Source organism: Aeromonas sp. FL131 (assembly GCF_049860615.1).
Classification (GTDB): Bacteria; Pseudomonadota; Gammaproteobacteria; order Enterobacterales; family Aeromonadaceae; genus Aeromonas; species Aeromonas hydrophila.
This window is the reverse complement of sequence record NZ_CP187595.1, coordinates 3,043,618-3,101,089: the sequence shown is the minus strand read 5'-3', so window position 1 is coordinate 3,101,089 and position 57,472 is coordinate 3,043,618. Positions and strand designations below refer to the sequence as shown.

At 58.4% G+C, this 57,472-nt stretch carries 53 protein-coding genes (2 of these 53 running past the window's edge); 31 read left to right on the top strand and 22 right to left on the bottom strand.

Annotated features, from left to right (window positions below; genetic code table 11):
* The 8 genes from mads2 to ACPW75_RS14250 all read left to right on the top strand — a co-directional run.
* Positions 1-1,442: the 3' portion of a methylation-associated defense system DNA methyltransferase MAD2 gene (gene mads2 / locus ACPW75_RS14285; protein ID WP_218668659.1), read on the top strand. The gene continues 601 nt to the left of window position 1, outside the view; 1,442 of the gene's 2,043 nt are visible here — the last part of the coding sequence; its start codon lies off the left edge, out of view; the stop codon is at positions 1,440-1,442.
* Complete coding sequence (gene mads3, locus ACPW75_RS14280; protein ID WP_077095967.1) at positions 1,439-2,776, top strand: methylation-associated defense system AAA family ATPase MAD3; 1,338 nt, start codon at positions 1,439-1,441, stop codon at positions 2,774-2,776. Before mads2 ends, mads3 begins: the two co-directional genes overlap by 4 nt.
* Entirely contained in the window at positions 2,776-3,429 is a 654-nt protein-coding gene (gene mads4 / locus ACPW75_RS14275) for a methylation-associated defense system protein MAD4 (protein WP_143238971.1), read from the top strand. The genes mads3 and mads4 overlap by 1 nt, the downstream gene beginning before the upstream one ends.
* Positions 3,426-4,829 carry a methylation-associated defense system restriction endonuclease subunit S MAD5 gene (mads5, locus tag ACPW75_RS14270; RefSeq protein WP_077095965.1) on the top strand — a complete coding sequence of 468 codons (1,404 nt, stop codon included), beginning with the start codon at positions 3,426-3,428 and terminating at the stop codon, positions 4,827-4,829. Before mads4 ends, mads5 begins: the two co-directional genes overlap by 4 nt.
* Positions 4,829-8,992, top strand: a complete 4,164-nt coding sequence (gene mads6, locus ACPW75_RS14265; protein WP_077095964.1) for a methylation-associated defense system protein kinase MAD6 — start codon at positions 4,829-4,831, stop codon at positions 8,990-8,992. The genes mads5 and mads6 overlap by 1 nt, the downstream gene beginning before the upstream one ends.
* On the top strand, positions 8,992-10,665 hold the full coding sequence (gene mads7, locus ACPW75_RS14260; RefSeq protein WP_077095963.1) for a methylation-associated defense system protein MAD7: 1,674 nt from the start codon (positions 8,992-8,994) through the stop codon (positions 10,663-10,665). Before mads6 ends, mads7 begins: the two co-directional genes overlap by 1 nt.
* The gene (mads8, locus tag ACPW75_RS14255) at positions 10,662-16,244 is read left to right on the top strand and encodes a methylation-associated defense system ATP-binding protein MAD8 (RefSeq protein WP_077095962.1); all 5,583 of its coding nucleotides are present in this window, start codon (positions 10,662-10,664) and stop codon (positions 16,242-16,244) included. The genes mads7 and mads8 overlap by 4 nt, the downstream gene beginning before the upstream one ends.
* A gap of 67 nt (positions 16,245-16,311) precedes the next feature.
* The gene (locus ACPW75_RS14250) at positions 16,312-16,485 is read left to right on the top strand and encodes a hypothetical protein (protein WP_165822980.1); all 174 of its coding nucleotides are present in this window, start codon (positions 16,312-16,314) and stop codon (positions 16,483-16,485) included.
* 309 nt (positions 16,486-16,794) lie between these two features.
* On the opposite strand, the gene ACPW75_RS14245 is transcribed toward ACPW75_RS14250, so the two are convergent.
* The 3 genes from ACPW75_RS14245 to ACPW75_RS14235 form a co-directional block, all read right to left on the bottom strand.
* Entirely contained in the window at positions 16,795-17,151 is a 357-nt protein-coding gene (locus ACPW75_RS14245; RefSeq protein ID WP_425904317.1) for a hypothetical protein, read from the bottom strand.
* A gap of 56 nt (positions 17,152-17,207) precedes the next feature.
* Positions 17,208-18,158, bottom strand: a complete 951-nt coding sequence (locus ACPW75_RS14240) for an IS1595-like element ISAeca5 family transposase (protein ID WP_279962591.1) — start codon at positions 18,156-18,158, stop codon at positions 17,208-17,210.
* A gap of 114 nt (positions 18,159-18,272) precedes the next feature.
* Positions 18,273-18,860, bottom strand: coding sequence for a tyrosine-type recombinase/integrase (locus ACPW75_RS14235; protein ID WP_256821948.1), 588 nt, complete (start codon positions 18,858-18,860; stop codon positions 18,273-18,275).
* Between the two features lie 112 nt (positions 18,861-18,972).
* Between ACPW75_RS14235 and ACPW75_RS14230 the strand changes: the two genes are divergently transcribed.
* Complete coding sequence (locus ACPW75_RS14230) at positions 18,973-20,094, top strand: replication protein RepA (RefSeq protein ID WP_256821945.1); 1,122 nt, start codon at positions 18,973-18,975, stop codon at positions 20,092-20,094.
* Positions 20,095-20,939: 845 nt separating this feature from the next.
* On the opposite strand, the gene merR is transcribed toward ACPW75_RS14230, so the two are convergent.
* Positions 20,940-21,374, bottom strand: coding sequence for an Hg(II)-responsive transcriptional regulator (gene merR / locus ACPW75_RS14225; RefSeq protein ID WP_021138749.1), 435 nt, complete (start codon positions 21,372-21,374; stop codon positions 20,940-20,942).
* A 71-nt stretch (positions 21,375-21,445) separates the two neighbouring features.
* Here merR and merT point away from each other — a divergent pair, with 71 nt between their 5' ends.
* From merT to ACPW75_RS14180, 9 genes are all read left to right on the top strand, one after another.
* Positions 21,446-21,796, top strand: coding sequence for a mercuric ion transporter MerT (merT, locus tag ACPW75_RS14220; protein ID WP_021138750.1), 351 nt, complete (start codon positions 21,446-21,448; stop codon positions 21,794-21,796).
* 12 nt (positions 21,797-21,808) lie between these two features.
* Positions 21,809-22,084 (top strand): mercury resistance system periplasmic binding protein MerP, encoded by a 276-nt coding sequence (gene merP, locus ACPW75_RS14215; RefSeq protein ID WP_021138751.1) that lies wholly within the window; start codon positions 21,809-21,811, stop codon positions 22,082-22,084.
* Positions 22,085-22,111: 27 nt separating this feature from the next.
* Positions 22,112-22,534, top strand: coding sequence for an organomercurial transporter MerC (gene merC, locus ACPW75_RS14210; protein ID WP_004636756.1), 423 nt, complete (start codon positions 22,112-22,114; stop codon positions 22,532-22,534).
* A 39-nt stretch (positions 22,535-22,573) separates the two neighbouring features.
* Positions 22,574-24,259, top strand: a complete 1,686-nt coding sequence (merA, locus tag ACPW75_RS14205; RefSeq protein ID WP_021138752.1) for a mercury(II) reductase — start codon at positions 22,574-22,576, stop codon at positions 24,257-24,259.
* Positions 24,260-24,276: 17 nt separating this feature from the next.
* Positions 24,277-24,642 (top strand): mercury resistance co-regulator MerD, encoded by a 366-nt coding sequence (gene merD / locus ACPW75_RS14200; protein ID WP_021138753.1) that lies wholly within the window; start codon positions 24,277-24,279, stop codon positions 24,640-24,642.
* Entirely contained in the window at positions 24,639-24,875 is a 237-nt protein-coding gene (gene merE / locus ACPW75_RS14195) for a broad-spectrum mercury transporter MerE (protein WP_021138754.1), read from the top strand. The genes merD and merE overlap by 4 nt, the downstream gene beginning before the upstream one ends.
* Positions 24,872-25,861: a DUF3330 domain-containing protein gene (locus ACPW75_RS14190; protein ID WP_024552207.1), complete on the top strand. Its 990-nt coding sequence runs from the start codon at positions 24,872-24,874 to the stop codon at positions 25,859-25,861. The genes merE and ACPW75_RS14190 overlap by 4 nt, the downstream gene beginning before the upstream one ends.
* Positions 25,862-26,036: 175 nt before the next feature.
* A complete protein-coding gene (locus ACPW75_RS14185; protein WP_001161490.1) occupies positions 26,037-26,597 on the top strand; it encodes a recombinase family protein in 561 nt (186 codons plus the stop codon).
* A 3-nt stretch (positions 26,598-26,600) separates the two neighbouring features.
* Complete coding sequence (locus ACPW75_RS14180) at positions 26,601-29,528, top strand: Tn3-like element TnAs1 family transposase (protein ID WP_060415506.1); 2,928 nt, start codon at positions 26,601-26,603, stop codon at positions 29,526-29,528.
* Here ACPW75_RS14180 and ACPW75_RS14175 read toward each other — a convergent pair.
* Positions 29,509-30,783, bottom strand: a complete 1,275-nt coding sequence (locus ACPW75_RS14175; RefSeq protein WP_323061033.1) for an IS4-like element ISApu2 family transposase — start codon at positions 30,781-30,783, stop codon at positions 29,509-29,511. The genes ACPW75_RS14180 and ACPW75_RS14175 overlap by 20 nt on opposite strands.
* A gap of 156 nt (positions 30,784-30,939) precedes the next feature.
* Between ACPW75_RS14175 and ACPW75_RS14170 the strand changes: the two genes are divergently transcribed.
* The 8 genes from ACPW75_RS14170 to ACPW75_RS14135 all read left to right on the top strand — a co-directional run bounded on the left by ACPW75_RS14170 (position 30,940) and on the right by ACPW75_RS14135 (position 37,776).
* Positions 30,940-31,311: a hypothetical protein gene (locus ACPW75_RS14170; RefSeq protein ID WP_004099020.1), complete on the top strand. Its 372-nt coding sequence runs from the start codon at positions 30,940-30,942 to the stop codon at positions 31,309-31,311.
* Between the two features lie 317 nt (positions 31,312-31,628).
* On the top strand, positions 31,629-32,897 hold the full coding sequence (locus ACPW75_RS14165) for an IS4-like element ISApu1 family transposase (RefSeq protein WP_011191342.1): 1,269 nt from the start codon (positions 31,629-31,631) through the stop codon (positions 32,895-32,897).
* 609 nt (positions 32,898-33,506) lie between these two features.
* A complete protein-coding gene (locus tag ACPW75_RS14160; protein WP_011191343.1) occupies positions 33,507-34,517 on the top strand; it encodes a zinc-binding alcohol dehydrogenase family protein in 1,011 nt (336 codons plus the stop codon).
* Between the two features lie 73 nt (positions 34,518-34,590).
* Positions 34,591-35,022 (top strand): GlcG/HbpS family heme-binding protein, encoded by a 432-nt coding sequence (locus tag ACPW75_RS14155; RefSeq protein ID WP_004357630.1) that lies wholly within the window; start codon positions 34,591-34,593, stop codon positions 35,020-35,022.
* Between the two features lie 62 nt (positions 35,023-35,084).
* Positions 35,085-35,375, top strand: a complete 291-nt coding sequence (locus ACPW75_RS14150; protein ID WP_011191344.1) for a DUF1330 domain-containing protein — start codon at positions 35,085-35,087, stop codon at positions 35,373-35,375.
* A 151-nt stretch (positions 35,376-35,526) separates the two neighbouring features.
* Positions 35,527-35,997, top strand: coding sequence for a TlpA family protein disulfide reductase (locus ACPW75_RS14145; RefSeq protein ID WP_011191345.1), 471 nt, complete (start codon positions 35,527-35,529; stop codon positions 35,995-35,997).
* A gap of 3 nt (positions 35,998-36,000) precedes the next feature.
* Positions 36,001-36,513: a DM13 domain-containing protein gene (locus ACPW75_RS14140; RefSeq protein WP_004357637.1), complete on the top strand. Its 513-nt coding sequence runs from the start codon at positions 36,001-36,003 to the stop codon at positions 36,511-36,513.
* 435 nt (positions 36,514-36,948) lie between these two features.
* Positions 36,949-37,776 (top strand): MFS transporter, encoded by an 828-nt coding sequence (locus ACPW75_RS14135; protein ID WP_004099046.1) that lies wholly within the window; start codon positions 36,949-36,951, stop codon positions 37,774-37,776.
* 30 nt (positions 37,777-37,806) lie between these two features.
* Here the strand turns inward: ACPW75_RS14135 and ACPW75_RS14130 are convergent, their stop codons facing one another.
* The 8 genes from ACPW75_RS14130 to ACPW75_RS14095 form a co-directional block, all read right to left on the bottom strand.
* Entirely contained in the window at positions 37,807-38,235 is a 429-nt protein-coding gene (locus ACPW75_RS14130; RefSeq protein ID WP_018429625.1) for a RidA family protein, read from the bottom strand.
* A 79-nt stretch (positions 38,236-38,314) separates the two neighbouring features.
* Positions 38,315-38,764, bottom strand: a complete 450-nt coding sequence (locus ACPW75_RS14125) for a hypothetical protein (RefSeq protein WP_425904315.1) — start codon at positions 38,762-38,764, stop codon at positions 38,315-38,317.
* Positions 38,765-38,851: 87 nt separating this feature from the next.
* A complete protein-coding gene (locus ACPW75_RS14120; RefSeq protein WP_004099040.1) occupies positions 38,852-39,424 on the bottom strand; it encodes a hypothetical protein in 573 nt (190 codons plus the stop codon).
* A 91-nt stretch (positions 39,425-39,515) separates the two neighbouring features.
* Positions 39,516-40,484 carry a magnesium and cobalt transport protein CorA gene (locus ACPW75_RS14115; RefSeq protein ID WP_011191347.1) on the bottom strand — a complete coding sequence of 323 codons (969 nt, stop codon included), beginning with the start codon at positions 40,482-40,484 and terminating at the stop codon, positions 39,516-39,518.
* A complete protein-coding gene (locus ACPW75_RS14110; RefSeq protein WP_004099038.1) occupies positions 40,481-41,185 on the bottom strand; it encodes a glutathione S-transferase N-terminal domain-containing protein in 705 nt (234 codons plus the stop codon). The genes ACPW75_RS14115 and ACPW75_RS14110 overlap by 4 nt, the downstream gene beginning before the upstream one ends.
* A gap of 132 nt (positions 41,186-41,317) precedes the next feature.
* On the bottom strand, positions 41,318-41,857 hold the full coding sequence (gene msrA / locus ACPW75_RS14105; RefSeq protein ID WP_004099036.1) for a peptide-methionine (S)-S-oxide reductase MsrA: 540 nt from the start codon (positions 41,855-41,857) through the stop codon (positions 41,318-41,320).
* A gap of 1 nt (position 41,858) precedes the next feature.
* A complete protein-coding gene (gene msrB, locus ACPW75_RS14100) occupies positions 41,859-42,302 on the bottom strand; it encodes a peptide-methionine (R)-S-oxide reductase MsrB (RefSeq protein WP_004099035.1) in 444 nt (147 codons plus the stop codon).
* A 146-nt stretch (positions 42,303-42,448) separates the two neighbouring features.
* Positions 42,449-43,324, bottom strand: coding sequence for a LysR family transcriptional regulator (locus tag ACPW75_RS14095; RefSeq protein ID WP_011191349.1), 876 nt, complete (start codon positions 43,322-43,324; stop codon positions 42,449-42,451).
* Positions 43,325-43,552: 228 nt separating this feature from the next.
* On the opposite strand from ACPW75_RS14095, the gene ACPW75_RS14090 reads away from it, so the two are divergent.
* Genes ACPW75_RS14090 through ACPW75_RS14080 form a run of 3 tightly spaced genes read left to right on the top strand, consistent with a single transcriptional unit; the run spans position 43,553 to position 46,406 of the window.
* Entirely contained in the window at positions 43,553-44,785 is a 1,233-nt protein-coding gene (locus ACPW75_RS14090; RefSeq protein WP_004357650.1) for a bifunctional alpha/beta hydrolase/OsmC family protein, read from the top strand.
* On the top strand, positions 44,692-45,381 hold the full coding sequence (msrA, locus tag ACPW75_RS14085) for a peptide-methionine (S)-S-oxide reductase MsrA (RefSeq protein ID WP_425267728.1): 690 nt from the start codon (positions 44,692-44,694) through the stop codon (positions 45,379-45,381). The genes ACPW75_RS14090 and msrA (ACPW75_RS14085) overlap by 94 nt, the downstream gene beginning before the upstream one ends.
* Entirely contained in the window at positions 45,381-46,406 is a 1,026-nt protein-coding gene (locus ACPW75_RS14080) for a zinc-binding alcohol dehydrogenase family protein (protein ID WP_004357654.1), read from the top strand. The genes msrA (ACPW75_RS14085) and ACPW75_RS14080 overlap by 1 nt, the downstream gene beginning before the upstream one ends.
* 396 nt (positions 46,407-46,802) lie before the next feature.
* Here ACPW75_RS14080 and ACPW75_RS14075 read toward each other — a convergent pair whose 3' ends face one another.
* Together ACPW75_RS14075 and ACPW75_RS14070 are read right to left on the bottom strand one after the other, a co-directional pair.
* Complete coding sequence (locus ACPW75_RS14075) at positions 46,803-47,297, bottom strand: MarR family winged helix-turn-helix transcriptional regulator (protein ID WP_004099028.1); 495 nt, start codon at positions 47,295-47,297, stop codon at positions 46,803-46,805.
* Positions 47,298-47,854: 557 nt separating this feature from the next.
* On the bottom strand, positions 47,855-48,343 hold the full coding sequence (locus ACPW75_RS14070) for a YkgB family protein (RefSeq protein WP_004099027.1): 489 nt from the start codon (positions 48,341-48,343) through the stop codon (positions 47,855-47,857).
* Between the two features lie 290 nt (positions 48,344-48,633).
* On the opposite strand from ACPW75_RS14070, the gene ACPW75_RS14065 reads away from it, so the two are divergent.
* Positions 48,634-48,993 (top strand): DUF6314 family protein, encoded by a 360-nt coding sequence (locus ACPW75_RS14065; RefSeq protein WP_166479491.1) that lies wholly within the window; start codon positions 48,634-48,636, stop codon positions 48,991-48,993.
* Positions 48,994-49,031: 38 nt separating this feature from the next.
* On the opposite strand, the gene ACPW75_RS14060 is transcribed toward ACPW75_RS14065, so the two are convergent.
* Entirely contained in the window at positions 49,032-49,991 is a 960-nt protein-coding gene (locus ACPW75_RS14060) for a YeeE/YedE thiosulfate transporter family protein (RefSeq protein WP_004099025.1), read from the bottom strand.
* 26 nt (positions 49,992-50,017) lie between these two features.
* Entirely contained in the window at positions 50,018-50,440 is a 423-nt protein-coding gene (locus ACPW75_RS14055) for a MarR family winged helix-turn-helix transcriptional regulator (protein ID WP_223296479.1), read from the bottom strand.
* 367 nt (positions 50,441-50,807) lie between these two features.
* On the opposite strand from ACPW75_RS14055, the gene ACPW75_RS14050 reads away from it, so the two are divergent.
* Entirely contained in the window at positions 50,808-51,704 is an 897-nt protein-coding gene (locus tag ACPW75_RS14050; protein ID WP_011191354.1) for a LysR family transcriptional regulator, read from the top strand.
* Here the strand turns inward: ACPW75_RS14050 and ACPW75_RS14045 are convergent.
* The 5 genes in view from ACPW75_RS14045 to ACPW75_RS14025 are tightly spaced (at most 36 nt apart) and all read right to left on the bottom strand, a layout consistent with a single transcriptional unit that may run on beyond the window.
* Positions 51,701-51,937 (bottom strand): DUF2274 domain-containing protein, encoded by a 237-nt coding sequence (locus ACPW75_RS14045; RefSeq protein ID WP_026227538.1) that lies wholly within the window; start codon positions 51,935-51,937, stop codon positions 51,701-51,703. The genes ACPW75_RS14050 and ACPW75_RS14045 overlap by 4 nt on opposite strands.
* Before the next feature lie 2 nt (positions 51,938-51,939).
* Positions 51,940-53,160, bottom strand: coding sequence for a TrbI/VirB10 family protein (locus tag ACPW75_RS14040; protein WP_011191355.1), 1,221 nt, complete (start codon positions 53,158-53,160; stop codon positions 51,940-51,942).
* Positions 53,157-54,206 (bottom strand): P-type conjugative transfer protein TrbG, encoded by a 1,050-nt coding sequence (trbG, locus tag ACPW75_RS14035; RefSeq protein WP_011191356.1) that lies wholly within the window; start codon positions 54,204-54,206, stop codon positions 53,157-53,159. The genes ACPW75_RS14040 and trbG overlap by 4 nt, the downstream gene beginning before the upstream one ends.
* Entirely contained in the window at positions 54,203-54,520 is a 318-nt protein-coding gene (trbF, locus tag ACPW75_RS14030) for a conjugal transfer protein TrbF (RefSeq protein ID WP_223177685.1), read from the bottom strand. The genes trbG and trbF overlap by 4 nt, the downstream gene beginning before the upstream one ends.
* A 36-nt stretch (positions 54,521-54,556) precedes the next feature.
* Positions 54,557-57,472, bottom strand: partial view of a Tn3-like element ISPa38 family transposase gene (locus ACPW75_RS14025; RefSeq protein WP_003100881.1) — the 3' portion only. 51 nt of this gene lie beyond the right edge of the window; the window shows 2,916 of its 2,967 coding nt (coding positions 52-2,967); its start codon lies off the right edge, out of view; the stop codon is at positions 54,557-54,559.

The following is a 57,472-nucleotide window of genomic DNA, read 5'->3' as shown; positions in this document are numbered from 1 at the left end:
CTTTTCGTCGTTGCCACAACTATATCCACGGTAATGAAGGGATGCCAAAAGACGCCGCGTTCTGGCAATTTTTGTATCTAATATTCTGTAAAATGTTCGATGAGCAGCAGCCCAACGAAGCTCGCGTATTTTACGTTGGCCCTTTCGAACCATTTGAACCCTATGGCCAAAAGGCGATCCGAGCCAGGATCAGACCTCTCTTTGAACGAGTCAAAAAGAAATATGATGGCTTATTCAAAGGTAACGAAGAGATAACGCTGTCTGATCGCGCGTTAGCTTTTATCGTTTCTGAGCTTGCCCGTTATGACTTTGGTCGTACTGATGTTGATGCCAAGGGAACGGCTTACCAAGAGATTGTTGGTACCAATTTGCGTGGTGATCGCGGTCAGTACTTCACGCCACGCGGTGCCATCAGTCTGGTGGTAAAAATGCTTGCTCCCAAAGAACACGAGCGTGTACTGGACTCATCCTGTGGTACGGGGGGCTTCTTGGTTGAGACCTTGAACTATCTGAACAAGGTCTTCCACGAAGAAAAACGCATCAGCGCAGGTAGCGAAAATACCGAAGAGTTTATCTCTATTCGTGATCGGCTTGCTAACTACGCCGCCAAGAACCTGTTTGGTGCTGACTTTGATCCATTCTTAGTTCGTGCTGCACAAATGAACGTGATGATGGCAGGTAACTCCTTGGGTCACTTGTACCATATGAACTCTCTTGAGTTTCCGATGGGGCATCTGCCTGGTGTTCAACCGGCAAAAGAGAATATTCCTCTTGGCACGATCGATGTGCTGATGACCAACCCACCGTTCGGCTCAGATATTCCGGTCACTGAGAAGACCATCTTGGAGCAATATGAACTGGCTCGCCGCTGGGATCGACAGGGTGATGGTTTTGTGATGAGCAACACTATCAAACCGGCCGTATCTCCTGAAGTGTTGTTCATTGAGCGTTGCGTCAAATGGCTCAAACCTGGTGGGCGAATGGGGATAGTCCTACCCGATGGTATCTTGGGTAATCCTGGAGACGAATATATCCGCTATTGGATACTTCGGCATTGCTGGGTATTGGCGAGTATTGATTTACCGGTCGAGTCTTTCATCGTCGAAGCCAACGTTAATATTCTCACTAGTCTGCTTTTCCTCAAGCGTAAGCCTGCGGAAGTGATCCAAGCAGAAGACCTGGGCCAGAAGAAAGACTACCCGGTGTTTATGGCTGTTGCTGAGAAAGTCGGGTTTGATCGACGAGGAAACACCTTATATAAGCGCCACCCAAATGGTGAAGAGATACTGGTGGATGTGACTTACGAAGAGAAAGTCCGTATCGGTGGTGGATTGCAGGTGCGTACTCTGCATCGCAAAGAGCGCATTCTTGATGATGACCTGCCGGAGATCGCCAAAGCTTATGCCGAGTTCCGAGCCAAGCATCCGGAGCCATGCAAATGATCACTCGTTTGGAAGCTACTCGCTATCGCTGCTTTGAACGTTTAGGTGTTGATGTCGGCGAGTTTCGTGTTCTTGTCGGCGCCAATGGCTCAGGCAAAACGACCCTGCTTGATCTCCCTGTGCTGCTAGGGGAGTTACTGCGCGCCAATAACGTGTCCGCTCCCTTCATGGAGCGGCGGCCTGAACATCCGGCGCGCGCCAGCAGTCTGAATGAACTGGTGTTCGCTGGTCGTGGTGACGATTTTTCACTGGCCGTTGAAGCGCGCTTACCAGACATGGTGCAATCCAAAGTGCTGGAAGGCATGTTTGCAAAAAAACGTAGCGAACGTACCCGTCAAGCTCTACAAGAAGACCGCAGCCAGTGGCCGACGCACATTCGTTACGAGATTGGTTTACGGATTGGTGTTGATAAATCCCTGCAGGTTGCTTACGAATATTTGTTTATGTTTCCTGAATCCAATGGGCCAGACCGCCGTCAGGCTGGGTTTCATGGTATCTATGCGGGAGCGAATAAGCACTGGCACCTCACGCTAAAACGCGAAATTGGCTATGAATCTGAATTTACGCCAGAAACGCCCCAGGCAAACTCAGCCAAAGTGGGATTGCCTGACACCCTGTTAGCCATGCCTCGAGTACTCTTCGAATCTGAGGCAGGCTACCCTGCCGCCCGGTGGTTACATGGTTTATTGACCACGGAGGCTGTTTTTTTGGATCCTGATTGGTCGGCGCTCCGTCAAGCCTGTCCACCTGGTCAACCCAAAGTGATTACCGCGAATGGCCGAAACATCCCGTGGCTGGCACTCGAGCTAAAGCGAGAAGGTGCGCTAGACGAAGCGCTTACCAACTATCGTAGTGAACGCTATGCCGATTGGATTGCTCACGTTCAAACGGCGTTACCCCAGGTGACCGATATCGACGTTCGCGAGCGAGAAGACGATCACCATGCGTACTTTGTTGTCAGCTATAAAGGTGACTACAAGGTGCCATCACCGGGCTTGTCAGACGGCACGTTGCGCATCCTTACCTTGACGCTGTTGCCATACCTTCGTAAGCAACCGGCCATCCTGGTAACCGAGGAGCCTGAAAACGGTATTCATCCCCGTGCCATCGAAGCCGTATTGCAATCGCTCTCATCCATGTATGACAGTCAGGTTTGGGTCTCATCGCATTCGCCCGTGGTGCTGGCTCGCGCCAAGCTCGATCAGCTAGTGTGCTCCAGACTTGCCAATGATTCGGGCGTTGAGATGGTTGCCGGTACCGATCACCCGCGTCTGCAGGAGTGGCGAGGGGGTATCGATCTGGGCAGCCTGTTTGCGGCGGGGGTATTGGGATAATGAACAAACGCCCCTGTGTCATCTTGGTGGCCGACAGTAATATGGCCGCCACTTTCCGTGGTTATTTCAAACGTGACCGCTGGCACCTTAGCCTCGGCTGTTCCCCTTTCGAAATCAATACGGATGTAGGTGCTGACCTCCTTGTTGATGAAGGTGGTAACGATCCCGGTGTTTACACCAAAGGCCATGAACTGCTGCGCCCCTACCAGAACAGTCATCATCGGGCTCTGGTGGTACTGGATTGCGAATGGGAGGGCTCACCTGGCAAGCAAGTCATAGTGAACCACATCACGGGCAACTTGATTGCCAGCGGCTGGTTGGCGGATGCGATCAAAGTGATTGCCATAGATCCGGAGCTGGAAAATTGGCTGTGGCAGGACAAACCGCATGTGGCAACGGTTCTGGGTTATCGAGGTGAAAGAAACCTTCGTCAACACCTGGCTGATACCGGGTGGTGGCCGCTTGATGCGGTGAAACCGCCACGGCCCAAGGAGGCGGCAGAGTGGATACTAAGGCAGACCAGACAGCCGCGCTCATCGGCAATTTACGAGAAGCTTGCTGAACGTATCTCGATCGCAGGCTGTACTGATGCTGCGTTTGCGGAGATGCATGCAACATTTCAGGCATGGTTTCCGATAGGAGGGGAAGTATGACCTTCGCGAGTTTTAAAAACGCCCGTATCGTTAAGTCTGGTTGGCTGAACGAAGGTGGCCGACGCTTGGATTGCAACCCATATATGTCGGGCGCGCTTGAGTCGCGCGACCTATTGCGAACACTTAATGCCGTGAAACAGCCTCTTTCAGAGGTGACCGAGAGAATTTTTCATGCAGGCCGCGAAGGCCGTTTATGGGTTGACGCCCCCGATTTTGGCGTGCCGTTTCTCGGTAGTTCAGATATTCAAAACGTCGACTTGTCATACTTGCCGCTGCTATCTAAAAAGCAAATAGACAGAAACCCACTATTCATTATTGGCGAGAAGTGGGTCCTAGTAACTAGGTCGGGGACAATCGGTCGCATGGCGTATTCCCGTCGAGACATGCAGGGTTTGGCTTGCTCAGAGCACGTGCTAAGAGTTGTTCCGGATGCCGAAAAAATTGAACCTGGTTACTTGTTTGCATTCCTTTCCAGCAGCTTCGGCGTTCCGCTTGTCGTTTCTGGAACATATGGCGCAATCATTCAGCATATCGAACCCGAGCATATTGCGTCTGTTCCAATTCCCAGATTTTCCGGTGATCAAGAGCGCTATATCGCCTCTTTGGTTGATCAAGCGTCGGACGACCGAGCAAGCGCATCAGCAGAAATCGAGGACGTAAAAGCGGAACTCTCGGAAAGATTGAATCTGCGCGAGCAAGACCTCCAATCGTATAAAGCCAAGAAGTTGGGATTCTCCGTGTCGGTCAACGAAGTGTTGTCGACAGGCCGACTCGAAGCCACCTATCACGATGCGCAAGTGCAAGAGATCGAAAAGAGAGTCACGTCTTTAGATCATAGGAAGATTGCAGACGTCGCGAAGGTTGTTAAACCTGGAATGTTCAGGCGCATCAAGGTCGATGGACCCGAATGGGGTTATGGATTTATTACAGGATCGGAGCTTTTTTCAATAGCGCCGAAGCCTATATATTTTGTTTCCCCGAAGACTCCAAATATATCTGAATGTGTCCTAGAGCCCAACTGGGTGCTTATTCAGGGGTTTGGGCAAATCGGCGGTCTGATTGGTCGATGCATCATGACGTCCGGCTCAATGGACAATTGTGCCGCGACCGATCTTCAAATTCAGGTTCGCCTAGACCATCCGTCTGATGCGGCATATTTGTTTGCATTTCTCTCGACTTTTGCTGGTTATAGGTTGTTGGTGCGAACCCCCATAGGCGGATCTATTCCGCATATACATCCACACGACGTTGAGAACTTGCTAATACCATGGCTTGAAGAGTCGGAGCGGCGTGAATTCGGGGATCGTATTCTAGAAGCTTGGTCTAAGCGTGAGCGCGCAATTCACTTGGAAGACAAAGCGAGAGAAGAAGTTGAGAAGTTGATTAGAGGGGATGCTTGATGGCCAAAGTGATTCCTGTAGGCCACCCGGTCAATGATGCAGAACGCGCAGCAATCGCCCACCTGCGGGATCGCTTGCCAGAAAACTATATTCTGTTGCATAACTTTGAAATCGAGCGCCATGGCGAGCGTTTTGAAATCGATATTGCACTACTGACACCACATGCCCTGTTCCTTATTGACGTGAAGGGTACACGCGGTTCCATCGATGTATATGGCAACAAGTGGTACCCGGAAGGGCGAGCTCCATTCCCTTCACCATTAAGCAAACTGCGTGGCCATGCCCGAACGGTCAAGGGATTGATCACTCAGTCTCATCCTGGTCGAAACGAGTTAGATGATATCTATGTCGATGCTGCCATCTTGCTCACCGCGCCAGATGCGCACTTGATCGATCGCCAACAGATCGATGTGGGTCGGGTGGTGAAATTGAAGGATGCCGAGCGCTACTTCAAGGATGCCACACGCATTCCGGCTCGCTTTTCTAAAAACATCCTGCAGCAACAAAGCTTGATCCTGCATGCACTGAAGGTGGTAAAGCCTGCCTCGGCCGTGCCGCAGTTTGGACATTGGCAAGTTAAAGAAAAGCTAGGTGCTGCAGAGGTCTATACCGAATTCCGAGCCGAAAATGCTTTCGCCGGAGGAACAGCTCGCTTGCGTGTTTACCAAGCGGATCCCTATCTGCCTGAAGACGAGCGCAAGGCTCAGACTAACCGCATTGCTAATGCTTACCGGGCACTGTCCAAGTTGCCTCTGCATCCCAACATCGTGGCGGCGCGAGATTTCTTCCCGACCGATGACGACAAGTCTTTCATCCTGATCCTTGAGGATGCCCCTGGCCAAGCCCTCACAATTCATCTGGCACGCCCACAGTTGGCACTAACATCAGATCAAAAATGGCGTGTCGCCAAAGATCTGCTGGCTGCACTGGCTCATGCTCACCGACATGGCGTTTTACACCGCAACCTTACGCCGGGCGCAATATTGATCGGCCAGGATGGTACAACCCGTATTACGGACTTTGATTTTGCCAAACCCGAAGTTGACCGTAGCCTGACAATTGCGACGGATATCGTCGATCTGGTGGAGAAAGCCTACGTAGCACCAGAGGCGTACCAGGAACCAGGTGCGGCATCTGCCGCATCCGATATCTTTTCAGCAGGCGTTATTTTGTATGAGTTGTTCACCGGGGAACGACCGTTTGCAGGTGAACCGAGTACGGTATGGGATCGCTCAGCTGAGTTCCTGAATAAGCCCTCTGATCTCCGACCAGAATTGAACGATACGTTCGACTCCTGGTTACAGAGCCTGTGTGCATTCGAGGCACACGATAGACCTTCAGCCTCGGCCGCATTAGTTGCACTGGATACCTTGTTGCAGCCCGCAACACAACCTGTGGTCAACGCAGTCGAAATGCCTAGGTCTGAACCGACGGCAACCAGCGATGATCAACCTGACTACTTAAACTTGGCTGCAGGCTACCGGTTGACTCATAAGTTCATCATCGAAAAGAAGCTGGGACGCGGTAGTTTTGGTGTGGTTTACAAAGTGATTGATACCTTGGGAGATGTGGCACGTACGGTGAAACTGATTATCAGTGATCGGTACTCGACCCTGGATCGATTGAAAAAGGAATACCGCAACCTTGTTCTCATTCCCGAGCACCCTCATGTCGTTCGAGTACTGGATGCGGATGTCATCCCTGGTAGTGATATTCCCTTCCTTGTGTTCGAGTATGTAGAGGGATCTGATGTTGGCGATATGATCCACGATCGTTTGTTGTCACCCGAGGACGCACTAGAGCTAGGTAAGCAGGTGATCGAGGGTCTTGTTCACTTGCATGCTCAAGGATTCCATCACTGTGACATCAAGCCTCGCAACCTCTTGTGGACTCAAAAAGGCGCCAAGATCATCGATTTTAATGTCTCGGTCCGAGCCGATGACAAAGAGTCACGAGGTGGGGGCTCCAGGCGCTATCTGCCGCCTGACTTTGACCCTGAGGTCATTCCGCACAATGGTGAGCGCGCTGACCGTGACTTGTATGCCTTAGGCTTGACCTTGTACGAGGCGCTGACCTCCCGCTATCCATGGGATACCACAGAACCTCCTATCAATAAACCAGCCCCCGATCCGCGTGAGCAATCTGGTTTTGCCGATTTGGCACCGGAGTTGGTGAATGTGGTATTAAAAGCCATTGCCCCTCGCCGGACTGAGCGTTATCACACTGCGCTTGATTTTCGGGATGCACTGACAGAAGTGCGTCATGCTCGACGCATTCAACCTATCAACTTGAACGTTATGCCAACATCGGTACGAACGGGCCATGCTGTTCTGTCGAGCTCTGACCCAAACAGTAATAATTTTGTCTCATACCTTCGGACTCTTTATAGCCAAAGCCGTCGAAGCAATGCCGGAACTCGGGGCATGGATGCCATGGGGGTATCGACTTATGTTGATACCGAGTTAGATCGCGCCTTGCTACCTGCTGTCTTGCAGGGTGAATTCCGACTCGTGCTGATCTCGGGTAACGCTGGCGATGGCAAGACGGCATTTTTACAACGTCTGGAGAAGGAAGTTGAAGCCAGAGGTGGCTCAGCTAATCGTGACTTTGCCAATGGTAGTGAACTGGCGTTGGCTGATAAGCGCTACTTGATCAACTATGACGGCAGTCAGGATGAAGGTAACAAGGACAACAACCAGGTTTTATTGGACTTCTTGGCCCCATTTAAAGGCAGCAATGCCGAGGCATGGAAGCCACAAGAGATTCGGTTGATTGCGATTAATGAAGGTCGGTTGGTCGATTTTTTGGCAACCAATGAGCAAGACTTTCCGGCACTTACAGCGCTCGTTCGTCGTGCTTTCTCAACCGGTGAAGCTGAGTCTGGTGTAGCCGTGGTGAACCTCAACCTGCGAAGTGTTGTGGCTGATGTTGATGGTGGGTCCATTTTGGAACGCACGTTGCGAAGCATAGTGCAGCCCAGTAACTGGTCAGCTTGTGAACAATGCGACTTGAAGAACAGTTGCTACGCATTACACAACGCACGGAGTTTTCAAGATGAGATCGCAGGCCCGCGTCTTCTGGAACGCTTAAAAACTCTGTACACGATGGCACACCTCCGTGGACGCTTGCATATCACGATGCGAGATCTGCGTTCAGCTCTCTCTTTCATGTTGATTGGCAACCGCGACTGTAGCGAGATTCATGCCCTCTACAGTGCTGGTAAGCATGATGATGTAGCCGGCAGCTTTTACTTCAATAGTTGGATGGGGGGGGGCGACATCACCTCGGATCGTCTGCTTACACTTTTGCGTGAGCTTGATGTTGGCAAGCAGGAGGATCCTTGTTTCGACCGCGGGTTGGACTTTGTTCAGCCTGATGATCGTGCTTTGTTCCGTTTTGAGCGTCGAGGTCAATTTGATTTCGAGGTATTGAAACGCTTGTTCGGTGACCTGCCCAGAGGTCTATCTGACTCAACAGTTCGACAGCGGGCTCGTAAGCATCGCGAGTATGTGGCCATGGCTCGCCGCAAGCATTTCTTCGAGCGACGCGATGCCAGTTGGGAAAAGATGCTGCCGTATCGATCAGCTAAACGCATGGTGGAGATAGTGCGAGGTGATACATCCATTGAGGACGTCACCCGCGAAATCCTCCATGCGATTAACCGAGGTGAAGGGCTACAACGTCCAGAGCGGTTGGGTAGCAGCTTGGCGTTGCAATTACGCCAGGTTGAACATGGAACTGTGCGTAGTTACCGCCTCTTCCCTGTCGGGGGTTTCGGACTTCAAGTCCTGGATTTTGCAGCCAAGGCTCGTTTCGTTGAGCACCTACCGACAGGTCTACTCCTGAAGTTTCAGGGGCAAGGTGTTGGTGCTATTACCAGTGAGTTAATCATCAACCTTGATGTGTTTGAGATGCTGATGCGCCTAAATGAAGGCTATCGGCCTAGCGTTGAAGAAATGCAGGGCTTCTATCTTTGCCTTGGGGTGTTCAAGAACAGCCTGAATGCACAGCCTTATCGGGAAATATTACTGACTACTACTGGCCACGATTTTTATCGTTTAGCACGCCATGACGATGGTCGCGTTGAGATGCGTTTACTGCAAGGGGTGGTATCAGGCTTGTATCAAGAAGAAGTCGCAGAAAGCGGCGTCAGGGGGAACTGATGGCATTACAGAAGAAGGATAGGGAGTTTCGTCTTCCTAAGATCAGTTATCTCGATTTCAAGACCATCGAAATGGACCGTGTACTGACAGGACTATTTGAGCGCTTGGAGCATGGTGGTTACCCCAGCGTCTTTCGCGATAAGCGAGAACTGACGGTGGAGAAATTTGTAGATGACATTCTCGATGCCAGCGATAAGTTCTTGGGCTTCACTCAGCACCGAGACATAGTGGAACGCTGGGTGGAGACGCACCTGATGGACATAGTCAACAGGGGGAAAAAGAATGCTGCGGTGGCAGGCCCTCGCCCCTTGCATGGATATACCTACCGTTTCCGTAATCCTAAACATTCGCGAGATTATGGTGCGGCTCAGCATCTGTATCAAATGCTATATCATGCTCGCCATCTTGCTGGTCACAAGGCTATCGAACATTTAAAAAGCTTTTTTTTTGACGGCTTTGACAAGCTGACTCGCGAGCTTAACGATAAAACTAATACGGATATCGAGACCGCAACCCTTCTGCACTTTTTGTCTCAACGAAAGGATACTGCGGACACGCGCTCAGGCGGTGACCGTTTTGCACCCGTGTGTATCGGTTCAGCCGACCTGATGGCAGAGGATATCCAGAGACTGTTGTTCTACAAGCCCTTCATGCCGCGCTCGGTGATGGTGGAGTACCTGAAGGTGCTGCTGTCATTCCATTTGGCTCTGTATCATCTTCGCTTGCTCAAGCTACTGCCTGCCTGGCAGAAGCTTGAGGGCGCAAACTCGCTGTGCGCCGAATCGGTATGCCCTATGAAGCCCCGCGAGCAACGCGAGCCTCAGAGTGATTGCCCTTATAAGCTCGGTCTGTTTGTTGACCTGTCAGGCGGTGCGGAATCGCCAACAGCTGTTTTGGCTGAGCGCAGCACTGACGGCTACTATCGGCGCATTCCCGGCTTTGTTCGTGCGTACTTCGTAGCCAAGAAGCTGGACGAATTCTCGGAGCATCTCGTTCGACGAGGCAAGTTGATCCGCCCTTTGAATTCGGTGTTCTCGGTGGGTGAGCTGTATGGTCTGCAAGGTGAGCCATTCGCTGAAGAACGTGACAAATTCTTCGGTGAACGTTTGGCCGGGCTTTTGGAGTCCTTGTCCGAAGGTGATGCGGGGCTGGAAACCGAGATCGAGGCTATTACAAAAATGGGGCTCTCGGACTTCGAGACCTACATCGAAATTCTTGTCGCTCTGCGTGGATCCTTTCACCGGAAGTACATTATCGAGTCGCTGGACGCGACTATGTTGAAAAACAAGTCGGGAGCACTTCTGGCTCAGACCCGCGCGAGAAATGCTCCTCGGAGATTTGTGCTTGAGAGCCGCCTGTTAGAGGTGCTGCTACAGATTGCCGTACTACGACCTGGTGGTGAGCAGGGATACTTCACCGGGGAGATGCGGATTGATGATCTATTAGCATTCCTCCGTGGACGTTACGGTCTCTACATCGATCAATTACCTCCTGGTGAGGGGTTTACTACGCCAACCATCGAAGAACGGAAAGCCTTGCGAAGTAATGTTCAAGCTTTCACAGGGCGCCTTCGCGAAATTGGTTTCTATCGAGACCTTTCTGATGCCTATGTGACTCAGACCGTCGTACCTCGTTACACAATCGCAGAAAGAACGGAAGGATCAGGTGTATGAGCCAGGGACTGCGTGAACTCACTAATCAAGAACTAAATGCGGCTCTTGAATCGGTATTACTCCCCAAGTTGTCTCAACTGCTTGCCACCCGTGACCTTGGACACTGCATGCGGGTCACCGACTTGGAGCGAGACCTAATGATCCGCCTAGCTGGTGGCTTACGGGCTGCCGTGCCGTCAGCAAATATTGTTGTTCTAGCTGACGACAGTTTGCGAGAGAGGGCGCCGGACCTCGCTGTCAGCAGCACCAAGCTGGTAGAACTACGAAACCCGCTTCCTAATGAAGAACTTCGCCCCCCGTTGTTGGTATTCGTGCCGAACGATCTGCGTGCTTCGGCCGAAGACTCTTTTGGCGTTGCAACGTTTGAAGACGTTGCGGTTGATGGTGTCTATGCGGAACTGAATGTACAACTGATTGCTCAGATCCCCGCTAATTTGCGATTAGCCGTAGAAGCATGCTTGAGTGAGTTGCGACGACGTGATTCCCGTTGGTGGTATGCAGACGATGCTGCTGTGGCGCGCTACCTGCTTACCTGTCAAGTTAATCAATTTGATCCTGATGCTATGGGGGCTGCACTGTTTGAGTTGGCCTTGGTGCCAGATTTTGAGCTGTTCCAGCAAGCAGAGCGTGCACCGATTAGGGTGGCTCGCAACCGTGAGTGTGTCGAGCATATCACCTGGTCAACCAAGACTGAGCGTGTGCGAGCCCTTGAGTTGGAGTTGCGAGACCCCTTGTTCTGCAAGCAATTGGGCGAGTTCCTCTCACGTGTAGGCGTCTCCAACCCCAGAGATTGGACTCAAGCTATTGTTCGCGATCGTGTGAATTGGCCCCTAGCGTTTAACAAATGGCTGTTCGAGGATGGTGGCGTCAATCCGGACTCTATTTATATCAGTGACGTTGTGCTGCCGGATCTGCCGGTGGTGAAAGATGACAACGATGACCCTCGATTAGCCGAGCTGATTGGACACAAGGTATTACCAATTTCTAAAACTGGGCTTAAGAAGTTCAGTGTCTCCTTCCGGGTTGATCCCGTGCCTTCCAAAGTGGAGGGGCTGTCCCGGTTTGTGGCAGAGGTCGTGTCGCGTGACAACGGGCCGACTGGTTTGCGGCGACGTAAGGCGGCGTGGGCTAAGGGCAAGGACTCAGGCTCGATTGCCTTCTCTTCGATTGGCAAACTCGATTGGGAGGAAGGTTGGCACTACGTACGTGTGTATGCAGAAACTGAAGATGGTGATCGCATTCCGCTCGCAGATGGTGAAGGTAATCCTGTTCGGTTTAATAGTGATGCATCGGAGACATATGCCAGTCCTAACGAGAGTGATCTCTTTTACGTTGTTACCGATGACGAGGTCGAAGTAGAGCCTCCACAACGTGCTGTCCCGCGCGAGGCAAGCTTGATGCATGCGTTGCTGCGTGCGCGTTTTGCGGCTGTCGCCCAAGATCGCGATCCAGGTTCTGTTACTGTGATCGACTGCGAATGGGTGACTCGCAGTAGCAAGGCTTTGGCTAGCGGTGAGACCTTGGAAATTCGTTTGGGTAAAGAGGGGAAAGCGAATGTTCTCGTGTCTAGCCAATTGGCCAGTCTGGAGCGATCCTTTCTTGATGAGCCTGATAGCCTAAACCGTCTGAGGCTTTCCATAAATGCTACTGGGGTTGCCACACGATCTACGACATCGTTCAAATGGCCAGAATCCGACGAGGTGACGAGGTTCCGAGAGGCTCGAACGGAGTTTTTCTCCTCCGTTTTGAATGGTGAAAAGCGGTTCATCATGCAAGCCTGCAATTTTCTAGATCTTCAGGTATCGGCCCAAAACTATGCAGATGCCTACCTGGCTTGGATTAATGCGGTGCTCACTCGCTCTAACTCTACTGATGCTGCCATTGCGCGGCAGGCAATGGATGAGCTTCGATGTTTACTCACTCTCGATTCAGTAGCTTTGGTGTTAGAAGACTACCAAGGCAGGCGTCGCGATGCCGTCCTGTTAGGGCCAACGCATCCGTTGCGTGCTAATTGGCATGCCACCTGGAGTCATCTCGGGCAGACATGGATGGAGCAAAGCCGGTTGAGCGGTAAGGAGTTCGTTGTTCCCACCCGCGATGCGGTGCTCAAACAGCTTGCTCCTGCGGCTTTCCCTCCAGTCGTTCCATTTGGCGAGGAGCTGGGACGGACGGCGCTGGCGGTGGACAATATCAATCCATTCTGGTCATTGTACGCAGCAACTGATGAGAAAGATCCTCGCGGGCTGATTGGTGAGGTATGCGCCGCACTCGGTTTACCTGAACCTGCTATCGGAGGCGCCGCCATTGATAGTGCGTATCTGGCTGCTCGCGTGCAGCGTTATCTTGTGCAGCATCCATATGTCGAGACCTTGACGATCAATGCGTTCAATGCCGGGCGAGCAGGGGCATTAGCCGAGGTGCTATTGGCACTCCAGCGGCATCCTGAGTTTGCCGACCTGCGTTACGATATCCGCCTCTTTGTCCTTGATCCAGCAAGCCCATCAACAGGAGAAGCATTGCTGGATCTTTTGTCTCCAGACTCAGGAACCAACGCCAAAGAGGCAGACGCGTTTTCGACACCGACCGACAGTCATTTGCACCCCAAGTTGCGGTTGGCTATACGGGCGATCAAGGAGTTTCGCGATGCCCCGGATCTGCACGCAGCACATCTATCATTCTTGTTTGACCTATTCCCGGCGGAGGAAATTCGCGCTGTTGATGTTCAGGACAGCGATGACTCATCTTTTGTCCACGGTCTTGTTCAACCGTTTGCGGTGGACTATCTGGAAGATGAACAGTCTATCACTTGGCTCCGTCGTCCACTGCATGGTGTCGCACAGCCTTTGAGTGGGGCTGAGGCGCTATCCGATCTTATGGGGAGCATTTCTCGAGCAGTATCTATCGCTGTGGCGACGGTAGCTCGTAGCCAATACCTACCACACGCACGTCCTGTGGTCGCATTGAGTTTGTCCGCCAACGAGCGAGCCATACTGCATCAGGTCCACGAGGTCAGTGACTGGGTAATAACGATCGATCGGAACTTGGGGATTGAGTTCTTTGACCATCGACGGCACGCCACGCGGCCTGACTATCTGATTGATCATTCTCCCGATATGGCGAACGCGATGAGCCACCGTTTGGCAATTACGTCACGATCTGTTGCCGAGCTTGAGTCCTTGTTAGTACCTATATTGGGTGAGTATGGTTTACCCAACACAGGCCGACATGCCTTGGTGATGCTAGATCAGCTGCGCTCGCTGTCCGGACGGTTGGCCTTGAAGCTGTTGTCCTCTTCGTCTCAGCGTGCCGAAGCGATGGGGCTTGCGTTGTCACGATTGTTCCTGGAACACCAAGGTGTTTTCCAGAACCAAGTCGTGGTGCCATTGGATGCGCATCTGGAGCTTTATAAGGCTTTGAAGTTGAGCGCAGAGGAGATGGGAGATGAAGTCTGCTTCCGTCGGACCGACCTTGCCCTGTTCGATCTTGATCCTGCCAGCCGAGAGGTGACTTGCAGACTGGTCGAAGTTAAGTGTTACAGTCAGGTGGGGGATGTGGCGGCCTACATACAGTTGAAGGCTTCGATCGCGGATCAGATTGCTCAGTCGGAGCGAGTGTTAGCCTACCACTTTGATCCCAAGATGGCCGAGGTGGACCGTCCTGATCGGCCAATCAAAAATCGAGATCTTGTGGCATTGCTGGGTTTCTATCTGGATCGATCAAAACGCTATGGTGTTGTTTTACCTGAGGTGGCCAAAGAAGCTCATTACTTCTTGCGACACCTAGATGAAAGCCCCTACACGCTGAAGTTTACGCGAAGCGCCGTAGTGTTTGACTTCAGTAAACCAGGTACTGAGCCAGCAGAGCATGAGAATGGCATCGAGTTCTATCGTATAGGTAGTGATCTAATTCGGCAGTTGGTGGAGTCGGCTGTGACGGACACCGATACTCTGGCCAGCCTCGAGTCTATGAGCTCTGGCGACATGGCTCGAGAGGTGACGCTCGATCTGCTTCGCCGTAGGGAGTTGGCTCCGGCCGTTCCCACGCTTGAGACGGCTGCTTTTCTTAGTCCTCAGCGAGATAGAACTCTTGCTTGGGATGACAGCCCTCGGGTTATCTACAAACAGCCCGAAGTGGTTTCCCGTGTGCAAGTACATGAGTCAGAACCAGAACTTGTCTCTGTAGTGCAGGATGCCAGCCAGTCGATTACAGCCGCTCAGTCTCCAAGTGTTGAGTCCACATCTTCGTCTGTGGAAGACGAGGAACCGGATTCACAGTCGGCACAATCGCTTGTGTCCGTTTCGGCCTCAGATGTGGTTACCCCCGAAAGTGAGTTTATTGCGAGAGTTCTGCCACAGGAATGCGATCCCCCCAATTACAAGGTTACCTATGACATCATGCTTGGAGCGACAGGCGCGACGCCACAATACGGCCTGCTGGGTGAGGTAACAGGACGAAAAGTTGCATTGGATCTTAATCAGACTCACACCATCAGCTTGTTTGGTGTTCAAGGCGGCGGCAAGAGCTATACATTGGGAAGTGTTGCGGAGATGGCCTCGTTGGCGATCCCTGGTATTAACTGTTTGCCCGAACCGCTCTCTACAGTGATTTTTCACTACAGCCCAACCATGGACTACAAGCCCGAGTTCACATCGATGGTAGGTGCCAATAATGTGGAAGATCAGGTTCGTGCGCTAAAAGATGTTTATGGTGCAGAGCCGAAGGCGCTTGCGGATGTCTTGCTCCTTGTACCTGCGGACAAGATTGAAGAGCGGCAAGCAGAATACCCGGATATTGAGGTGCGACCTTTGCAGTTCTCTGCATCAGAACTGAAAGCTTCGCACTGGAAGTTCTTGATGGGTGCTGTGGGTAATCAGGCCACCTACATCCGTCAGATCATGCGCATCATGAAAGCGATGCGCGATGACATCACCCTTGAGGGCTTGCGTGCAGGGATCGATGCGTCGTCGGTACCCGACCACCTCAAGGAACTGGCTCGGATGCGTCTCGACTTGGCCGCCGAGTACATTAATGACGGCACCTCGCTCACTGAAGTGGTGAGACCAGGCCGACTGATCATCGTAGACCTGCGAGACGAATTCATCGAGAAGGACGAGGCTCTCGGCCTATTTGTCGTGCTTCTGCAATTGTTTGCAGATGCTCGGATCGATGGGCGAAGCTTCAACAAATTGGTGGTGTTTGATGAGGCTCACAAGTACATCGAAAGCCCTGACCTAGTGGCCGGGCTCATCGAAGTGGTGCGAGAAATGCGGCATAAGGGCGTCAGCATCATGGTGGCGAGCCAAGACCCGCCCTCTGTGCCGGTAAGCCTGATCGAGCTATCTAGTCAGATCATCATGCACAAGTTTAACTCTCCTGCTTGGCTGAAGCACATCCAGAAAGCGAACGCTGCGCTTGGCAACCTGACCCCTGAACGAATGGCACAGTTGAAAGCTGGAGAGGCTTACGTGTGGTCAAGCAAAGCAACCGACGAGTCATTTTCCAAAGGGGCAGTAAAGCTTCGGTGCCGACCCAGAGTCACGCAGCACGGTGGGGCAACACGCGTGGCGGTAAAAGATTGAGCCATTTGTTTGGGTGTTGTTCGTGGTACTAGCAGGTAACTAACGAAATTATAAATCGGGAATTATCTTGAAAATCGAAATTTGGGATGGCGGCCTTCAAGAACAAGAGCTTGAGGCAATCAAAAAGATCCGGGCGGCGTTCTCTGATGATGAGCCTGATAACAAGCCCCAGGTAATGGGTGGTTTAGAGCACTCGCAGCATGGTGGTAAATCTAATGAGCACAGCGTCTTTTGCGAATAGTACAAGCAAAGATCCAGTGGCTTGATACTCAGACCATCGTGGCTGTTACATTCGGGCTATTGTGCAAATCAGCCCCCTATCTCAGGGGGTTAGAATTTTTCTTCCCTCCTGAAGCAGTCTGCGGCAGTAGCTCCATTCAACGACCTGGCCATTGTTGAAGAGAACCAGCATGGCGCAGAGCATGGCAAGTGTCATGCTCTGCGCCAAATCCGGCAGAAAGGGCTGTGTGCTCTCGCCATCCTCGTGGTGCGCCACATCATCTTGGATGGTTTTGTGAAAGTCATTATTGATCTTGCAGGCAACTCCCAGCTAGTCTAATTGCCTCAACAAGCTCGCTCCCTGCAGTCTTAGCAAAAAACGCTCAGACGTGCCGGAGGGCGTCTGGCGCATAGCGCCTATCAGGCCATCAACCTGAGCAGCCAATTGTCGCATCAGGTTCTTTTGCTGTTGCAAAGGCATGCTGTGTTGGAACGCATCATCGATGACCAGTTCATCTATTTCCGACAGCAGGGCAATGCTGTTGGCGACCCTGCGATAACTGTCGGCCAGTTTTTCGAGTCCGCGTATCCTTGGGTTATATGTCTCCACTGAACAGTTGTTGGTGCCGAAGAGGGGGAGTGCAGCTAACTCATCAAAGAAGCTCGACTGAATTTTGCCTGGCAGCACCTTGAAATCATGATGTTGCTGAATTTTGTCAATCAGGCGCTCTTTGAATAACCTGATTACCCATGACCCTCAGCCAGCTTCAAGAGCCGATATGGCATCGGAGGGCTTGCCACGACTGCATGCCCCAATTCAACCAACATGCTCTTGAGGTCAAAACGATGATTAAACCGGAAGCAGTATTCCGCAAGATGCCTTGGTAAATGCTTCGCTCCGAGCGTATGGCAACTGCCCCGCAGCGAGTTCTTCACATTCCCTATCATCGTGTTTACCCAGTTGAATGCCGGATGATCCAGCAAATCAAGGTTGCCCCCGGTGACAACACCCAGGTGCTCACAATTGGCCTCCTTGACCGCTTTGAAACAGGCCAATCCATCGGATATCACCGCGCTACCACTAGCAAGATGCCGTTTTGCCCAATCAGCAATGACGTTGGTTTTGAAACCATCGACCACCGTCATCCGCATCTTGATTGGATGCCCTTCCTTGTTCAGGGCTACTGCTGCCACAAACGGCGTCTTGCCTGCCGCGCCGCGACCTCGTTTGCCACCACGGCGCTCTCCACCCCAGTAGACATCATCGAGCTGAATGATGCCGCTGATGGGCTGCTTGTCATCGGACTCTTTCATGGCTTGCAGCAGCTTGTGCTTGAGCATCCAGGCGGTGTCATATTTGACGTCCAACTGGCGCTTTAGCTCCATCGCTGACAAGCCAGTTTTGGTCTGTGACAGCAGCTGCATCGCCAGAAACCACTTGGTCAGTGGGAGTTTGGTGTTTGCAAAAATCGTGTTTCCAGTCAATGACATCTGGTGACGGCAGTTATTGCATTGCAGCACGCGTGGCCGACTTTTCAGGCGACAGCAGGTCTTGTTGGCGCACTCAGGACAGATGAAACCGTTCGGAAAACGCCAAGCAAGCAGCGCGTTTTCGCACTGCGCTTCAGTGCCATAGTCCTTGAAAAAATCAAACAGGCTGTAGCCTTTCTGGAATTGGACTTTGCTTTTGGCCATGATCTCGCACCTCGATAACTGTACGTAAGATCAGTATAGTTCGTGGTAACTGACTGCTAATCATGGGTAATCAGGTTGAATAATGAGCGCCCTGCCTCTGTGTCGGGCAGGTACTCACTGTGCTCGACTGACTTCACCTGCGCTCTCCCGCTTCCAGAGTTCGAGTTTGTCCGCCCACGCTTGCATCATATCTCGCCGCTCTTCTAGGTAGGTGGCATGGTTGTACGTGCGGCGTACCGAGTTGGGTTCTGCATGGGCAAGTTGCGCCTCTATGGCATCGGGGCGATAGCCCATTTCATTTAAGCGAGTGCTGCCCGTGGTTCTGGTGCCATGCGGGCTGTAGGTGCCGCTCCAGCCCAGCACTTTGAGCGCCTGTCGGATCGAGTGTACCGACATTGGCTTGTTTCGGTCATCCCTGCCGGGAAACAGGTGGATTCTGTCGCCGCTGATAGCATGTAGGCGGTGCAGCATTTGCACAGCCTGGGCCGGTAGTGGAACCACATGCTCGCGGCGGGCTTTCATACGCCGGGCTGGGATCGTCCAAAGCGCTGCGTCGAGATCGAATTCGGTCCATTCCGCCTCTGCCGCCTCGCTCGGTCGTGCCAGTGTCCACCACATCAACTGTATGCAGAAATTGACCTGATAGCCGCAGCGGTGGTTGTCGAAGTCATTGAGCAGCTTGCCGATCTGCGTAGTAGTCAGTGCGGTTTTATGCTGCGTCTTGTTGGCAGGTAGTGCCTTCCGGACAGGCCATACCGGATCGGTATCAGATCAACAAGCGTGTCGTCGGCTGGCTTGAGCACGAGATTGACGCGTGGCTCGAACAAAAGGCCGCTGCCGCCCGCGCCGCCAGCAACAACGCTGTCTATCCCTGATCGCCGCGATCCCGCAGGCCAAGGGTCAGGATTCGACGATGCGCAGCTTGGGCAGCTTGCTGGACGCTGGCGTGGCAGAAGCCACGCCCAAGCGCGATCCGCTGGAGCGGATCAGGCAGAAAGCCGCCGAGGTGATAAAGCAGGCGGAGCAGCACGACGCCGCCCATGCATTGACTCCACGGGTGCGCCACCTGATCGACGAAGCCGTGGAGATGGAGATCGAGCAGGCCCGCAGCGCAGGTGCGACAGGCTACATCGCGCACTTTCTGGCGCAGGCCACGCTCCCCCACACAGACCCCAAGAGCAACTATTTTGAGCGAGGCACTGGCAAGCTGACCCTTTCCATCACAGCCAACCCCAAGTATGGCGTGCCCTATGGCGGGCTGCCGCGCCTGCTGCTGGCGTGGATGTGTACAGAAGCCGTCCGCACTGGCAGTCCAGAGCTATCGCTGGGGCGCTCACAGGCGGAATTCCTGCAAAAACTCGATCTGCACAACGATGGCCGGTACATCGCCCGAGTGCGTGACCAGAGCTTGCGGCTAGTCCGCTCGCTGATCTCCGTCAGCGGCGCGGACGGAGATGCGCTGGGCATCGAAAACATCCTGATCGCCAAGCGGGCGTTCCTCTTCTGGAACACCCGCGATACTGAGCAGCCCGGACTATGGGACAGCTCAATCACCTTGAGCACCGATTTCTTCGAGAGCCAGACCCATGCTCCGGTGCCGATCAGGATGGAGGCACTGCAAGCACTCAAGAAGTCGCCTCTGGCGATGGATATCTACACATGGCTGGTCTACCGCATGTTCAGTCTGAACGTGGCGACAATCAAGGGCGGCAAGCGGCTTGCTCAGGTGCCGTGGGCTGGATTGATGATGCAGTTCGGCTCTGGCTATGCGAATACTCCCAAGGGGCTGGCCAACTTCAAGACGAATTTCCGGCTCCGGTTAAATGAAGCCCTGCTGTTCTATCCCGATGCTCGGAACCACATCGAGGAAACGAAAGAGCACCTGATCCTCACCCCTGCTCGTCTGCACATCACGGCGACCAAGAAGAAGGTATAAGCCTGTGAGTTCTCCAGGTTGTCCACGTGACATCACTAGCAAGGCTGAAAACCCTTGCCAGAACTGGCTTTGGCGGCTTTCCTGCAAGTTGTCCACGTGACATCGCTAGTCATTGGCACGTGACATCACTAGCCGTTTTACGTGACATCGCTAGTCAAGACCGACGTGCGAAATCGCCTGTAAACCCCACTGGGACGGGGATTCAGCAAAATGGAGAGACCGCCCCTAGTAGTTCTGCTTTTAGGCTTTTCTAGTATTTATAAAACCTAGTAGCCGCCGCTCTTCGGCTGTGGGCAATCCTTCGCTCCCTCCGGTCGCTGCGCGTCCGCCCGTGGATAACGGCAAGCCGTTACCCACCGGCCTCCTTACGGCTACTCGTCATTCAAAGAATGACAGGGGCTACTTGGCGTCGGCTGTTTTCAATGTGCCTCCGGCGGCCCTGCCGGGGGCCACTCGCCGCCGTGAGGCTCGGGGAGCAGGGGTGGCGGGCTGCGCCCTTAGTCCCTGCCCCCACTCACACAGGCTGTCCGCTGCGGTTCAGCGTCAAGGGGCCGTGTCCTCGCCCTTCGGGCTGCGGGCCGCACCAACCCCTTGACCCTGCCCCTCCGCTGGAATCTCACCAGAAGCGCCCCGAGTCGCCCGATATGGCGTTTTCTCAGCGGGAGCCGTGCTGACCTACTGCCTGCAACAAAAACGCGCCGTGAGCCGCTCCGGCTGTTTTCTAGCAGAGCCGGTCGTCAAGGTGGGGGTGGCGCAGCCTTCCCAGCCTTGTCGGCTGGCCGACAACGAGCGCAGCGAGGCGTCAGCAAGTAGGGGTCGTCTCAGAAAACGGAAAATAAAGCACGCTAAGGCATAGCCGACCCTGCCAGGCTTGTTCCGCCCTGTAGCGACGCGATCAGCGGGCAGGAAACATTCCCCTTCCGCGCATGGCAGGCGCACACCAGTTCAGACAGCACGGTTTCCATGCGCGCCAGGTCGGCCATCTTTTCGCGCACGTTCTGAAGCTTGTGCTCGGCCAGGCTGCTGGCTTCCTCGCAGTGGGTGCCGTCGTCGAGCCGCAGCAGATCGGCTATTTCATCCAGGCTGAAGCCCAGCCGCTGGGCCGATTTCACGAATCGCACTCGCGTCACATCCGCCGCGCCATAGCGGCGAATGCTGCCGTAAGGCTTATCCGGTTCCGGCAGCAAGCCCTTACGCTGATAGAAGCGGATCGTTTCCACATTGACGCCGGCCGCCTTGGCAAAAACGCCAATGGTCAGGTTCTCTAAATTGTTTTCCATATCGCTTGACTCCGTACATGAGTACGGAAGTAAGGTTACGCTATCCAATTTAAATCCAAAAGGACAAGCGCATGTCTGAACCACAAACTGGGCGCGGCGCGCTCTTCGCCGGCGGGCTGGCCGCCATCCTCGCCTCCGCTTGCTGCCTCGGGCCGCTGGTTCTGATCGCCTTGGGCTTCAGCGGGGCTTGGATCGGCAACCTGACCGTGCTGGAGCCGTATCGCCCGATTTTCATCGGCGCAGCGCTGGTGGCGTTGTTCTTCGCCTGGCGGCGCATCTACCGCCCTGCGCAAGCCTGTAGGCCGGGTGAGGTCTGCGCGATTCCCCAAGTGCGAGCGACCTACAAGCTCATTTTCTGGGTCGTGGCCGTACTGGTTCTGGTCGCGCTCGGATTTCCCTATGTCATGCCATTTTTCTACTGATCGGAGTTCACCATGAAGAAACTGTTTGCCTCCCTCGCCCTCGCCGCCGTTGTTGCCCCCGTGTGGGCCGCTACCCAGACCGTCACGCTGTCCGTACCGGGCATGACGTGCTCGGCCTGTCCGATCACCGTCAAGAAGGCGATTTCCAAGGTCGATGGCGTCAGTAAAGTTGCCGTGACCTTCGAGACCCGCGAAGCGGTGGTCACCTTCGATGATGCCAAGACCAGTGTGCAGAAGCTGACCAAGGCAACCGGGGACGCGGGCTATCCCTCCAGCGTCAAGCAGTGAGCCACTGAACCCGACCCTGGGGCGATCATGGGACTGATCACACGCATTGCCGACAAGGCCGGCGCGCTTGGCAGTGTGGTTTCCGCGATGGGCTGCGCCGCCTGTTTTCCGGCCATCGCCAGCTTGGGCGCGGCCATCGGGCTGGGCTTTCTACAGGAATACGAAGGCTTGTTCATTTTCACGCTGCTGCCGCTGTTCGCCGTCGTCGCTTTGCTGGCGAATGCACTGGGCTGGCTCAGTCATCGGCAATGGCACCGCAGCCTGCTCGGCATGATCGGGCCAGCCATCGTGTTCGCCGGAACCGTCTGGTTGCTTGGCAACTGGTGGACAGCGCGCCTCGTATACACCGGCCTGGCCCTGATGATCGGCGTGTCGATCTGGGACTTGGTTTCACCGGCAAATCGCCGCTGCGGGCCGGATGGCTGCGAACTCCCAGCAAAACACGGCTGACGGCGTGAGCCAGCGGCCAACACAGAAAAGGAACGATGAATGACCACCCTCAAAATCACCGGCATGACTTGCGACTCGTGCGCAGTGCATGTCAAGGAAGCCCTGGAGAAAGTGCCAGGCGTGCAGTCGGCGAATGTCTCATATACCAAGGGCAGCGCCAAGCTCGCCGTCGAGACCGGCACATCGCCGGACGCGTTGACTGCCGCCGTGGCCGGACTCGGTTATCGGGCCACGCTCGCCGACGCGCTCGTGCCTCCGGTGGGCGGCGGCTTGCTCGTCAAGATGCGCGAATGGCTAGGTAGCGGCGACAAGGCTGGTGATGATGGTGGCGGATTGCATATTGCCGTTATCGGCAGCGGCGGCGCGGCGATGGCGGCGGCGCTGAAGGCCGTCGAGCAAGGCGCGCACGTCACCCTGATCGAGCGCGGCACTATTGGCGGCACCTGCGTCAATATCGGCTGCGTGCCGTCCAAGATCATGATCCGCGCTGCTCACATCGCCCACTTGCGTCGAGAAAGCCCGTTCGATGGCGGCATGCCGCCCACACCGCCGACGATCTTGCGCGAGCGGCTGCTGGCCCAGCAGCAGGCGCGCGTCGATGAACTGCGCCACGCCAAATACGAAGGCATCCTGGATGACAATCCCGCCATCTCCGTGCTGCACGGCGAAGCCCGTTTCAAGGACGGCCACAGCCTGACCGTGCAGCTCAATGGCGGCGGCGAGCGTGTGGTGACTTTCGACCGTTGCCTGATCGCCACCGGCGCGAGTCCGGCCGTGCCGCCGATCCCCGGCCTGAAAGACACACCCTACTGGACTTCCACCGAAGCGCTGGTCAGCGACACCATTCCCGAGCGGTTGGCGGTGATCGGCTCATCGGTGGTGGCGCTGGAACTGGCGCAAGCTTTTGCCCGGCTGGGCAGCCAGGTCACGATCCTGGCGCGCAGCACCTTGTTCTTCCGAGAAGACCCGGCCATCGGCGAGGCAATCACGGCGGCGTTCCGCGCCGAAGGGATCGAGGTGCTGGAGCACACCCAGGCCAGCCAGGTCGCGCACGAGGGCGGCGAATTCGTGCTCACCACGGCGCACGGCGAGCTGCGTGCCGACAAACTGCTGGTCGCCACCGGTCGCTCGCCCAACACGCGCAGCCTGGCGCTGGACGCGGCAGGCGTCGCGCTCAACCTGCAAGGCGCTATCGTCATCGACGTCGGCATGCGGACCAGCACGCCGGACATCTACGCGGCCGGCGACTGCACCGACCAGCCTCAGTTCGTCTATGTGGCGGCAGCGGCCGGCACCCGTGCGGCGATCAACATGACGGGCGGTGACGCGGCGCTTAACCTTGCCGCCATGCCTGCCGTGGTGTTCACCGATCCGCAAGTCGCCACCGTGGGCTACAGCGAGGCAGAGGCCCAGCACGACGGGATCGAGACCGACAGTCGCACCTTGACCTTGGACAACGTGCCGCGTGCGCTCGCCAACTTCGACACACGCGGCTTCATCAAGCTGGTCATCGAGGAAGGTAGTGGACGGCTCATCGGCGTACAGGCGGTCGCGCCGGAAGCCGGCGAACTGATCCAGACGGCGGTACTCGCCATCCGTAACCGGATGACCGTGCAGGAACTGGCCGACCAGTTGTTCCCCTATCTGACGATGGTCGAGGGACTGAAGCTCGCGGCGCAGACCTTTAACAAGGATGTGAAGCAGCTTTCCTGCTGCGCCGGGTGAGAAAAAGGAGGTGTTCGATGAACGCCTACACGGTGTCCCGGCTGGCCCTTAATGCCGGGGTGAGCGTGCACATCGTGCGCGACTACCTGCTGCGCGGACTGCTGCGGCCGGTGGCGTGCACCCCTGGCGGCTACGGCCTGTTCGACGATGCGGCCTTGCAACGGCTGTGCTTCGTGCGGGCTGCTTTCGAAGCGGGTATCGGTCTCGACGCGCTGGCGCGGCTGTGCCGGGCGTTGGATACCGCGGACGGCGACGAAGCGGCCGCGCAGCTTGCCGTGCTGCGCCAGTTCGTCGAACGTCGGCGCGAAGCATTGGCCGATCTGGAGGTGCAGTTGGCCACCATGCCGACCGAGCTGGTACAGCATGCGGAGAGTCTGCCATGAACAGCCCCGAGCGCTTGCCGACCGAGACACACAAGCCGTTCACCGGCTACCTGTGGGGCGCGTTGGCCGTGCTCACCTGTCCCTGCCATTTGCCGATTCTCGCTGTGGTGCTCGCGGGGACGACGGCCGGCGCGTTCATCGGGGAGCATTGGGGTATTGCAGCCATCACGCTGACCGGCTTGTTTGTCCTGTCCGTGACGCGGCTGTTGCGGGTCTTCAAGGAAAGATCGTGAGCACATCACTGCCCGCCAGATGGACGGCGACCGAATTGGCGCAGGCGGTTGTGCGCGGGCAGTTTGAGCTGCACTACCAGCCGATTGTCGATTTGCGCAGTGACCAGATTGTCGGTGCGGAAGCCCTGTTGCGCTGGCGTCATCCGCAGCTCGGACTTTTGCCGCCGGGCCAGTTCCTGCCCGTGGTCGAATCGTCCGGCTTGATGCCTGAAATCGGCGCTTGGGTGCTGGGCACCGCCTGCCGCCAGATGCGCGAATGGCGGATGCTGGCATGGCAACCGTTCCGGCTCGCCGTCAATGTTTCGGCGAGCCAGGTAGGACCGGATTTCGACGGGTGGGTAAAGGGCGTGCTGGCTGACGCCGAGTTGCCTGCCGAGTATCTGGAAATTGAGCTGACCGAATCGGTCGCGTTCGGCAATCCGGCGATCTTCCCAGCCCTGGAAGCCTTGCGACAGATCGGTGTGCGCTTCGCTGCCGATGACTTCGGGACGGGGTATTCCTGTCTGCAACACCTGAAGTGCTGCCCGATTACTAAGCTCAAGATCGACCAGTCCTTCGTCGCCGGACTCGCCGACGACCACCGCGACCGGACCATCGTGCACACCGTGATTCAGCTTGCGCACGGGCTGGGAATGGACGTGGTGGCCGAGGGCGTGGAAACGCCGACCAGTCTCGCGCTGTTGCGGCAAGCGGAGTGCGATACGGGGCAAGGCTTCCTGTTCGCCAAGCCAGTGCCGGCGGCGGCATTCGCCGCCTTTGTCAGTCAATGGAGGGGTGCCACCATGAATGCAAATGATCCGACTGCCACCAGTTGCTGCGTGTGCTGCAAGGAAATCCCGCTCGACGCCGCCTTCACACCGGAAGGTGCGGAGTACGTCGAGCGCTTCTGCGGGCTGGAGTGTTATCAACGCTTCCAGGCGCGGGCAAGCAACGCGACCGAAACGAGCGCCGAACTGAACGCTTGCGGTTCGCCGCCGTCAGATTGAGGCATACCCTAACTTGATGTCAGGCAGGGCCGCGCCGCTTCGTCAGAATAGAGTCTGCTTTCCCATTTTTTGACACATGCCCGCGAAGGTTATAGATTTCAGCCTGACAGAAATGGGCTTTGAGGCACAACGGAACAGAAAGTGCACTTAAGCCGCCTTCAACCAAGGAGACATCGTGCAGGGGCACCGCATCGGCTACGTCCGGGTCAGCAGCTTTGACCAGAACCCGGAACGCCAGCTGGAACAAACCCAGGTGAGCAAGGTGTTCACCGACAAGGCATCGGGCAAGGACACCCAGCGCCCCCAGCTCGAAGCGCTGCTGAGCTTCGTCCGCGAAGGCGATACAGTGGTGGTGCACAGCATGGATCGGCTGGCCCGCAACCTCGATGACCTGCGTCGCTTGGTACAGAAGCTGACTCAGCGCGGCGTGCGCATCGAGTTCCTGAAGGAGGGCCTGGTGTTCACTGGCGAGGACTCGCCGATGGCCAACCTGATGCTGTCGGTGATGGGGGCCTTCGCTGAGTTCGAGCGCGCCCTGATCCGCGAGCGGCAGCGTGAGGGCATCGCCTTGGCCAAGCAGCGTGGCGCGTACCGGGGCCGCAAGAAAGCCCTGTCCGATGAGCAGGCTGCTACCCTGCGGCAGCGAGCGACGGCCGGCGAGCCCAAGGCGCAGCTTGCCCGCGAGTTCAACATCAGCCGGGAAACCCTCTACCAGTACCTCCGCACGGACGACTGACACATGCCGCGTCGCTTGATCCTCTCGGCCACGGAGCGGGACACCCTGCTTGCGCTGCCGGAAAGCCAGGATGACCTGATCCGCTACTACACCTTCAACGACTCCGACCTGTCGCTGATCCGCCAGCGACGCGGCGACGCCAACCGCCTCGGCTTCGCCGTGCAGCTCTGCCTGCTGCGCTACCCCGGTTACGCGCTGGGAACCGACAGCGAGCTGCCCGAGCCGGTCATCCTGTGGGTGGCGAAGCAAGTCCAGGCCGAGCCGGCGAGCTGGGCAAAGTACGGCGAGCGCGACGTGACCCGTCGCGAGCATGCCCAGGAACTGCGCACCTACCTGCAACTGGCCCCGTTCGGCCTGTCCGACTTCCGCGCCCTGGTGCGCGAGCTAACCGAGCTGGCCCAGCAGACCGACAAAGGCTTGCTGCTGGCCGGTCAGGCCCTGGAGAGCCTACGGCAGAAACGACGCATCCTGCCGGCGCTGAGCGTGATTGACCGGGCCTGCTCGGAAGCCATTGCGCGAGCCAATCGGCGGGTCTACCGCGCCCTGGTCGAACCACTCACGGACTCGCATCGGGCCAAGCTGGACGAGCTGTTGAAGCTCAAGGCCGGCAGCAGCATCACCTGGTTGACCTGGCTGCGCCAGGCACCGCTGAAACCCAACTCTCGGCACATGCTGGAACACATCGAGCGGCTGAAGACATTTCAGTTGGTGGACTTGCCCGAAGGCCTGGGCCGGCACATCCACCAGAACCGCCTGCTCAAGCTGGCCCGCGAGGGTGGGCAGATGACGCCCAAAGACCTCGGTAAGTTCGAGCCGCAGCGCCGCTACGCGACCCTGGCCGCCGTGGTGCTGGAGAGCACCGCGACCGTGATCGATGAGCTGGTCGATCTGCATGACCGCATCCTGGTCAAGCTGTTCAGCGGCGCGAAGCACAAGCATCAGCAGCAGTTCCAGAAGCAGGGCAAGGCGATCAACGACAAGGTGCGCCTGTACTCCAGGATCGGCCAGGCGCTGCTGGAAGCGAAGGAAAGCGGCAGCGACCCCTATGCCGCCATCGAGGCGGTGATTCCCTGGGACGAGTTCACCGAGAGCGTCAGCGAGGCCGAGCTGCTGGCCCGGCCGGAAGGCTTCGACCACCTGCACCTGGTCGGCGAGAACTTCGCCACCCTGCGCCGTTACACGCCGGCCTTGCTGGAGGTGCTGGAACTGCGCGCCGCGCCGGCCGCGCAAGGCGTGCTGGCAGCCGTGCAGACCCTGCGTGAGATGAACGCCGACAACCTGCGCAAGGTGCCGGCCGATGCACCCACGGCCTTCATCAAGCCGCGCTGGAAGCCGCTGGTGATCACCCCGGAAGGCCTCGACCGGAAATTCTACGAAATCTGCGCCCTGTCCGAGCTGAAGAACGCCCTGCGCTCCGGCGACATCTGGGTCAAGGGCTCGCGGCAGTTCCGCGACTTCGACGACTACCTGCTGCCGGCCGAGAAGTTCGCCGCACTCAAGCGCGAGCAGGCCCTGCCCCTGGCGATCAACCCGAACAGCGACCAGTACCTGGAAGAGCGTTTGCAGCTGCTGGACGAGCAGTTGGCCACCGTCACCCGCCTGGCCAAGGACAACGAGCTGCCCGATGCCATCCTCACCGAGTCAGGGCTGAAAATCACCCCGCTGGATGCGGCGGTGCCGGATCGGGCGCAGGCGCTGATCGACCAAACCAGCCAGTTACTGCCGCGCATCAAGATCACCGAACTGCTGATGGACGTGGACGACTGGACGGGCTTCAGCCGCCACTTCACCCACTTGAAGGACGGGGCCGAGGCCAAAGACAGGACGTTGCTGCTGTCCGCAATCCTCGGTGATGCGATCAACCTCGGGCTGACCAAGATGGCCGAGTCGAGCCCCGGCCTGACCTACGCCAAGCTGTCCTGGCTGCAAGCCTGGCACATCCGCGACGAAACCTATTCGGCGGCCTTGGCCGAGCTGGTCAACCACCAGTATCGCCACGCCTTTGCCGCCCACTGGGGCGACGGCACGACCTCATCCTCCGATGGCCAGCGCTTCCGCGCGGGTGGCCGGGGCGAGAGCACCGGGCACGTCAACCCGAAGTACGGTAGCGAGCCGGGACGGCTGTTCTATACCCATATCTCCGACCAGTACGCGCCGTTCAGCACCCGCGTGGTGAATGTCGGCGTCCGCGATTCCACCTATGTGCTCGACGGCCTGCTGTACCACGAGTCCGACCTGCGGATCGAGGAGCACTACACCGACACGGCCGGCTTCACCGATCACGTCTTTGCCCTGATGCACCTGCTAGGCTTCCGCTTCGCGCCGCGCATCCGCGACCTCGGCGAAACCAAGCTGTACGTGCCGCAGGGCGTGCAAGCCTACCCGACGTTGCGCCCGCTGATCGGCGGCACCCTGAACATCAAGCACGTGCGTGCCCACTGGGACGACATCCTGCGCCTGGCCAGCTCGATCAAGCAGGGCACCGTCACCGCCTCGCTGATGCTGCGCAAGCTCGGCAGCTACCCGCGCCAGAACGGACTGGCCGTGGCCCTGCGCGAGCTGGGCCGGATCGAGCGCACGCTGTTCATCCTGGACTGGCTGCAAAGTGTTGAACTGCGCCGCCGCGTGCATGCCGGCCTGAACAAAGGTGAGGCGCGCAACTCGCTGGCCAGGGCGGTGTTCTTCAACCGCCTTGGGGAAATCAGGGATCGGAGCTTCGAGCAGCAGCGCTACCGGGCCAGCGGCCTCAACCTGGTGACGGCGGCTATCGTGCTGTGGAACACGGTGTACCTGGAACGCGCCACCCAGGGGTTGGTCGAGGCCGGCAAGCCGGTGGACGGCGAGCTGCTGCAATTCCTGTCGCCGCTGGGCTGGGAGCACATCAACCTAACCGGCGATCATGTACAGAACCTTAAGCGGCAAGCGAATTAATAATACCGTCTAACGTGTTGTTTTGCTTGGATTTTCTCTGCCTACTCTTTTTGCCGTTTTTGGATAAATACACCATTGCCCACTCCAACTTCTCTGTTATTTCCTGCCACGCACCATGGATGATGCTCGCCAATATCGGCATTAACCAAAGCGCGCTGTTTTTGGCAATCTTCAGCATCGATAACTCCGCGCTGCCAATCAGCGTCAGCGCCAGCCGACGTTTGACCAGCAAGGCCAGCAAACTAGCCCAGATCAAGCCTTCCGCTATCGCTTTTTGTCGTGTCGCGAACGCCTTCAACCGGTTATGTGATTTCAGCTCTTTGAACAACAGTTCGATCTGCCAACAGCAACGATACAATGCCATCACCTTCTCGGCTGGCCATCGCTCACGCGGAAGATTGGTCATCCATATACAGAACCGTTTTTCCTCTGCAAACCAACGTCTTATGAGTCGATATTTATACTTTCCCGAACTCACATCCAGATCCAGAACCTCGGCTCTGCAGCTTCTCCGATCGATATCCTTGAGCTTTTTTCCGAGTAACTTGGGCATTTCCCTGCCGTCCTGTCGGTAAGCTGCCTGTACTTTGGGATTGAGATTTTGACTCCCTCTGACCAGATAGCTTCCTTTGGCTTTGGTCACATCAGCAAAGTACTCGCGGCTGATGTAACCGGCATCCGCCAATAACAGTTTGTTATTTAACGAATTTGCGGCCGGAAGATGCTTGCGCTCCGATTCGGTATCCGCCGTGATACTCATCGATATCGGCGACTGGTCCAGCAAGGACATGGTCATATGACACTCTACCGCAGCGGGGCTGTGCTTATTGAATCGGCCCGGGAAATGTTCTGCCAATTGCGGATGTAACGCGAATGACGACCCGTCCTGCAGCAGTACCTGCTCAAAGCCTGCCAGTCCGTGGGCGTCCGGTAGACACTCCTTGAGGCGTAAGGCGATGGCTCGTTCAACCAGTGCGCGCATGAACAAGGGAAAACCCTGCTTGCGTAACTGGTTGTGAAAGGGTTTATACGCTATTTGGTCAGTATCATGGAGCTGCAACGCATTGAAATGGCGATGCAAACCAGCAATACCATCCACCTTGTCGCAACCAAGCCCTGAGAGCAGAGCCGGGAGTAGTCTCGCAGGCTGGATATCCCGGAGTCGCTGACAAAAACCGGTAAATTTACCGATCCGGTTGAGTTCAGAAGAGCTAAGAAGTTGCTTGAGGTACTGGGTTGCATTGATAATAGTCATGGCTTCGGGCGTGTCGGTTTTTTTTTGCGATTAAATCAGATCACAAACGAAGCCTTTTTTCTATCTATTTCAATTGGTTGTAGCTAAAGATCCTGTACATGACAGGTCACTGCAGCGGCCAAACTGTTGCCACATCTCAGTTCAGGAGGAAACGCAATGACTCAGGAAAGGATCCAGACCCGCTACCCACTCGGCGGCCCCTTCGCCACCCAGGCTGAGCTGGAGCAGGCCATCACCCAGGCCATAACGACCCACAGACAAGATTTCTTCCCTCTGCTGGAACGGCTGGTGGACGTGGGGGACACCCGGGTCAACCTCAGTCAGGAGAACCCGCTGCGGGTGCTCAGCATCGAACTCGCTGACGGCCGTGAAGGAGTGGCCCATATCAACTACGAGTCCAACTTCGCCGAGAGCTGCCTGATTATCAACGAATACGACCAGCACCAGACCAGCCTGGCCTTTCGCCTCGACGGGGATGCACTTATCTTCGACGTCGAACTGCCGATCGCGTGGAATTTCAATAACTGAAGATTCAGCGGTGTAATGCCGCCTGGTTGCTACACCCGGTCAGCCAGCTCCCCTCACCCTAACCCTCTCCCAAAGGGAGAGGGGATCAGCCCGTGCCAACCTCCAGCCGTGGTAGTCACTCCATACTCTGCTGTTATTTCAGGCGCCTGTAATCTTCCCCATATGGCTGTCATCTGAATAGCAATATCCAGCATATAGCCACCATAACCCTCACTCATGTACAGGATCTTTAGCGGCAACCAATTGAAATAGATATAAAAAAGGCTTCGTTTGTGATCTGATTTTATCGCCAAACAAAATCAACACGCGCGAAGCCTATGACTATTATCAACGCTAATTACTATCTGGAGCAACTCTTGGCTCCCGCCGCACTCGAGCGCATTGCTCGGCTCTGCAAGTTTTGTCTGCGTCAGCGTGCCATTACCCCAGCCATGCTCGTACCTGCACTGCTGCGGGCCATGGGAGGCGACCAGGTCAATGACATTGCCGGTTTACACCGCCATTTCAATGCCTTGCAACTGGTAAACACCCATCAGGTTTCTTACAAACCGTTTCACAATCAGCTGCGCAAAGAGAGCTTTGCCCTGTTTATGAAAGCCCTGGTCGAGCGGGCCATCGCCTTGCGTATCGACCATCAACTCAAAGCAGCCTCCCTCGGCGCGTTCAAGCAGGTGTTACTGCACGATGGCACCTCCTTTGCGGTGCATCGGCGCCTTGCTGCTGATTTTCCCGGCCGGTTCAAGACCATCAGTCCGGCAGCTATCGAGTGCCATATGACCATGTCACTGTCGGAGCAGAGCCCGTTGTGCATGAGTGTGTCTGCCGATACCGCAGGGGAACGGCAATTTCTGCCTGAAGCCCACACGCTGACCAACTGCCTGCTGCTGGCTGACGCAGGTTACATTGACAGGGCTTGGTTTGAGCAGGTGAACGACGCTGGCGGATTTTATCTGGTGCGCGGCACGAAAAGCCTGAACCCCAAGATAATCCAAGCCTGGCGCGGTGATGGACGGGAAGTACCCAAGCTGGCGGGACTATCTCTGAGAGAGGCCGGACGGCGACGCTGTCGGGCCGAGGTACTGGATATGGTGGTGAAGTCCGGCCAGGTCGAGTACCGGTTGATCCGGCGCTGGTTTGCTGAGGAAAAGCGGTTCTGTCTGTGGATGACGAACCTACCGCGAGCAGCATGGTCAGCAGAGCAGGTGATGAGCCTGTATCGCTGCCGTTGGCAGGTGGAGTTGTTATTTAAAGAGTGGAAATCGCACAACCGGCTCAAGGGGTTTGTGACGGGCGAGAAAGCGATTGCCGAGGGGTTGGTGTGGACGAGCCTGCTGTCGCTGGTGATGAAGAGACGGGTCGCGCAGAGTGTGATGAGTGGGGCGCTATCGATGCTGAAAGCGTCGAAGAACAGTGCGACGTGGTGGCTACCGCTATTGGAAGCAGTGGCCCATAGGGCGCTGACAGAAATAAGGGAAAGATTGGAATGGGCTGCCGATTATTTGGCCAAGAACGCCTGCCGAACCAAGCAGAGAAAGTCGATACAGAACAGGACCTTGGAAGGCGTTTTAAATGGACTCGCCGCTTAAGGTCCTGTACATGAACCGGCGATTACGTCTGGCGGCAGAGCCGCAGACTGGAAGACGGGAAGTTTCGGCCCTTACGGATGCCCGGAAAACCTTAGCGTACGATTTTTTCCGAATTCTGCGGGCTCCCCTATTAGCGTAGAGAAAAGTGTTGGACCATTTTGAGTCGTGGTTATGCGTGAAGACTATAGCGTCAGTCCAGTATGATTTCCCAATACCCTGTAGCTATAGTTTCGATAGCTTCGAATCGGCATTGCAGGCGTATCCCCGTCAGCGGATTTCGAGCGGACGCCGTCGCTTGCCAACGTTGGTGTGAGACCGGCGGGCGAGATCGCCCCTGCCAACGCGACCGCTGAGAGGTCGACTCCTCAACCGCTTGGGCGCTTATCGCCTCCATCCGGATGCTCACCCGCCGAACAGCAATAAACCGCTATTTTCGATAAACTTCTGAATCCGGCTCCGAGGTATGGAAACTATGTCGTACCGCTATTGGATATGTTGCGCGCATACCTTCATAGTCTGACACGCGAAATCTTTAAATCCTGAGTATATTTCGGAAGAAATTTCGATCTGATCGATAAGACTTCAGGATACAGCAAGCTGGAGACACCGATGAAAGCCGTTGGTTACAAGGTTCCGGGACCCATCGCCGAGGACGCCTCTCTGGTCGACATTGATCTGCCTCGGCCTGTCGCTGAAGGAGGCGATATCCTGGTTGAGGTGAAGGCTGTCTCGGTCAACCCGGTCGACTACAAAATCCGCAGCAGCACGCCGCCCGCTGATGGCGATTGGAAAGTGCTGGGATGGGATGCGGCCGGGATCGTGCAAGAGGTCGGCCCCGACGTGACGCAGTTCGCGGTAGGCGACGAGGTCTATTATGCCGGATCGCTCATAAGGCCTGGCACCAATGCGGAGTTCCATCTCGTCGACGCCCGGATCGTCGGTCGTAAACCCGCGTCGCTCGACTGGGCGGAAGCGGCGGCGCTGCCACTCACGACGTTGACGGCCTGGGAAGCCATGTTCGATCGCCTGGACGTGACGAAGCCCGTTCCCGGGGCGGCGGCGATCCTCATCATCGGTGGTGCGGGTGGGGTCGGGTCGATCGCCATCCAGATCGCTCGACAGCGCACGGATCTCATCGTCATCTCCACCGCCTCTCGGCCGGAAACCCAGGAGTGGGTTAAAGGGCTTGGGGCTCATCATGTCATCGACCACTCTCGGCCGCTCGCGCCACAGATTGCCGAGCTCAACATCGGCGCTCCCGCTTTCGTGTTCTCGACCACGCATACCGAGCAGCATGCATCCGACATCGCCGAACTGATCGCCCCGCAAGGACGGTTCGGATTCATCGACGATCCCAAGGCGCTCGACGTCATGCTGTTCAAGCGCAAGGCAGTGTCGATCCACCACGAGCTGATGTTCACACGGTCGCTCTACGGCACGCCCGACATGGATGAGCAGGGCAAGATCCTCAATTCGCTGGCGGTGCTGGTGGACGACGGCAAAATTCGCACGACGCTAACCGAAAAATTGTCGCCAATTAATGCCGCCAATCTGAAGACGGTGCACGCACTGATCGAAAGTGGCGCGGCAAGAGGCAAGATTGTCCTCGAAGGCTTCTGATGACTGCCACCGCCGAACGTCTTTTCTAACCTCAAGAACGCCGGACGGATTACGCCACGGCGAAGGAAATTTCATGACGAAATCCATTGCCACCGCCTCGATCAACCGCGAAACCGCCGTCGCCCTCATCGACGCGGCGATCGCCGCGGCACGTACAATCGGCATCCCGGCTGCGGTCGCCGTCGTCGACGCCACCGGTAACCTGCGCGCGTTCGAGCGCACTGATGACGCGCCGTTTCTCACCGTCGATGTTGCCATCGACAAGGCTTGGAGTTCCGCCTCGTTTGGGTACCCCACCCATGTCTGGAACGACTATGTTTCGAACGATCCAAAAGTGGCGCCGCTGGCCTATCGCCCCCGGATGGTCGCTGTCGGCGGAGGCTATCCGATCCTGGAAGACGGGAAGTTGATCGGCGGGATCGGCATCTCCGGAGGCAACTATCAGCAGGATCAGGATGCGTGCGTCGAGGCACTCACGAAAATCGGGTTCGAGCTGCCAGCCTGACGACTTTAAGGCCATCGCCAGCGGCGGTGGCCTGCAGATGCGACCTTATGAAAGACTTTAAGATGGAAGCGTTCGTCGTCTTCACCCGCGAAGAAACCACCGATCCGGAAGAACTCGCAACCTATTCTGCAGGCGTCGGCCCATCGTTCGATGGCCACGACGTAACCTTTCTCGCCGCTTATGGCGCGATGGAGCATTTGGAGGGGCCGCCCGTCGAAGGGGCCGTAATTTTGCGGTTCCCGACGATGCAGGCCGCCCGTGATTGGTATCATAGCCCCGCCTACCAAACCATCGCTGCGCACCGTTTTGCCGGTTCCCGCTATCGCGCCTTTGTCATTGAGGGGCGGCGGTGACACACCGACGGAAGAACGGCGGGGCTGGCCACGAGGTATCGGTCGGCGAACTCGCATCCTACAACCTGTAGGGGATCAAGGCGGTGAGGTTCGCGTGCCATCGCCACACGCGACCACTCATCGGACTTCTGCATCGGAATTGGAGGATCAGATGAGCGTCGACGAACGACAAGCCCCCGAGCTGCGGGTGCAGAGATGGATTGGCGCGGATGGAGAAAGCATCGCGCCGCTCAAGCTGTCGGATCTCGGCACCGGCCCGAAAGTCCTCTTCGCCTTCCAGCACTGGTGCCGTGGCTGCCATTTGCATGGATTTCCGACGCTACAAAGGTTGCATGGTGCATTGAGCGCCAAGGGCGTGGGCTTCGCGGTGATCCAGACCGTCTTCGAAGGAGCGGATGAGAACACCTTCGAGAAGCTGCGCGTGAACCAGCTCAAGTATGCGCTTCCTGTCGCGTTCGGTCAGGACGAGCCACCTGCCGGCGCGACGCTTCCCACCTTCATGGAGGACTACCGCACGCGGGGAACGCCCTGGTTCTCCGTGATGGACGCTGGCGGCCGCATCGTATTCTCGGACTTCCATCTCGACGCCGATCAGCTCGTGAAGGGACTGGAGCTGGTGTAACCGATGCGGCGCTGGGTCATCCTGATTGCCACCCATCTCGCGATGCTCGCCATGGGCTTCGCGGGCGGTGTCTACACGCTGCCGATCCTGACCGCCCCCCAGGCCCCGGACGCGGCGGCCTTGCGGACCATCTCAGCCGAGACGCTCTACGCAGGGCGTCTGGCCCGCGATCTCAAAGGCAGCGACCTGCTTCACTGGGGGGAAGGCGAGATCCGGGTCTCGCGCGACCGTATCGCCCATATCGGGCGCCTCGCCCCTGGTCCCGACTACAAGCTCTACCTCGCACCACGTTTCGTCGACACGAAGGAGGCCTTTCTCCTAATCAAGGACAGATCAGTCCGCGTGGGCGATGTGAAGACGTTCAACGGCTTCATCGTCGAGGTGCCTGCCGGCATCGATGTCCGTGACTACAACACGGTCGTCATCTGGTGCGAAGCATTCGACCAGTTCATCAGTGCGGCAGAGTATCAACCCTCAAGTCAGGCCCGAGAACGAGCCCGGCGATGGATACCATGAGGTCGGCGGGCAAGCGCGGCCTCGTTCTCGCGCCGGTGGCGGCGCTGCTGCTGAGCGTCGCCGCTCTGCTGCTGGGCAATGGCCTGCTGAGCACGCTCCTGATCGTGAGAGCCGGCCATAAGGGGTTCTCGACCGGCGCGATCAGCGCGATGATGTCCTTCTATTTCGCGGGTTTCACGATCGGCGCGCTCGTGTTGCCACCGATCATCGTCTCCGTGGGACATGTCAGAACCTTCGCCGGCTTCGCGGCCATTGCCTCGATGACCGCCCTTCTCCATGTGGCGTTCGTGGAGCCGATCGCCTGGATGCCGCTTCGCCTGATTACCGGCTTCGCCTACGCGGGCATGATCCTCGCAACGGAGAGTTGGCTCAACCAACGCCCACGCATTGCCATCCACACGCGGGCAGCTCCTGTCGATATTCGGAGTTGTCTCTATGGGCTCATGGGCAATCGGGCAGGCGTTACTCAACATCGCACCGCCCGCCGACGTGACATTGTTCCTCATCGTGTCGCTGCTGATATCAGCGGCGGTGGTTCCGATCACCTTGCTGCCCAGTCATCCGCCGGCCCAGGTGGAACAGGAATGGGTCGCGTTCAGGGACCTCGTCCTCGTATCACCTCTCGCTGCGGCTGGCGCTTTCCTGGCCGGCCTGGCTATCGGTGGTTTCTGGGGCATGGGCGCGAACTTCGCCCAGAGCATCGGCCTCGATGTGGGCGGTATCTCCGCCTTCATGGCTGCGGTTCTTGGTGGAACGCTCGCCTTCCATTGGCCACTCGGTTGGCTTTCGGATCGAGTGCCCCGGAATCTTGTCATCGCCGGTGCGGCGCTGGCGTCCGCAGCGTCTGCCATCGGCGTAGCGTTGGCGGTGGAAGCGCCTCTGCCGCTGCTCCTTGCGGCAGGTGCGCTGTTCGGCGGCTTTGGCATCCCGATTTATTCGTTGTGTCTCGCCGTCGCAAACGACGATCTTCCGGCCGGTCGGCTACTCGGCACCGCGCGCGGGCTTCTGTTGCTCAACGGGATCGGGACAGCCGCTGGCCCCCTAATAGGAGCAGCTGCAATGAATATCGTCGGCCCTGGCGGCCTGTTCCTTTATGCGGCGGCGTTGCTCACGCTCCTGGCAGTGCTGGCCATCGCCCGCAGGCAGCCGAGGCGCGCCAACCAGGCCAAGGCGGCCCCCCGTTCTCCGAGCACGCCGATGATAACCGGATCTCTCGATACGATGATATGCATGGAGAAGCGGGCGCAGGGCGTGCGGGATTAGCGCGGCACGGCGCCTGCACGAACCGCGGGGTCAGGCGATGATAGCTGTTACGCGAATTTCGATACGCATGGTTGGAAGCCCCAGCGCTTCGATTCCCAACTGCGTCCAGATTGGAGCGCGGTCGGGCATGTAGTGGCGATACAGCTTGGCCATTGTTTCGTTGATCACGGGAGGGAATCCACCGACGTGATAGGAATTGACGTGGACCACATGCGGCCAGCGTGCTCCGGCGGTCGCGAGCGTCCGTTCCACGTTCTTGAACGCCTGCTCGATCTCTTCCTCAATCGACTCCGGAATGACGAGATCGTCGTTCCATCCGCCCTGTCCGGAGATCTCCACGCGGTCACCAATGCGCATTGCCTGAGAATAATGAAGCGCGTCATGCAGGCGCGTCCCGTATCCGGGGGTGATGAAGAATGAAGGTGTTGTCATGAGTTTGCCTTTGATGAGCCAGGTCAACGCGGCTGCAAGTGACCGTATGCATGCAGAAAGAGATGCAGGGCGTTCGGCACTAGCGCGCCGGCTGCGGTGGAGGGCTTTATTCCACGTCTTCTACGGTGAGGTCCCGGCCGTTGAACTGCACGGTCTCCCCGGCTCGGGCACCCTCGATCGCTTCGAAGATCGGCGCCATCGTGGAAATGCCCATGAGCTCACGCCCCTGACAGGTAAACTTGCTCGTTGACACCGCGATCACAAAGTGGCGGCCGGACAGCTTGACGACAGCGCCTTCGTTGACGGCCAACTTGGGGCCGAAATCGATCGTCCTGAGCTTTTCGAGTTTATTGGCGTAGTCATGGAGCGTGTCATCGAGCGCTTCAGCGAAGTCGCTCGCGACCTCGGCCTGAGCTAGTTCGTCGTTTTCGAGCGGTTCGCTCCGATCGAGCCGAGCGGTAGAGACATAGTCCAGGTAGTTTTCGCGAGCGCTGTGCAACGCTGCTGTCTCCAGCAAGAGCATAGTTTCTCGTATGTGGTCCTTGTTCCAGTCCATAATCACCTCCTAATTTTCGATGTTCTTAAAGTTCAGCCTGCAGATGTGTGGGCCAGGAAGGCCAGCCTTTCCGGCTAAGCGACACCGCTATTCGTCGCTGATGACGTCTTCGCCCTGGTATGGAACCCTGATCAGCCGAGGATCTCGAATGATGCTCGTGACGAGCCAGACATATTCCTGCTCGGCGGTATCGAAGCCGAGGATGCTGAAGGATTGGCCGAAAGGGCATGGCGGGAAGTCTGGAAAGCCCTCGCGCAGAACGTAACGCTCGGGATCGCTGTGAAACTCGCTCTTGTAGACTTTCCGTAGTCCGTGCTTGCTCGGCGCGTCCTGGTCACCTGCCGGTGCTGTTTCCCGATGCGCCACAAGGCGCTCGGACAAGTCGCGGGGGCAGATTTCGTGGAACACGTCGAAGGCGTCGATCAACAGGCCTTTATGCTCTGTCGCCGGATCGGTGATCGCGTAGATGTTGGAGGCATCTTCGCCGTCGTCCCCGCTCTCGAGGCGCAACGCCGCATCGACGCGAATGCTGCATGCATCGAGGGTTGACCCTAGTTCGAGATCGACGAGATTGCCGTCCTTGACGCGGTATTCGCGGTCATAGCCTTTGGCGATGAATGACTGGACTGCTTCTAGAACGTCGGTCACCTGGGAGGTCATGGAAGCACCTTCATCTTGAACTGGATTGGACACGCTCGCGCACAAAGCGCGCTGTGACTCGGCGGACGGAGAAGCTCGCGAAGTGCGTTACTCATAGCCACTTGGCCTTCTTGAAGCGCATGAATAGGAGAAGGCAGAACACCGCTATCACTCCGAGCACGACGAAGTAGCCATATGGCGTGTCCAGTTCCGGCATGTGCTTGAAGTTCATGCCATATATTCCGGCGATCGCCGTCGGGACCGCCAAGATCGCCGCCCAGGCCGCGAGCTGGCGAGTGACCACACCGATCCTTTGCGCTTCCAGAAGGCTGCTGGCCTCGAAGACCGTGGACAGGATAAGCAGGAGGCCGTCGACCATGGACTGCACGCGGTGGACATGGTCCGCGACGTCGTGGAAATATGGTGTCATTTCGGCGCTGATGCAGGGAAAGTGGCCGCGAACGAGCTTTCGCACCAGCTCGGCCATAGCCCCGAGCGTGCGCTGGAACCGCGTGAGTTCGGACCTTAGTTCGAAGATTCGCGCCACCTCTTCTGGCCCGAGGAAATCGTGCAGCGACCGTCGCTCCATCGCCAGGACGTCGTCCTCGATCATTTCGAAGATGGGCAGATACTGGTCGACCACTCGGTGCAAGATCGCGTGCAGCACATAGTCGACACCCTTGCCGAACTGCGTCGGCGATGCCTCGAGTTGCTCCCGAAGTTTGCCCAGCGCTCCGGCATTGCCGTGCCGCACGGTGATAAGGTGATTGTGACCGGTGAAGATCGCCATCTTGCCGTAGCTGATCCGGTCGCCGACCAGCTCGGCGGTCTGGGCGACGACGTACAACTCATCGTTGTAGACCTCGAGCTTGGGCGGGCACAGCGGGTGCATGGCGTTGTCGATCGCCAAAGGATGGAGGTTATACGTCGTCTGGATCGCGCTGAGTTCGTCTGCGGTGGGCTCGCTAAGCGCGATCCAGCAGAAGCCCGAGCGATTCTCGTTTAGTTCGACGTGCTCATCGAGCCTGATTTCACGGACTCGCTTACCTTCGTTGTAATAATATGCGGCGATAATGGTCATGCAGGCCTCGCAGGAATTCGCAGGCCACGCTGTACAGCCGGTCGCGCCAGCCCGCGTTCGAGCCATGCCTGCACGTTCGAATAGCTGCTTAGGCCGAGGATGTCGCCCGCTGCGTAGAATTCGACCAGCGCATTCACCCAGCCAAACGTCGCAATGTCCGCGATCGAGTAATCATCGACAATCCATTCGCGGCCCTCCAGCCGGTGATCCAGGACCCCGAGAAGACGCCTGGATTCATCAACAAAGCGCTGCCGAGGTCGCTTGTCCTCATAGTCCTTGCCGGCAAATCGCAGGAAAAAGCCTAGCTGTCCGAAGGTCGGCCCAACGCCCGACACCTGAAAGAACACCCAGGCCAGAGTCTCGTACCGCTGGGCGGGTGTTGTTGAGATGAGCTGCCCCGTCTTGTCGGCCAGATAGATGAGGATCGCACCGGTTTCCCATATGCCAATGGGCTGGCCGTCAGGGCCAGCCGGATCGATGATCGCGGGTATGCGGCCGTTGGGATTCAACGACACGAACGCTGGATCCTTCGACTCGTTGTTCGAGATGTCGACGAAGTGGGGCTCATACGGCAGGCCAGTCTCCTCCAGCATCATCGAGACCTTGACGCCGTTGGGCGTGGGGGCCGCGTATAGTTGCAAGCGATCCGGATAAGATGCTGGCCAGCGCTGCGTGATGGGAAAGGAGGAGAGGTCTGTCATATCTGGATCCTGGCACTGCGACGGCGGCTGAATGGAATGATCTGCTTCAAGGCCGGGTTCGACGACCGCGTCGATTGACGCGGTCGTCGGAGGTTGCGAACCGGATCGGCGCGGCACTAACGGCAGCGAAGCCTATTCCGCTGCAGCCCCGGCCGCAGGGCTCACATCGCCGGCCTCATGCCGCTTTGGAAGAACCCAGTCGGGACGGACGAAGTGGCAGGTGTAGCCGCCCGGCCGCTTCTCCAGATAATCCTGGTGATCGGGCTCGGCCTCCCAGAACTCGCCGACCGGCTGGACCTCGGTCACCACTTTGCCATCCCACAGCCCCGAGGCATCCACATCGGCGATCGTATCCTCGGCGACGCGCTTCTGCTCCTCGTCGACATAATAGATGCCCGACCGGTAGGAGAGCCCACGATCATTGCCCTGGCGGTTCAGCGTCGTCGGATCGTGGATCTGGAAGAAGAATTCCAGGATGTGCCGGTAGCTCGTCACTGTCGGGTCGAAGACAATCTCGATCCCCTCGGCATGCGTGCCGTGATTACGATACGTGGCGTTCGGAATATCGCCGCCCGTGTAACCCACACGGGTCGAGATGATGCCGGGCCGCTTGCGGATCAGATCCTGCATGCCCCAGAAACATCCTCCTGCGAGAACAGCGCGCTGATGCATGTTAAGCCTCCTCTACTTGATCGAGATATTCACCGTATCCCTCGGACTCCATCTCGTCGCGCGGGATGAAGCGAAGGGACGCAGAGTTGATGCAGTAGCGCAGACCGCCGCGGTCGGAAGGACCGTCCGGGAAAACGTGGCCCAGATGGCTGTCGGCGTGTACCGACCTGACCTCCGTCCGGACCATGCCGTGTGCACTGTCCCGCACCTCGTTCACGTTTGCCGGAACGATCGGCTTGGTGAAGCTGGGCCAGCCAGTACCCGAATCGAACTTGTCCGTTGAAGCGAACAGCGGCTCTCCCGACACTATGTCGACGTAGATGCCAGGCTCCTTGTTGTCGTTGTGCTCACCCGTGAAGGGCCTTTCGGTCCCCGAATCCTGGGTAATCCGGCGTTGCTCGGGGGTCAGGCGGTCAACTGCTGCCTGTGACTTCTCAAACTTCATGATAGTCTCCAATAATTAATCTAGAGAGCTCGACACACTGTCATTTATCTTTGCAGTCATTGCGCCGACTATAGCAGTGCGCCCCAGATTTATCCAATACGCTGCGCGTATAGTTTCCATAGCGCCGAAGCTCTTCACGTCGTGATTCAGTTCCACTCATACCGGGCTGCCAGCTGCGCGATGTTCCGTATCTCGACCGTTGCCGTGGAGCCGGATACTGTCGCGATCACGACTTCGCGCTCCAAGACAAATCCGTCGATCGGCCGAGTGACGAGGCCTTGCACGGTCGGCGATCGTTCCGGAAGAATGCATATGGCGTGGCCGTCAGCGACGACCCGTTGCACCCAGTCCTCGCGATCTGATCGAAAGCGAGGTCGCATGAGCAAGTCCCGTCGCGCGAAGTGATCGAGGATCCGATCGCGAAACTCGCATTTCAGGCGATCGACGAAAGGAAACTCGAGCAGGTCTTCGCCGCGCACGATCTCGTTGGCAGCCAAGGGATGGTTTGCAGAACAGCCGAGCACGAAGCGCTCCCGAAATAGAGGATGCACATCCAGCTTGCGTTCCGGTCTTGTTTCACGCGGCATGATGCACGCGTGGTATTTTCCTGAAAGCACCTCCGATGTGTCCTCGTTCGACTGGAGCGAGTGCAGCTTGATTTCGATGGATGGCATCTCCGCCAATGCGCTCTCGAAGAATGCCGTAAATTCCTTTGGTCCGACGGTGGGCGCGACGGCGACATCCAGCACGCGGTGCCCCCCCATCGCCCAGTGCTCCGAGTGATTGCGAACGCTCTTCATCGCGACCACCATGCGCCGGAATTCTGCCTCGACGTCATGGCCAAGGCCAGTCAGGCGGCTGTTCTTCCCGTCGCGATAGATCAGCGGCCCGCCAAGCTCATCTTCCAAGCGGCGGATCGCGCGGGTCAGACTTGGCTGTGACACACCGCTCAAGCGAGCGGCCGCTGTGAAATTCAGCGTCTCGGCCAAGTTGATGAAATAGCTGACTTGATTGAGTTCCATAGTCCTTTGGCCCACGCGCCTGACTGATACCTCTTCCGTGAGACCGCCTTTGGAAAGCAGGTCGCAGAAGTATGCTTGGCGCATATAATCATGGTATAGGGGCTTGTCTATATGCGCCAGACATATAAATGATAGCCTGAGATGACGATTACCGGTTGGCGGTGCGCTCCGCTCAGCTCCGTCGAAGGTTCTGAGAGCGCAACCGCCAAGCCGCGTGCTGGAGGTTTGATGGACATGGCAGGAAGATCATTTACGTTTGTCAGTGGGGCTGGCTCTCCGCTGTCCGGGCACCTCGAACCGCCGGAAGGGACGCCGCGGGGCTGGGCGATCTTCGCCCACTGCTTCACGTGCGGGAAAGACAGTCGCGCCGCTGTTCACATCTCGCGCGCGCTGTCGCGTGCGGGCATCGGGGTCTTGAGGTTCGATTTCGCCGGGACCGGGATCGGCGGTGGGACGGGAGAACCTGTGAACTTCGCGTCGGACGTCGAGGACCTTCGGGCCGCCGCAAATGCGATGGCGGCGGCGGGCATGTCACCGTCCCTCCTCGTCGGGCACAGCCTGGGTGGCACCGCTGCGATCGTAGCCGCCGCCGACATGCCTGATATTGCGGCGGTAGCGACGATTGGTGCGCCGGCCGACCTTCAGCATATCTTGCGCCTCTTCGGACCGAATGATCTGGACACCATCGCGAGCGAGGGCGAGGCCTCGGTGGAGATTGCCGGTAGGCCCTTCCTCATTCGCCGAGGGTTCCTTGAGGCGGTTGAGGGGATCGACGTCGAGAAGGCCATTGCCTCCCTGCGACGGCCGGTGCTGGTCATGCACTCTCCGCTGGATCAGGTGGTCGGCATCGACCACGCGTCGCGCATCTTCGTCGCGTCCAGGCACCCTAAAAGCTTCATCTCGCTCGACAACGCGGATCACCTTCTCACCGACGTCGCGGACGCGAACTACGCCGCGGCCATGGTGGCGGTTTGGGCGAGCCGCTTTCTCCCACCACTCAGCGCGGATCTTCCGCAGGTCGAGGTTGCGGAGGGCGTCGTCTCCACCGAAACTCTTGCAGGGACGTTCCAGCTCAAGGTCCGCAGCGGCGAGCACACTCTGTTCGCCGACGAGCCAGCATCGGTCGGTGGCCTCGGGACCGGACTATCTCCCTACGAACTCGTATCTGCCGGCCTCGCAGCCTGCACGGTGATGACGATGCGTCTCTATGCGAACCGCAAGGGCTTTCCGCTCGAACGGGCGAGCACGACCGTGCAGCACGAGAAGGTGCCGGACATGATGCCACCCGACCGGTTCACCCGCACCATTGTCCTCGATGGGCCGCTGAGTGATGATCAGCGCGCTCGGATCCTCGCGATCGCTGATCGGTGTCCCGTCGATCTGAGTCTCATCCGGGGTTCGGACGTGCAGACCGAGCTCTTGAGCGCCAGTCAGGCTGCGGATCCCGCGAGGCTGGCTTGACCGTGGCGCACACGGAGGAGGGCGAACGGACTGTGAGCCAATCGCCTACCGGCAATAGGGCGGCCGCGACAGAGCGAGCAATTCTCGCAGGCGGCTGCTTCTGGGGCATGGAGGATTTGCTGCGCCGAGCCAGGGGAGTCATTTCGACGCGTGTCGGTTACACAGGCGGAGAAATGCCTGATCCGACCTACGCGAGACATTACGGCCATGCGGAAGCAGTGGAAGTGACCTTCGACCCTTCCGTTCTCGCCTATCGCTCGCTCTTGGAACTCTTCTTCCAGATACATGACCCCACGACCTACGAGCAACAAGGCAGCGATGTCGGTCCGAGCTATCGATCGGCGATTTTCTACACCACCGAAGTGCAGAAGGAAGTCGCCCTCACAACCATCGCGGAAATCGAGGCATCAGGAAGCTGGCCAGGCCCGGTCGTGTCGGAGATCAACCCAGAAGAACCCTTTTGGGAGGCGGAGCCAGAGCACCAAGAATACCTGGTGCGCTATCCTGGGGGCTATAGCTGCCACTTCGTGCGCCCGACCTGGCGGTTGGACCGCTCAGACGAACGCCCAGCTGTAATACTTGACAGAAAGAGTTGATGATGACCGAAACCGTGACTAATCAGGCCGCCTGGCAGAAAGCGCCGGGGCAGCCACTGAGGATCGGTGTCACCGCTCTGCCGCATCTGGCGGCGAACGAGATATTGATCCGCAACGCGGCCATCGCGATCAACCCACTCGACTGGATTCTGCAGGACGTCGCGCTTTTGCCATGGCTCGACTATCCCGCGATTCTCGGCAGCGACGTCTCCGGTGAGGTCGCGGCGGTCGGTGGCGCGGTCGAGCGGTTCAAGGTCGGCGATCGAGTCATCGGACAGGCGGTCGGGACAACCGTAAATCAACCTGCGCAGGGTGCGTTCCAGCACCACACGATCGTGCTGGACCACATGGCGGCGCCGATCCCCAACAACATTGCCTTCGCTGATGCGGCAGTCCTCCCGCTTGGCCTTGGCACCGCCGCAAGCGGGCTCTACGGACGGACACAGTTGGCTCTCGCGCCACCGTTACACTCGCCGACCGCGCGTCCAGAGGTCGTTCTGGTCTGGGGTGGATCGTCGAGCGTTGGCTGCAACGCCATCCAGCTCGCGGTGGCGTCGGGCTACAGGTGCGTCGCCACCGCTTCGGCGCGCAACGTCGGCCTGTTGAAGGAGCTGGGTGCAAGCGAGGTTCTTGACCACTCGAGTCCAGCCATCGTGGAAGACGTGATTGAGGCAATGCGCGGGCGCAGTCTCGCTGGAACGCTTCACGCGACCGGTCACATGAAAGACTGTTTTGCCGTAGTTGCGAGATGCGAGGGCTCGCGCCGGGTGGCAGCGACGCTGGCCCCGCCCGACGAGCGTTCATTTGGAGTCGAGGCGACGCACATCTCCGGGACGAGCCTCAAGGATGACGAGGTTGGTCCAATGATCTACCGCGAATTCCTGCCGCAGGCTCTCGCGGCGCGCACGTTCGTCCCCGCCCCTCCGGCGAAGATCGTGGGCCAGGGCCTTGAAATGCTCCAGGCTGCCTTGGAAGCCCTGAAGGCGGGTGTATCCGCAGCGAAAATCGTCGTTACCCTGCCTTGAGTGACCAGCCAGGCGGTTTTTCGCGTTCGCAGTCTGAGGTGGCCCGCACTTTGCCGATTGGGAAGCTCTACCGGGAAAACGCGTTTGGGACGCGCGCTGCGCTCCTGCCGGAGCATGCGTTCCCGAAACCTGTTCCCGACTGCTTTTCCCCGAAACTACCTATCGGACATAGAGAAATGGGAATGCAGCGAGTGGTTTGAACGGCCGCTTCCGAAACCGCGTTCCGATCAATTGAGCGGCTAAAAGTGGGGCGATCACCGACATATTAGAATGAGACCGCCATGCCCGATCGGCCGGCTTGACGCGTAGCCAAAAGAATGCGGCTGATGGTAGGCTCGCTGACATTATGAAGCCCCGCCATCTGAGCAGCGTTGAGCTGCCGCAATTGCGAGTCTCCTACGCGTCGTCGTTCTTCTCGCGGTCCACACCTCGCTCATGCAATTCGGCATCGACGGGGCAGTTCGTGCAGCCCTCGTAGCAGCACAAGCGGCAGATGCGGTATGACTGCTCGAGGTTTTCCAAGCGATTTCGGAGAACGCGTTCAGCGATGTCCGATAAGGTTTTCAGTTCGTCTGGATTAAGGATCGATAGCCCTTCGGCAATCACTTGATCGCGCGAGGCCAGGACCTCGTCGCTCGCGACCTTGCCAGTTGGAGTAAGATAGAGGGATCGCGCGCGCCCGTCTGTCGAATGCTCCCTACGCTCGATCAATCCCTCGCTTACCAATCTATCCACCAGGCGAACAGTTCCAGCATGTGAAAGGCCCACCCCGATCGCAAGCATACGGATCGAGAGCCCGGGCTTGTGCGCGAGCAACGCCAGCGCTGAGGCGGCGGGTCCAGCTTCCGGCGCCCGCGATGAACTAGCGCGAACGATGTCGTCGCTGATCATGAGTGCGAACGCCCCGAAAATGTTTCGATCTCGAGGTCCATCCATTGCCACATCTATATGTGCGCGGAGCATAGACAGCAAGCCATACCGTGGTCCTCTTCCTCCGCGCGGCTTGTGGAAAATGTCCTGTTTTAGAAGGGTTTCGGAGGATTTCGACTGATCGAGCGCGCCGAAAAAAACGGGTCCGGCTCGTTAAGGCCGCGGAACCGTTGATACCTGGCGGCTATAGGGCAAGCCTTTTCGCTCGGAATCGCCGTAGGTCGCGCCCGAGAATCACTCCGCGTCAGCGCTGTCATCCAGGCCGCGCAGGTGCAGATCAGCGAGACCTAGCTTGCCCCCGGCGTCGCACTTCCATCGTGTCACCGCGCGCGATCACGATTGTATCAATCCCATTGAGGAACAGTCCGTGCTCCACGACGTCGGGGATTGCGGCGAAACGGGCGAAGACCGCGTCGCCATGCAGCTGAGCGCCTCCGGGCTCGATATCGCGACGGAGCATCCATGCCCCGCGGAGGTTCTGCAGGATTTGCACGCCCGCCGTCACGAGAGGACCACAGTCACGAGAGCACAAGCGCCCCTCTGTGGCGGACCGAAGCACGCAGCAGCACGAGGGACGCCGCTAGCAGAACTGCGTCCTTCAGTAGAAACTGCCCTGGTGCAGCCGAAATCGCAGGAAAGCCGCCGGCAGTCTGCTCCGCGACACCTGGAGTGGTGATGAAAAAGGTCAGCGTGATCAGATAGGTCGCTGCTGACATTAGTGCGCCTAGCGCAGAGAAGAGTGGACGAAATGCACCAAGGATCAGAACGAGACCGGTCGATAACTCGATAACGCCGATGAAATAGCTTTGCCCCTGCGTCCCGAACATGCCGAGCCAATTCATGATCGGGCTGTGTTCGATAAACGGGGCGATACCATAGGCCTCGTACGCTGTGAACTTCATCGCGCCGAACCACAGAAATACGATCACGAGAGCCCATCTAAGCAGGCCAAGATCCCTCCGACCGTGCTCGGGGACAAGAAATTCATAACGGTCGAAAATGCTCATCTAAAATTCCTCAACAGTGGTCCCGTGGGAACGTCACGAACGTCGTCTACGTGCTTCGGGCAGGCGTTGCAGTATATGCGCGACGCATATACTAATAAGCGAGATATGTCGAGCGGCTGGCTCGCGCTTCGCTGCCTCACGAAGCCATCCTCATCGGCGATGCCTTTACCCAGCAAACGCGCGACCTTTGCGGGATTTTGACTTGATGGGGCTGGCGCTCCGGGTGGGCCTATAGCCCGTTGGCAAACGTCCAGCCTGTACGGATGGACGCGGCCCTGGACGAGATAACCATGCCCACCGAAATCGTAGCAGCGATCGGCGAAGGCGCGCTCGCTTATCGAGAGAGCGGCATTCTCTCACTGGCAGATGGCAGAGTATTCTCCGCGTGCCGGCAGTATCGCTATCGCTTGAGCGAGGACAGTGTTGTCGTCGAGTTCGCAGACGGACCTCATATCGGGACGCAGTTCCTCAGCTTGAGTTTCTCGCGGACGGATACCGGGTTGGAAGCGAGTGGCGTCTATGCCTGCGGAGACGACACCTACCATGCAACCTACAGGATTCTGGGGCCGGCGGCCTTTGAAGTGGTCATCATGGTCCAAGGGCCTGCAAAGGCATACGAGCTAGTCAGCCGATATTCCCGGTCGGGATAAATGCTCATGTCAGGAGGGCAAGTCCTCTGTTGCCCTTATCATGGCCGTGAAAGGCAGCGCCGGAATAACTTACCACGCGCTGCAAATCCGAAGACGATTGTCGTCGTCATCAGAAGGTAGGCGACTATCCCACCAGGTGAAAGAGTCGGAACCGCTGCGAGGATCAACCCATCATTCCCGCCGGGTATGAGCGCGATGCCGATACCCATCAATGTGCCGCCGACGACAGATCGCAGAATGCCATTGGCTGTCGGCAGTTGGAGACGCAGATTGCCTTGGCGAAAGGAGGCGGTTAGGGCGCCTGCGATCGAAGAGATCACCGCAGTGAGCGCGACCTCGCCGGCCGGGGACATTCTGAGAGGAAGGGCGCGTTGAATCACGTCTGCGAAGGTCCAGGCCGGCGAGAGTGCATATAGAAGTCCGCCAGTGATACCGAGTCCAATCATCGAAGCGCCGAACGACCAACCCGGCTTTGTTCGCAGAACGCTCTTCGTGGAAACGAAAACGAGTGCCAGCACGAGCACAACTAGGAAGGCTAGGAGAGTAACGAGGCCTGTTGCGCTCGGTTTGGAGATTAAGCTTGGCCATGTTGAATCGTAGCCGAACCTGCCATGGTCGGCAGCCAAGATACCAATCGTTAATCCCAAGGGTAGAGCTAGAAGTCGCATCTCCCCATCCCCAAGCCGCGCCAGCGATCCGAGCAGGCATGTGTCATTAATGAGTGCGCCGAGGCCGAAGGCGATGGCGCCGATGAGCAGGAGGAAATTGATGCTGGTCGAGGGTGCGAGTGTTGCGCCCAGTGTTCCCGTCCAGACTATCGGGACCGCAACCAGGCCTGCCGCTGCCGACGCTGCGAGAAATCCGACGAACATTTTCGGCGGCTGTCTTCTGTGTAACTCATGAGCGGCCACCACTAAACAGGTTCCGCCTTGGTTCGCCGCATATCCGAACCCGAAGGCAAGTACGCATAGAAGAAGTTCGAGCGCAAACGATCCCATTATTTCAAGCCTGCCTGATCATATCGTCAGCCTTCTGATGCGACGTTCCAGCGTGGCGAGCGCCCCGGCTTAGCTTTACCACGGGAAGGCGCGATCCTGCTGTAGCCGCACAGATGGCAAAGGCTGACCGAGCCATCTTTGTCGAAGCCGTTTGCCACAAGGAGCCGCTCCGACAGCATGCCTAGAATGTCGAGGTCATTGGGCGACAGGGGCGAAATACATTCGGAGATCACCTGCTCCCGTGCCTTGAGCAAGGCGTCCGTTATCTTCTTCCCCGAATTGGTGAGGTGAATGAAGCGCGCCCGCCTGTCGGTGATTTGTCTTCGTCGTTCCACCAACTGTTCGCGCTCGAGCCTATCGATCAATCGCACCGTCCCGGCATGAGAAAGCCCGATCGAGGTAGCCAAAACGCTGATCGGCAGTCCGGGCTCCATGCTGAGTAACACCATCACGGCGGTCCCCGGGCCGCTTGGTGAAAACGAGGCCGAGACACTGGCGATGCTGTCTGCAACGGCCAACGCGAGTGCACCTAAATGGTACTTGGCGACCTCAGGCTCCATACCGCAAGAATATATGCTTCGCGCATAGACTTCAAGCGTGTGAAAATGTATGACCGCCGCATGCATCTATGACAGATTCGGACATGGTCATGCTCATTGAGGGGCTCAGCTCGGATTCCACATCTGAGATCAACGGACGTGCTCGTTCCCCAGGCGCTAGCGGGGGTGGGCTCGATGAAAGTGGACGTGCATGGGTGCCGCTCACCGGGCGCAGGCGGTTCGCCGATGAGACCGCCGGTATGATCGGACGGGTCTCATGCCCGACCTGACTCTTGATCTCCGATACCTGAAGTACGCCGTTCAGGTCGCCGAGGCCGGCAGCTTCCGCCGAGCGGCGGAGCGCCTATCGATATCGCAATCCACCGTCAGCCGACGTGTGCAGCTGTTTGAGCGCCAACTTGGCTTTTCTCTCTTCAAGCGTACGCGAGCGGGGGCAGGGCTGACTCCAGAAGGTGAGCGCTTCCTTCAACAAGCGGTGGTGGGAGCGCGCTACCTTCGTAACGCCGCAACGGAGATCCGCTCCGCGCGGAAACTCAAGACCGGGCTCGTGAGGTTTGGAATGCTTGAAGCGTTCCCGGCGTGCCCGATCATCAACATTCTCTCGGCATTCAGAAATAGACATCCGACGATCGAGGTAAAGCTTGAGGAAGGCACTTCAGAAGAAAACACTTTGGGGGTGAAGCGCGGATTACTGGACGCAGCAATCAGCCTGAGTGCGAGCAAGAGCCCTCAGTTCCAAGTTCGACGTCTCTGCGAACCAGATCTGTTCGTGGCATTGTCCCCGCTTCACGAGTTGGCAGCACGGCCACAGCTGTCGTGGGAGGACGTTTGTGACGAAGTCTTCCTCGTTCGCTCGGATGGCGCTGGGCGTGAGCTCGCTGGCATACTCCGGCGCATGGTGGGCGCCGGAGACGGAGCGGTTCAACTCTCGATCCAACAAGTCAGCCGAGAAACCCTGCTGACGATGGTCGAACAGGGCTTCGGCTTGACCATCACCAGCGTGATCTACCGGCCGGATATCGCGTTGATCCCGCTCCCATCGGCGCGGGCGCCGACGGCCGCTATAATTTCTTCCAGTGACAACGACAACCCGACTCTGCCGCTGCTGCTGAAGTGTTTCGACACCCCCTCTAGAGCGGGGACCACGGATTAATCGGCGCTCCCCGGCGTCAACGTTCGCCTGGCTTTGGCGAAGCCACGGTCTGTCGCGATGAACCGTTGTAACATCGGGACGATTAACCGAGCTGGGTCAACAGCGGACTGACCTTGCTCTCGGCCCAATAGGTGGGCGTAGTCAACAAGGTCCTGGTGGAGAGCTGCAGGTAGCTCGACCTGTACCTTAAGCGGCTTGTCGTCCGCGATGGGGCCTAGCTTAAGCTTCGACATCATCACCCTCCATATGGCTCCAGTACCAAGTCTCGCGTCACGAGAACGCGCACGGGAAATCCGGGCCGAATAGTGATCGTGGGCGCGACGTTGAGCTGACGCCTCACAATCTGCTGCCCTGCGTCGTTGATGGTGTCCTGCCCACCGTTCCGGATCGCCTGAACGAGCTGATCGTCGTTGTCGACCGCGAGTTCGGCGCCGACGCTCAGCAGTGTCGACAATCCCGCAGCCTTGGCCAGATCCCACCAATGGTAATCGACGCCATCCTGCAGCCCGGCGAACCCTTCAGCGTCAGCACCAGGCTGGCGCTCGAGAACGATCGAGCGCCCGTTCGGGAAGACGAGCCGAGTCCAGACGAGCAGGACTCGGCTCTGGCCGAACTGCACGTTGTTGTCGTACTGCCCGACCACACGAGTGCCTTGCGGCACAAGCAAGATACGGCCGGTTGGGCTGTCGTAGATGTTTTCGGTGACCTGCGCGGTGATCTGGCCGGGTAGATCGGATCGGATGCCGGTGATCAGCGCCGCGGATATCACTGCTCCCGCCTGAAGGACGTTCGGCGATACTGGCGCAGCGACGCGATCGGGCGCAACCGTCCTGCGATCGGCCGCGGCGTTCAGAAACGCGTTCTGCCGGTCCTGCGCCGAGGGCGTGGCGGGCGGCGGAGCGAGGCCAATGCTCGCCAAATCCGGCACCGGCGCGAGCGCTGGGGCAGCTCCCGCAGCAGCGGGTGTGCCCCGGCTTTCCGATCCGGAGAAGAGACGGCTGGTGCGCGCGGTCTCGATTTCCTGAAGGCGGCGCTGCTCTTCCGGGCTGATGCCGGGATTGGGCGTGGCCGTCCCGGGTGTGGGCACCGGCTGTCCGCGATCCTGGGTACTAAGGATCGGCCGGCCGAGGTCACCGGGAAGAGGGGGACCGAGCTGTGGCACGCCACTGTAATCTCGCGGCAGGCCGGCCAGTCCGTCAGCGGTCGAGCGGTTCTCGGTCGAATAGAGTTCGTCGTTCGGCCGACCGGCGTCGCGGGTCTGAAGCGCGTAGATCAGCGCACCTCCGAGCCCGACGCTGGCGACAAGACCGAGGCCGGCGAGAACCTTCCGCGACAACCGGGTGACGCGGGGCGGTTCGGCCCGCAGCCGCATCGGCGCAGGCCCGACCGGCTCGCCGGTCAGGGGCTGCGCATCGTCGTCCGGCACTTCCTCAATCCGGGGCGGGTTCTCGCTCACGAGGTCGGCCTCCCGTCTGTGCGGACGATCCTGACGCGCTTCTGCTCGCGGCCGGAGCCGAAGCGAAGTTCGGCAGCCGCGAACAGACGATCAACGATCATGTGGTGGCCGCGAACGCGATAGTTCACGAGCTCAGAGGTGTTGCCCTCGGGGCCGACGACGAAGAGTGGCGGCATCTCGCCCTGACCGATGCCGCGCGGAAACTCGATAAAGACCTGGCGTCCGTCGTCGAAGGCGCGCAGCGGCCGCCACGGCGCACGGTCGCCCTCGATCGCATAGCGGAAGTTGACGTTCGCGAGATCGACGCCGCTCGCCACCGGCTGGGCCGCCTGCGCCTCGGCGTTCTGACGGCGCAGCGCAATGAGCTGGTCTTGCGGATACTGCCATGAGACCGACGCCATATAGGTGCGCTCTGTCGAGCGCAGCTCCATGTGATAGGTGCGCATGTTGGTGTTGATGACGAGGTTTGTCATCAGGTCGGCGCGGGTGGGCTTTACTAGGATGTGGATCTGGCGCGTTGCCCCCGATCCGCTCTCGGTGTCGCCGATGATCCAGCGCACTGTGTCGCCGGCGGCCACCGGGCCTGCGCCGACAAGCTGCTCCCCGGGTTGGAGCGCGATGTCGGTGATCTGCCCGACGGCGGTATAGACTTGATAAAGCGCCCCTTGAGTCCACGGGTAGACCTGCATCGAGTTAATGAAGCCGTCGCGCACCGGCTGGACTCGTGCCGCCTCGTTTGCCTGGTTGACGCGAGCGGTCGGATTAGAAGGCTCCGGGGCACGCCGCGTCTCCTCCACACGCTGCAATTGGCCAGGCAGCGGCAGCGGCCGGGGCAGCTCGACCACGGTGACCGGCGCGGGTGGATCGACGGTCTGCACCGCCGGAGCCGCATTGTCGTAGGAAATCTCCGGCGGCGGATTGGTGGTCGCGCAGCCCGCGAGCGCGGTCGCCGCTAGCAGAACGACCGGGAATGCGGCTCTACGGAGAGCCGGGAGTACGTGTGTGTGTGAAGCCGGGTTTCCGGCTTTACGGAAATACGGCTTCATTGCCCAAGCTCCCGTGACCAGTTGATGGCGTTGACGTAGATGCCGAGCGGGTTCGCCCTGAGCCGGTCGGCGTTTCGGGGGATCTGCACGACGATCGTCAGGATCGCGGTCCAGCGCGTGGTCTCGGCGAGCTGGCCATTTTCGTATCGGCGCTCGACCCAGGCGACGCGGAAGCTGTCCGGGGACGCGCGGATGACGCTGGAGACGTCGACAGCGACCTGCTGCCGGCCGACCCGTGTAAAGGGGTCGTTGGAGCGGGCGTAGTCATTGAGCGCCATGGCGCCGCGGTCAGTCGTGAAGTCGTAGGCGCGCAGCCAGGGGTCGTCTCAGAAAACGGAAAATAAAGCACGCTAAGCCGGTTGCAGCGGCCGTAGCGGCCTGAACTTGCCCGCGCCGATCTTGGCGCTGCTGCGCCAGAGGTAATCGCCGGTCAGGTTGATGTGCTCCCAGCCGAGCGGCGACAGGTACTGCAACAGGCCGTCATCGACGGCTTGACCGTGGCCACGCAAGGCGTTCGCGGCCCGCTCCAGATAGACCGTGTTCCATAGCACGATGGCCGCCGTCACCAGGTTGAGGCCGCTGGCCCGGTAGCGCTGCTGCTCGAAGCTGCGGTCGCGGATTTCCCCCAGGCGGTTGAAGAACACGGCGCGGGCCAGCGCGTTGCGCGCCTCGCCTTTGTTCAGCCCGGCATGCACGCGGCGGCGCAGCTCGACGCTTTGCAGCCAGTCCAGGATGAACAGTGTGCGCTCGATGCGTCCCAGCTCACGCAGGGCGACGGCCAGGCCGTTCTGGCGCGGGTAGCTGCCAAGCTTCCTGAGCATCAGCGAGGCCGTCGCCGTGCCCTGCTTGATCGAGGTGGCCATCCGCAGGATTTCATCCCAATGGGCGCGGACGTGCTTGATGTTGAGCGTGCCGCCGATCATCGGTTTCAACGCCTCGTAGGTGGCATCGCCCTTCGGGATGTAGAGCTTGGTGTCGCCCAGGTCACGAATGCGCGGGGCGAAGCGGAAGCCCAGCAGGTGCATCAACGCGAAGACGTGGTCCGTGAACCCTGCCGTGTCGGTGTAGTGCTCCTCGATCCGCAGGTCGGATTCGTGATACAGCAGGCCGTCGAGCACGTAGGTCGAGTCGCGCACGCCGACGTTCACGACCTTGGTGTGGAACGGCGCGTACTGGTCGGAGATATGGGTGTAGAACGTCCGCCCTGGGCTGCTGCCGTATTTCGGATTGATGTGGCCGGTGCTCTCGGCCTTGCTGCCGGTGCGGAAGTTCTGGCCGTCCGACGATGACGTGGTGCCGTCGCCCCAATGCTCGGCGAAGGGATGTCGGAACTGCGCGTTGACCAGCTCGGCCAGTGCCGCCCCGTAGGTTTCGTCGCGGATGTGCCAGGCTTGCAGCCAGGCCAGCTTGGCGTAGGTCGTGCCGGGGCACGATTCCGCCATCTTGGTCAGGCCCAGGTTGATCGCGTCGGCGAGGATCGTGGTCAGCAACAGGTTTTTGTCCTTGGCCAGGTCGCCTGACTTCAGGTGGGCGAAGTGCCGGGTGAAGCCCGTCCATTCGTCTACCTCCAGCAGCAATTCGGTGATCTTGACGTGCGGTAGGATCATCGCCGTCTGGTCGATCAGGGCCTGTGCGGTATCGGGCACCGCCGCATCGAGCGGCGTGATCTTCAGGCCCGACTCCGTGATGATGGCGTCCGGCAGCTCGTTGGCCAGCGCCATGCGGTTGACGGTGGCGAGCTGCGTTTCCAGCAGCGTCAGCCGGTCATGCAGGTACTGGTCGCAATCGGTGGCCACGGCCAGCGGCAATTCGCTGGCCTGCTTGAGGCTGGCGAATTTCGCGGGCGGCACCAGGTAGTCCTCGAAGTCCTTGAACTGGCGCGAGCCTTGCACCCAGATGTCGCCGGAGCGCAGCGCGTTCTTCAGCTCCGACAGCGCGCACAGTTCGTAGTAGCGCCGGTCGATGCCGGTGTCGGTCATCACCAGCTTCTGCCAGCGCGGCTTGATGAACTCGGTCGGCGCGTCGGTGGGCACCTTGCGGGCGTTGTCGCTGTTCATGCTGCGCAGCACCTCGATGGCGTCGAGTACGTCCTTGGCGGCGGGCGCGGCCCGCAACTTGAGCACGTCGAGAAATTCCGGCGCGTAGCGGCGCAGCGTGGCGTAGCTCTCGCCGATGCGGTGCAGGAAATCGAAGTCCTCGGGTTGCGCGAGCCGCTGCGCTTCGGTGACGCTCTCGGCGAAAGCATCCCAGGACATGACGGCCTCGATGGCGGCGAACGGATCGCGGCCCGCTTGCTTGGCCTCGATCAGCGCCTGGCCGATGCGCCCGAACAGCCGCACCTTGGCATTGATCGCCTTGCCGGATGCCTGGAACTGCTGCTGATGCTTGTTCTTGGCGGCATTGAACAGCTTGCCCAGGATGCGGTCATGCAGGTCGATGATTTCGTCGGTGACGGTGGCCATGCCCTCGATGGCGAGCGCCACCAGGGTCGCGTAACGCCGCTGCGGCTCGAACTTCGCCAGGTCGGCGGGCGTCATCTGGCCGCCCTCGCGGGCGATCTTGAGCAGCCGGTTCTGGTGAACCAGCCGCTCGATGCCGGAGGGCAGGTCGAGCGCCTGCCACGCCTTGAGGCGTTCGATGTGTTCCAGCATGTGCCGCGAGTTCGGTTTGACCGGGGATTGCCGCAGCCAGGCCAGCCACGTCGTCTTGCCGTTGTCGCGGCGCTTGAGCAGATCGTCGAGGCGACGGCGATGCACGTCCGTCAGCGGCTCAGCCAAGGCGTCGTAGAGACGCCGGTTGGCGCGGGTAATCGCTTCGGCGCTCGCCCGCTCGACGGCGTTGAGGGCGGGCACAATGACCGACTGCCGCCGCAGGTGCTCGATCAAGGCTCTGGCCAGCACGATGCCCTTGTCGGTTTGCATGGCCAGCTCGGTCAGCAACTGGACAGCCTGCCGGTAGTGGCCAATCGTGAACGGCTGGAAGCCGAACACCGTTTGCAGCTCGACCAGGTGCTCGCGTCGGGTCTGCTCACGCTGCCCGTACTCGTCCCAGCTTTCGATGCCGACCTTGAGCTGGTTGGCGACCAGTCTCAGCAATGGCGGGAACGGTGGCTCATCAGCGCCAAGGATGACGCCGGGAAAGCGCAGGTAGCAGAGCTGCACCGCGAAGCCCAGCCGATTGGCCGGGCCGCGCCGCTGCCGGATGATGGAGAGGTCGCTTTCGCTGAACGTGTAGTGACGGATCAACTCATCCTTGGTGTCCGGCAA

Coding starts and splice junctions, on each gene's coding strand:
- mads3 (WP_077095967.1), top strand. CDS start 1,439: ATGATCACTCGTTTGGAAGCTACTCGCTATCGCTGCTTTGAACGTTTA.
- mads4 (WP_143238971.1), top strand. CDS start 2,776: ATGAACAAACGCCCCTGTGTCATCTTGGTGGCCGACAGTAATATGGCC.
- mads5 (WP_077095965.1), top strand. CDS start 3,426: ATGACCTTCGCGAGTTTTAAAAACGCCCGTATCGTTAAGTCTGGTTGG.
- mads6 (WP_077095964.1), top strand. CDS start 4,829: ATGGCCAAAGTGATTCCTGTAGGCCACCCGGTCAATGATGCAGAACGC.
- mads7 (WP_077095963.1), top strand. CDS start 8,992: ATGGCATTACAGAAGAAGGATAGGGAGTTTCGTCTTCCTAAGATCAGT.
- mads8 (WP_077095962.1), top strand. CDS start 10,662: ATGAGCCAGGGACTGCGTGAACTCACTAATCAAGAACTAAATGCGGCT.
- ACPW75_RS14240 (WP_279962591.1), bottom strand. CDS start 18,158: ATGGCCAAAAGCAAAGTCCAATTCCAGAAAGGCTACAGCCTGTTTGAT.
- merR (WP_021138749.1), bottom strand. CDS start 21,374: ATGGAAAACAATTTAGAGAACCTGACCATTGGCGTTTTTGCCAAGGCG.
- merT (WP_021138750.1), top strand. CDS start 21,446: ATGTCTGAACCACAAACTGGGCGCGGCGCGCTCTTCGCCGGCGGGCTG.
- merP (WP_021138751.1), top strand. CDS start 21,809: ATGAAGAAACTGTTTGCCTCCCTCGCCCTCGCCGCCGTTGTTGCCCCC.
- merC (WP_004636756.1), top strand. CDS start 22,112: ATGGGACTGATCACACGCATTGCCGACAAGGCCGGCGCGCTTGGCAGT.
- merA (WP_021138752.1), top strand. CDS start 22,574: ATGACCACCCTCAAAATCACCGGCATGACTTGCGACTCGTGCGCAGTG.
- merD (WP_021138753.1), top strand. CDS start 24,277: ATGAACGCCTACACGGTGTCCCGGCTGGCCCTTAATGCCGGGGTGAGC.
- merE (WP_021138754.1), top strand. CDS start 24,639: ATGAACAGCCCCGAGCGCTTGCCGACCGAGACACACAAGCCGTTCACC.
- ACPW75_RS14180 (WP_060415506.1), top strand. CDS start 26,601: ATGCCGCGTCGCTTGATCCTCTCGGCCACGGAGCGGGACACCCTGCTT.
- ACPW75_RS14175 (WP_323061033.1), bottom strand. CDS start 30,783: ATGACTATTATCAATGCAACCCAGTACCTCAAGCAACTTCTTAGCTCT.
- ACPW75_RS14170 (WP_004099020.1), top strand. CDS start 30,940: ATGACTCAGGAAAGGATCCAGACCCGCTACCCACTCGGCGGCCCCTTC.
- ACPW75_RS14165 (WP_011191342.1), top strand. CDS start 31,629: ATGACTATTATCAACGCTAATTACTATCTGGAGCAACTCTTGGCTCCC.
- ACPW75_RS14160 (WP_011191343.1), top strand. CDS start 33,507: ATGAAAGCCGTTGGTTACAAGGTTCCGGGACCCATCGCCGAGGACGCC.
- ACPW75_RS14155 (WP_004357630.1), top strand. CDS start 34,591: ATGACGAAATCCATTGCCACCGCCTCGATCAACCGCGAAACCGCCGTC.
- ACPW75_RS14150 (WP_011191344.1), top strand. CDS start 35,085: ATGGAAGCGTTCGTCGTCTTCACCCGCGAAGAAACCACCGATCCGGAA.
- ACPW75_RS14145 (WP_011191345.1), top strand. CDS start 35,527: ATGAGCGTCGACGAACGACAAGCCCCCGAGCTGCGGGTGCAGAGATGG.
- ACPW75_RS14140 (WP_004357637.1), top strand. CDS start 36,001: ATGCGGCGCTGGGTCATCCTGATTGCCACCCATCTCGCGATGCTCGCC.
- ACPW75_RS14135 (WP_004099046.1), top strand. CDS start 36,949: ATGGGCTCATGGGCAATCGGGCAGGCGTTACTCAACATCGCACCGCCC.
- ACPW75_RS14125 (WP_425904315.1), bottom strand. CDS start 38,764: ATGGACTGGAACAAGGACCACATACGAGAAACTATGCTCTTGCTGGAG.
- ACPW75_RS14120 (WP_004099040.1), bottom strand. CDS start 39,424: ATGACCTCCCAGGTGACCGACGTTCTAGAAGCAGTCCAGTCATTCATC.
- ACPW75_RS14115 (WP_011191347.1), bottom strand. CDS start 40,484: ATGACCATTATCGCCGCATATTATTACAACGAAGGTAAGCGAGTCCGT.
- ACPW75_RS14110 (WP_004099038.1), bottom strand. CDS start 41,185: ATGACAGACCTCTCCTCCTTTCCCATCACGCAGCGCTGGCCAGCATCT.
- msrA (WP_004099036.1), bottom strand. CDS start 41,857: ATGCATCAGCGCGCTGTTCTCGCAGGAGGATGTTTCTGGGGCATGCAG.
- msrB (WP_004099035.1), bottom strand. CDS start 42,302: ATGAAGTTTGAGAAGTCACAGGCAGCAGTTGACCGCCTGACCCCCGAG.
- ACPW75_RS14095 (WP_011191349.1), bottom strand. CDS start 43,324: ATGGAACTCAATCAAGTCAGCTATTTCATCAACTTGGCCGAGACGCTG.
- ACPW75_RS14090 (WP_004357650.1), top strand. CDS start 43,553: ATGGACATGGCAGGAAGATCATTTACGTTTGTCAGTGGGGCTGGCTCT.
- ACPW75_RS14080 (WP_004357654.1), top strand. CDS start 45,381: ATGATGACCGAAACCGTGACTAATCAGGCCGCCTGGCAGAAAGCGCCG.
- ACPW75_RS14075 (WP_004099028.1), bottom strand. CDS start 47,297: ATGATCAGCGACGACATCGTTCGCGCTAGTTCATCGCGGGCGCCGGAA.
- ACPW75_RS14070 (WP_004099027.1), bottom strand. CDS start 48,343: ATGAGCATTTTCGACCGTTATGAATTTCTTGTCCCCGAGCACGGTCGG.
- ACPW75_RS14065 (WP_166479491.1), top strand. CDS start 48,634: ATGCCCACCGAAATCGTAGCAGCGATCGGCGAAGGCGCGCTCGCTTAT.
- ACPW75_RS14060 (WP_004099025.1), bottom strand. CDS start 49,991: ATGGGATCGTTTGCGCTCGAACTTCTTCTATGCGTACTTGCCTTCGGG.
- ACPW75_RS14055 (WP_223296479.1), bottom strand. CDS start 50,440: ATGGTGTTACTCAGCATGGAGCCCGGACTGCCGATCAGCGTTTTGGCT.
- ACPW75_RS14050 (WP_011191354.1), top strand. CDS start 50,808: ATGCCCGACCTGACTCTTGATCTCCGATACCTGAAGTACGCCGTTCAG.
- ACPW75_RS14045 (WP_026227538.1), bottom strand. CDS start 51,937: ATGTCGAAGCTTAAGCTAGGCCCCATCGCGGACGACAAGCCGCTTAAG.
- trbG (WP_011191356.1), bottom strand. CDS start 54,206: ATGAAGCCGTATTTCCGTAAAGCCGGAAACCCGGCTTCACACACACAC.